Origin of the sequence: Nocardioides caeni (genome assembly GCF_004912195.1) — a bacterium.
Classification (GTDB): domain Bacteria; phylum Actinomycetota; class Actinomycetes; order Propionibacteriales; family Nocardioidaceae; genus Nocardioides; species Nocardioides caeni.
This window is the reverse complement of sequence record NZ_STGW01000012.1, coordinates 56,622-114,292: the sequence shown is the minus strand read 5'-3', so window position 1 is coordinate 114,292 and position 57,671 is coordinate 56,622. Positions and strand designations below refer to the sequence as shown.

Sequence of the window (57,671 nt, the reverse complement as noted above, 5' to 3'; positions counted from 1 at the left end):
GACCTGGACCGAGCGGCAGGTCGCGGGCGCGATGTCGGTCTCGCTCCAGGCGCCCGGCGCGTCGGAGGACCCGACAGACCTTCGCCTCGGCGCGTCCGGCGTGCTGCCGGCGGGCACCCTGCGAACCACGCTGTTCGTGGGTCCGGTCACCGTGCCGGTCGGTGGCGCGGTGCCCGCCTTCGCGGCCCGGCAGCACGCCTCCCCCGACACCGAGGCTGCGCCGCCATCGCCGGGAGCCGACCACCCACTGAAGGCCGCCACCCTCTTCCCGGACGACGACATCGATCCCGCCACGCCCATCGTGCCCCCGGAGGTGGCGGCACCTGCCACCTCATCGAGCCCACCGAGCCCACCGTTGTCGCCGCCGTCGATGCGCGGGCCGATGTGGGGCGCACCGCCGCCAGCCCCCGTGCCGAGCCCCGACGGGGTCCTGGCCGTCCTGTGCGCGAACGGGCATGCCAACCCGCCGCAACGACCTCGGTGCCGCAGCTGCGGGGGCGAGCTCGACGGGCCGCCCCGGCAGGTCCCCCGCCCCTCCCTGGGCCGGTTGTCCACCACCAGCGCCGGCACGATCGAGCTGACCGCACCGGTGGTCATCGGCCGAGCGCCGCGCACCGAGCGGTTCCAGGGCCCCGAGATGCCCCGCCTGCTCGTCCTGACCGAGCCACACATCTCCGCGACCCACCTCGCCCTGCGGATCGACGGATGGTCGGTGCTCGCCGAGGATCTCGGGTCCACCAACGGCACCTACGTCCGCCGCCACGGCCAGCAGCCGTTCCGGCTCGTCGGGCAACCCCACCCCTTGGCCCCAGGTGACGTGATCGACCTCGGTCACGGCGTCCAGCTGCACTTCGAGGAGCTCCCATGACCAACGACGCACCTGACCTCGCCGACGCCGAGGACGCACCCGGCTCCCCCTGGCCCTCACGACTGACCCTGGACTTCGCTGGCGAGGTGCTCACCGCGGAGCCCGGCAAGGAGCTGACCGTCGGCAGGTCGGGCGACCTGGAGATCGACGACAACCCCTACCTGCACCGCGACTTCCTGTGCTTCCGGCACCAGGACGGCATGTGGTGGGTGATCAACGTCGGAGCCCGGCTGGCGGCGTACCTCACCGACGCCCAGGGCCTGATGCGCAGCCGACTGGCACCGGGCGCCCGCTCGCCGCTGGTCTTCCCCCGCACCGTCGTCACGTTCGCGGCCGGCGAGACCCTCTATGAGCTCCTGGTGGACATCCCGGACACGCCCTACGACCCGGTCACCACCCGCAGCAGTGGATCAGGGGCCACGACGATCGTCCCGGGCCAGTTCACGGAGTCACAGCTGCTCTCGATCCTTGCGCTCGCCGAGCCGGTGTTGCGCCGCGCCGGCTCCGGCGCCGGCGAGATCCCGACGACCCAGCAGGCAGCCGACCGGCTCGGCTGGACCACCAAGCGCTTCGACAAGAAGATCGAGAACGTCTGCGACAAGCTCAGCGCCGCCGGCGTACGCGGACTCCGTGGTGCCGGCGCACGGATGGCGTCCAACCGACGTCTCCACCTCGTGGAGTACGCCGTCTCGACGCTGCTCGTCACACCCGAAGACCTCCCGCTGCTGGACCTGCCGCAGCGTCCCGTCGTCGGGGAGGACTGACCAGCGCCCACAGGCCAGGATGCGCCGTGCACCGTCGGGCCGCGCGACGCTCACTCGTCGACGAGGGTGGCCGAGATCCCGTCGATCGTGACGCAGAACTGCCCCACCCAGTCCGCGGGGTTGGCGACCCACGGAGACTCGCTGAGCCTGCCCGAGTCGTCGGTCCAGTGGCGCAGCGTCTCGTCACTCTGGTCGCACCCGGAGCCGACCCGCGAGCCGTACTCGGCAGCGTACTTCGTGTTCGGACGGAATCCGCTGCCCGCGATCAGGAAGTCGTGGCAGTCGTCGAAGTCGGGATCGTCGCAGGTGCCACCCACCTGGAAACGCAGCGTCCGCTTCAGCGACCGCCCGCAGACCTTCGTCGCAGCGCTCCGCTGCGTGACGCCGTCCTGCGTCGCGACGGTGCGGACGGTGGCGCAGATCTGCTGGTTGGGCCCCTTGGTCTTCACGACGCCCGGTCCCCTCGACCAGGCCAGCCGCGTGCTGGACACCTCGGACGCACCAGCGGTGGCGGAGAAGTTCACCGCGTACGCACGCGACACCGCCTTGGCTGCCGTGGGCTTGGCCGGCGGCCCCCACGGGTCGAGCCCCTCGACCTCGGTGCCCGGTCCCTCCTCGCCGTCGTCGAACACCGGGACCACGGTCGCGGTGAACGGGCCGCCCTCGTTGGGCAGCTCCACGCGGATCGGAGACCCAGCAGCGCGAGCGACCTCGTCGCCGTCGACCTCGACGACGTACTCGACCGGCCGGTCGTCTCCGTCCGGCTCGGCGAACTCGATGACCGAGTGGCCGTCGTTGTTCTCGACGACCGCCAGATCGGTGACGGGCAGCCGCTCCTCGTCGACGACGACCAGCACCGCGACGATGCCGGCGGCGATGAGCGCCACCACTGCGAAACCGATCAGGAGGCCGACCCCGATCGCCGACCCCTTGCCCTTCTCGCGTCGACGACCTGAGCGCGTCGCTCCGAAGCTCCGCACCAGAGGGGGCTCTGGTGCGGGTCGCAGGGGCACGACGGGCGGTGGCACGTACGGCGGAGGAGCGACGACCGGCGGCACGTACGGCGGAGGAACCGCACCCACCTGTGTCGGGCCCGGTGTGGGCGACCGAGGCACGACCGGCGGCGACTTCTTCTCCAGGGACGGCGCCGTCACGGTCGAGGCGGCGCCGCCAGGAGCCGGACGAGTGGCCGCCGGCGCGGCGTCGGCCACCGCGGCCGCGAAGGCAGCAGCGGTCGGGAACCTGCGGTCCGGGCTCTTGGCCATCGAGCGGGCGAGGACTGAGTTGAAGGCCGCTGCGCCGGCGGCTGTCGCGGGCAGCTGTGGGATCGGCCCCTGGAGGTGACCGAGGAGGACCTGGGCAGCGGAGCCCTCGTAGGGCGCGTGGCCCGTGAGGACGGCCCACAGGAGACACCCCAGCGAGTAGACGTCCGAGGCCACCGAGGCCGGCGCACCCTCGTGCCGCTCGGGCGCCATGTAGCCGGGGGTGCCGAGGACTCCCTGCGTCGCGGTCGACTCGACGTCGGCGACCGTCGCGATGCCGAAGTCGCAGAGCAGGGCACGCATGCGGCCATCCGGCAGGCGACGTACGAGGACGTTCGACGGCTTGATGTCACGGTGGAGGATCCCGGCGGCATGCGCATCCGACAGGCCGGCGGCCGCCTGGGCGATGAGGTCGACGGCCACCGCGACCGGCGGGGCGCCCTGGGTCCGCAGCAGCTCGGCGAGATCACCGTCCGGCACCAGCTCGGTCGCCAGGAACAGCCAGCCGTCCTGCTCGCCGGCGTCGAAGACCCGGACCACATGAGGCGAGTCCAGCCGCGCGAGCGCCTGCGCCTCCCGCAGGAACCGGTTGCGGTAGGACGACTCCTCCGACAGGTCCGGCGACAAGACCTTCAGTGCGACCTCCCGCTGCAGGTCGCGATGAACCGCGGAGAAGACGACCCCCATCGCGCCCTGACCCAGCCGACGCACGACGTCGTAGCGTCCGAAGGGCTCGCCGGGACGCGGGATCATGACAGCTCTCCGCTCATCCGACGCGTCCCACGCTCGTGCCGATGTCGAGGAGCAGAGCGAGGGCCTTGAGGTCGGAGCCGAAGGCTCCGCGACCGATGAGCTCGGCCGCTTCGCTCCCGGGGATACCGAGGTCGACTTCCATCACGCAGACGCCCTGACGACCACACAGGTCATGTCGTCGTTGACCACGCTCCGGGCGACGCGCGCGTCGCTGACCGCACGCTCGAACGCCTTTCCTCCGGTGGCCAGGACCTCCCAGATCGGCTCGCCTGCCTCGTCAGCCGCCAGCGCCCACCGGGCCACCTCGTCCGTCGCGAGGAGCCAGACGTCCTCGGGCTCGGCCGGCCCCTCGACCGTGCGCAACGAGGGCAGTGACCGCGTCTCGGCGGCATCACTGGCCAACAGCAGCGGCGCGCCCGAGGCCGCTGAGCTCGCCTCGTAGGGGAAGCCTGACACCACCTGGAAGCCGGTCGCGGCACGGCGCAGGTGCAGGACGAGCGCGTCGCCGACCGCGACCGCACGCCAGACCAACCCGTCAGACGTGCGGACCACCCGGAGCCCGAGGAAGGTCGCATGTGCCGCCTTCTGGCCCGCTTCGGCCTGCCACCAGGAGGATCCGCTGCCGTCCGCTCCGGCCCGCGTCGCACGCTCCGTGGCGTACGACGCCGCGCACTCCAGCGCCCACGCGGCCACCGCCGTCGGGGTGACCGCCGGCGGAGCTTCCAGCCAGCGGCGGACCAGGGTGCGCGCCCATGCCCCGGCGTCGAAGGAGCTCGACGCCCCGTCGGCGACCGCCGCGACACCGAGCGGGCCGGCAGCGCCGGCGTCGTCGTTCTCCTCGGCGGAGGCGCCCTCCTTGGGCAGCGAGGAGGATGCGAGGGTGCTGAGCGGCACGAGGACCTCGCTGCCGGCAGCGGTAGGGGCCACGAACGGGACCGGCTCAGTGGCGGCGGCCCCCGGAGAGGCCGACACCACGTGCGCCGTGCGGCGTCCGGTGGCGGCAACCAACAACGTCGCCAGCAGCGCCGCGACGATGCCGGCCGCGGCGAGGACGTACCACTCCTCCCGGAGCGTGTCACTGCTCTGCGCCAGGATCACCGTGCCGACGATCGTCACCACGCCACCCATCACCAGCGCCACCATGGACGGCACTGTGCCGCCAGACGCCTTGCCCAGGTCGCTCATACGGCCCTCCCGATGCTCGTCCCGACGTTGAGGAACAGCGCCAGCGTGCGGATGTCGGCGTTGAAGGCGAAGGCCCGTGCGCCCGGTGCGACCGCGATCCCCTGTCCATTCGCGCTCTGGATCATGGGAGCCGGCAGCGGCGATGACATCTCGAACAGTCGCTCGGCGTAGGGATCGCCCAGGCCCGTCACCGACGAGGGGAAGAGGGCGGGCTGCGCCGGGTGGTCGCTGAGGCCGATGTTGAACACCAGGGTGTGGCCGTCCTCCGTGGCGAGGCCCTGGATTCGGCGGCACCACACCGACGGATCGCCATCGGTGGCCTCCCCGTCGGACATGTTGATGACGATCGGCGGATAGCCCCGCGGATGCTCGCGGACCCAGTCGGCGGCCATCCGGCCGGCGTGGTCGAGCGCCAGGCACATGGGGGTCCCGCCCGAGGCGCGTGGCTCGACCCAGACCGGACGGTTCGTGGCACCGCCGGCGCCCGGTTGCGAGTCGATGCGGAGCGGTCGGGCGGCGTACTGCGTCGTGGAGAACGGACCGCCGTCGGGTGAGACCGGCGCGAGCTCACGGCGCACCACCGGCTGGCCGGAGTCGTCCGTGGAGTAGCCGACGACGTCGACGAAGAAGTAGGGACGCGGCTCCTCGCGGGGGTTCTTCACGGACCGGAGAACCAGCTCGTAGAGGAGGTTGTTGATGTGGTCCGCGACCGCCTGTGCCTTCGAGATCGTGCTCCCGGCCAGGGGGTCGCTCATCGACTCCGACTGGTCGACAGCCAGCACGATCAACGCCGGGTTGGACCGGTCGACGCGCTGGGTGTGGCTCACGGCGTCGCCTCCTGCCCTGGCGCCGGGCACTCACGAGCGATCCGCGCCGCGACGTTCCGCGCCGCCACGTTGTCCTGATCGCCCACCTCGAGCGCCTCGTCGAGCGCCGGGCAGGGCAACGTGATCAGCCGCGACGAGAGCGGCAACGCGTCGCGGTTGCTACCGCAGGTCTCCTCCGACCAATGCACGACCCACCGGCCGCTGGTGGTCTCGGTGAGGAACATGCGCCCGCAGCCGCTGCCGAGGTCCGGGACACGCTCATGCGGCTGTCCGGCACCGGGGCGGTTGGTGTCGCGTGCCGCCGTCGGCGGGTTCTCGTCCGACACGAGGACCACCGTGGCGGCCCCGAGTACGCCGACAGCCGCGCCCAGCGCGCCGACGACCGCTGCCCTGATCGTCATCGTCCCGACCTCCATCGGAAGCGGACGAACGTCCCGCCGACCGCCAGCACCGTTCCGTTGGCGATCGGGATGCTCTGTCCCGCGCGCACCGGCCTGCCATCCACCGTGAATGCTCCCGTCCCGGACGCCACCGCGGCGCCACCCTGGATCCGGATCTCGACGTGGTTCGGGACGATGCCGGGGCCGGTGACCCGCAGGCCGGCTGACCCGGCCGACCCGATCACGAGACGGCCACGGTCCACCGTCACGTCGCGACCGCGCAACGGCCCCTCGAGCACCTTCACCCAAGCCGAGCGGGCGATCCGTTCGAACCCGCCGATCGCCATGCCCACGAGGGTGCAGGCCACGACGACCGCGATGACGGTCGCCGAGTCGGACGCATCGATGTGGAGCACCAGGCTGCCGCCGCCACTGTCCGTCCAGTCCTCGCCCCGAGCCCAGCGGGGCTCGGTGGCCAGGTGCAGGAAGCCGCCGATCAGGCCGCCCGAGGCGCCGCCGAGCAGGCCGGCGGCGATCGTGCGCGCCGACGTACGGACGATGCCGAGCGCGAGCCCGACCGCCATGCCCACCATCAGCCAGGGCGCGAGGATCATGCTGGTGGGTGGCGTCGCCGGCAACGGGCTGGGCAGCGTCGTCTGGAAGACGCCGAGCCCGATCAGGGCACCCAGCGCACCGAGGAGCGCCCCGGAAGGGCCGCGCACGGCAGCGCGACCCCACGCCTTCTGGGTGAGGTCGGGGGCGGCCCCGATGATGCCTCCGAGCAGGCCGCCGACGAGGATCATGAACACCGGCGGGCCGGCCTCGACCGGCAGCGCGTCCGCCAGCGCCACGAAGACCACGCAGGCCAGCAGGCCGGCCACCAGCCCGCCGAGCGCGCCGATGACGAGACCGTTGAGCCCGAAGACGTTGAGGAACGACCGGGCTCCCGCCGTCTCGGCCGGCGGGACCGGCACCGGCTGCGGACTGGTCCCCGACGGGCCTCGAGAATCGTCGGCCCACCACTGGACGCCCGAGCCGGAGGCTGCAGGCTCCGGCGCACCCCGCAGAGTGCTCGGCTGCTCGGACACCGGAGGCAGCGCGGTCGGGGGCACGGCGAGTGGCGGTGGAGTCGGCGATGTCGCCACCACCTGTGTCGCGGCCGGCGCGCCGACCGGAAGCGGGCGGCCGCAGGCAGTCCGCAGACCCGCCGCAAGCTCGCGCACGCGGGGGTCGGGGATCCGTTCGACCGCCGCCCACACCTCGGTCGCCGCGCCGGGGGCGAAGTCGGCGTCGGTGAAGACCAGGTTCTCCGCGTTGTGGAAGCGCCACAGGGACGCGTCCTGCGCGAGCGCGCGCAGGCTGAGCCGGATGACGGCGATGCTGAAGGCGTCGACGCCGGGACCCCAGTGCTCCCGGGCCCTGGCGGGGTGCTGGAAGTAGGGATGGCCCACCTCGGCCGGAGCCAGCTCGGGCGACATCGTCGGGGCATAGGTGCCGTCGAGGTCCACCAGCAGCAGCGTGTTGCCGTCGACGAGGATGTTGCCGCACTGGAGATCGCCGTGCGCGAGGCCGATCGCCACCAGCTCAGCGACCATCGCGTCGAAGCCGTCGGCGAGCGCGGTCAGTCCGGCGAGATCGCCGGCCTCCAGCAGGTCGTCCACCGCCGCGTCCAGCGGGACGCCGTCCACCCACGGCATCAGGACTCCGGGCCGTCGTGCTCCGTCCACGGTGAGGGCGCCGTCGATCCATCGGCCCGGCGGGAGGTACGACGAAGGGTGGCTCGCCAGGTGCCGCGCCAGGAGGTCGTAGCGCTGGGCAGCATGGCCGGGCGAACGCGTGAAGAAGCGCAGCGCAAGGGCGCCCTCAGGATGATCGAGCTCGAACACGACCGCGTTCTGACCCGTGGCGGACAGCGGCGTCCCCCACGTCGGGTGCCGACTGACCCTCGCCGCGGCGAAGTCGGGCCAGGCCGTCAGCGGGGTCGGTGTCTGCTGGATCGCTGCCACGTGGTCCGATGCCGTCGGCCACGCGCCCGGCGGCGGTGGCTGGTGCTGGCCGCCCAGCGGCAGTGCTGCGAAGCCGCGGTGCCAGCGACCGGCGGTGGTCGTCGGCGGACCGGAGCTCGCCGCGCCTCGCTCGGACAGGCCCAATGCGGTGAGCGCGTCGAGCAGCTCCTGCGCGGTCCGGTAGCGGGTGGTCGGATCGCGGTCGACCGCTCGCCCCAGGACCGCGGCGAAGCCCGGGCTGACCGGGAGCGTGGAGGTGTCGATCGGCTCGCCGTCGACGATGCGGCGGATGAGCGCCGGGATGCTGGAGCCGCTCGGCCCGGCAAAGGGCGCCACTCCCGCAACGGCCTCGTAGATCGTGACGCCGAGAGAGTAGACGTCGGTGGCAGCGCTGGCGTCGGCCTCGTGGAAGAGCTCCGGCGCCATGTAGATGATCGTGCCCTTGGCCCCGGGGATCGTCGTCGTGGAGCCGTCGACCAGCCGAGCGACGCCGAAGTCGGCCAGCAGCGGCGCGCCGTCGCGCGACAGCAGGATGTTCGACGGCTTGACGTCGCGGTGCAGGACGCCGGCACGGTGAGCGGCGTCGAGCGCTGTCGCCATGGCTCGCAGCAGCTCTCGGGCCTCACCCTCGTGCAGCGGCCCGGTGCGGCGCAGACGATCGCTGAGGACGCCGCCCGCGGCGTACTCCATGACGATGAACGGCTCGCCGCGCTCGGTCCGCCCCGCGTTGAAGACGGTGACGATCTCGCGGCACTCGGTCAGCGAGCCGATCGCCAAACACTCGCGTCGGAACGAGTCGAAGTCGACCTCGTCCGCCAGGGGTCGGAACACCTTGACCGCCACGTCCCGGTTGAAGGACAGCTCCCGCGCCCGGTACACCGACCCGAACGCGCCCGCGCCCAGTCGGACGGCATCGGCATAGCCGGCGATGCCCAGATCAGTCGTCGCCGCAGCGTCCATGAGCCCCCATCTCGTCCGTCAACACCAACAAGGGTGGCCACGTCCGAGAGCACGCCAGCGTGGAGCAGCGCCGAGGCAGTCCGCAGCGTAGTGGACCGCGGGCACGCCGGGGCGGAAAACCGGATGGGGAGTCCTCCCCATCGCGGGGTCAGGCGAAGGTGCGCTCCACGAGCGAGCTGAAGAAGCCGAGGCCGTCGAGGCCGCAGCCCGTCAGCTCCTCGACCGCGTGCTCGGGGTGCGGCATCAGGCCGACGACGTTGCCGCGCTCGTTGGTGACGCCGGCGATGTCGTTGAGTGACCCGTTGGGGTTGACCTCGAGATAGCGGGCCACGACCTGGCCCTCGCCCTCGATGCGCGCCAGCGTCTCGGCGTCGGCGACGAACCCACCCTCGCCGTTCTTGAGCACGATCCGGATCTCCTGGCCCTCGGCATAGGCCGACGTCCACGGGGTCCGGTTGTTCTCCACGCGCAGCAGCTGGTCGCGACACACGAACTTGCGGTGGTCGTTGCGGATCAGCGCACCCGGCAGCAGGTGCGACTCGCACAGGATCTGGAAGCCGTTGCAGATGCCGAGGACGGGCATGCCGCCCTTCGCCGCCTCGACGACCTTGTCCATCACCGGAGCGAAGCGGGAGATGGCGCCGCAACGGAGGTAGTCGCCGTACGAGAAGCCACCGGGAAGCACGACCGCGTCGACACCCTTGAGGTCCGCGTCGCCGTGCCAGAGCGCGACCGCCTCGTTGCCACCCAGACGTACGGCGCGCTGGGCGTCGACGTCGTCGAGCGATCCGGGGAAGGTGACGACCCCGACCTTCACGACTGCTGGTCCTCGACGGTCACGGTGAAGTTCTCGATGACCGGGTTGGACAGCAGAGTCTCGGCCATCTTCTCGACCTCAGCGAGCACCGCGTCGGTCACCTCGGCGACCTCGAGCTCGAAGCGCTTGCCCTGACGGACGTCGCTCACCCCGGTGAAGCCGAGGCGGGGCAGCGCACCATGGACGGCCTTCCCCTGCGGGTCGAGGATCTCGGGCTTCGGCATGACAGATACGACGACTCGGGCCACGTCGCGATTCTAGTGGTGCGCCGCTTCGGCCTCGCACCCGGCGGCCGAGGACCGGACGGAGCCCCCTCCGTTCGTCGAGGAGGCCGTCCGCCTCCGTTGGTCGAGGAGGCCGGCCACGGCCGTCTCGAGACCTCCGTAGCCTCTGCGCCGGACTGTGACCCGGGGGGAGTGGGTGGGTCGGCGCCTGCGGCGCCTCCCGGGACGACCCCCGGCGGCGCAGAGCGGGGCCCCCGCCCTCGGCCACCGTCGTGCGCGGCTGACCGTTGCTTCCCGCCGAGGGCACCCCGATGTGCCGGCGGGGGTCGCCCCGTCCGGCACCGCAGGCGCCGCCCCCGGACCCCTCAACCTGCAGAGTCGGCTTGCCGCCGGACCAGGGCAGGACCTACGGAAGACAACCGCGGCGCGGCAGCGCGGCGCCCCAGCGGCGAAGCCGCGTCGGGGCCGGTCCGCGGGCCGAGCCCAGCGAGCGCCCGGGCGGCCGGCCCCGACAGGGCGACGAGCTCGCGCAAATCAACCTGCAGAGTCGGCTTGCCGCCGGACCAGGGCAGGACCTACGGAAGACAACCGCGGCGCGGCAGCGCGGCGCCCCAGCGGCGAAGCCGCGTCGGGGCCGGTCCGCGGGCCGAGCGCCGCGAGCGCCCGGGCGGCCGGCCCCGACAGGGCGACGAGCTCGCGCAGTCGATCAGCTCAGCTCGCGCTTGAGGATCTTGCCGGTCGCGGTCATCGGGAGGTTCTCGACGATCTCGACGATGCGCGGGTACTTGTAGGCCGCCATCTGCTCCTTGCTCCAGGCGACGATCTCCTCGGGCGTGGCGCTCTCGCCGGGCTTGAGGATGACGACGGCCTTGATCTCCTCGCCGTGGGACTCGTGAGGGACGCCGATGACGGCGGCGAGGGAGATGGCGGGGTGGGTGAGGAGCACCTCTTCGATCTCGCGGGGGTACACGTTGAAGCCGCCGCGGATGATCATGTCCTTGGAGCGGTCGACGATGTAGTACCAGCCGTCGGCGTCGCGGCGGCCGAGGTCGCCGGAGCGGAACCAGCCGTCGGGGCTGATCGCCTCGGCGGTGGCGTCGGGGCGCTGGTAGTAGCCCTTCATGATGTTGTGGCCCTTGATGGCGATCTCACCGACGGCGGTCTTGCCGTCCTCCTCGATGGTGCCGTCGACCTCGTCCCAGGTCTCGGGCTGGAGGAGCTTCATCTCGACGCCAGGGATCGGCAGGCCGATGGACCCGACGCGGACGGGCTGGCCGTACTTGCTGAACGATGCGACCGGCGAGGTCTCGGACAGGCCGTAGCCCTCGAGGATCGTCACGCCGAAGCGCTCCTCGAACTGCTTGTGGACCTCGACGGGGAGGGCGGCGCCGCCGGCGACGGCGACGCGGAGGTTCTTGGCGAGCCCGGCGACGTCGACGCTGTCGTCGAGGGCGCCGAGCAGGCCCCAGTACATCGTCGGGACGCCGCCGAAGAAGGTGACGCCCTCGCGCTGCATCAGGCCGAGTGCGGGGCCGGCCTCGAAGCGCGGGAGCAGCACGACCGTGCCGCCGAAGGCGAAGCCGCCGTTCTGGATGACGGTCTGGCCGAAGGAGTGGAAGAGCGGGAGGACGCAGAGATAGGTGTCCGGGTTGGCGGAGTCCGCGCCGAAGAGGTCCTTGCCGGTGAGCGCGTTGTCGCGCATGTTGCGGTGTCGCAGCTCGGCGCCCTTGGGCTGACCGGTGGTGCCGGAGGTGTAGAGGATGACGGCCGTGTCGTCGTCGTCGACGGCGACGGTGTCGAACTGGGGCGACTGGCCGGCCAGGCCCTGGCCGAGGGTCTCGGTGCCCTCGATCGGCGACGGCGCGGTCGGGTCGGCGGTGATGACGAAGAAGTGCTCGCAGCCGTCGGCGCCCTGGAAGCCCTCGTAGGCCTCGGCGCCGATGGGCAGGTCGGGGGTGCCCTGGAAGGCGAAGAGGGCCTTCGCGTCGGAGTCGCCGAGGTGGTAGGCCACCTCGCGGCCCTTGAGGAGCACGTTGAGCGGCACGACGGTGGCGCCGGCCTTGAGGATCCCGAAGTAGACGATCGTGAAGTACGGCAGGTTCGGGCAGCTGAGCGCGACCTTGTCGCCGGGCTTGATGCCCCGGCTCACCAGCAGGTTGGCGACCTGGTTGGCGGCGCCGTTGACCTGCGGGTAGCTCAACCGGGTGTCGCCGAACACCAGGGCGGTGCGGTCGGGGAAGTCCCGGGCGCTGTCGTCGAGGAAGGAGGCAAGGTTCGTCATGGCCTCAACCTACTTGCCGGACGTGAGCCCGGTCACTGGTCCGGCGCCCAGTCCGACCGGCGCCGGATTGTGCGCGGGACCAGTCCGGCAGCGGCCGGGGGTGGCCCGATGCGGTGGCGTCAGAAGCGCTCGCCGGTGAGCCGCTCGTAGGCCTCGATGTAGCGACTGCGCGTCCGCTCGATCACCTCGGCCGGCAGCGCCGGGGGCGCGTCCCCGGACGACTTGTCCCAGCCGCTCTCGGGCGAGAGCGCCCAGTTGCGCACGATCTGCTTGTCGTACGACGGCTGGGTGCGCCCGGGCTGCCAGTCGTCGGCCGGCCAGTAGCGGGAGGAATCGGGGGTGAGGACCTCGTCGGCGAGCACGATCGCGCCGCCCGCGCCGGTCCCGAACTCGAACTTCGTGTCGGCGAGGATGATGCCCTGCTCGCGGGCGATCTCCTCGGCCCGGCCATAGACCTGCAGGGTCAGGTCGCGCAGCGCGGCGGCGGACTCCGCGCCGACGGTGGCCACCACGGCGTCGTACGAGACGTTCTCGTCGTGGTCGCCGAGGTCGGCCTTCGTGGCGGGCGTGAAGATCGGCTCGGGCAGGCGACTGCCGTCCTCGAGACCCGCGGGCAGCGCGATGCCGCACACCTCACCGGTGGCGCGGTAGTCCAGCAGGCCGGAGCCGGTGAGATAGCCACGGGCGACGCACTCGACGGGGAACATGTCGAGCCGCTCGCAGATGACCGCGCGGCCACGGACCGCGTCGGGGACGTCGGTCGACACGACGTGGTGCGGCACGAGCGCGGCGAGCTGGTCGAACCACCACAACGACATCCGGGTGAGGATCTCGCCCTTGTCGGGGATCGTCGTCTCCAGGACGAAGTCGAAGATGGAGAGCCGGTCGCTGGCGACCATCAGCAGCTTGCCGATGTGGGGGCCCTCGGTCATCTCGTAGAGGTCGCGCACCTTCCCGGAGTGCAGGTGGCGGGCGCCGGGGAGCACCGGGGCGGGCGGGATGTTCGCGAGGGTCACGGCCCCAGCCTATTGACGCGCCTGCGGCGAGGGCAGGGCGGCCGACGACCGGCACGCGGCGGGTGGCACAGTAGGAACATGGTGGAGTCGGCAGAAGCGGAAGAGGTCTGGGCCCGGATCGTCGGCGCCCAGCGCCAGACCATCCCGGGCGAGTGCCCCGAGTGTGCGGGTGTCGCGCCCGAGCGGATCGTCTGGGAGGACGAGTTCTGGATCCTCTCCTACACCGACGGCCCAGCCGACATGGCCGCCTCGCTGCTGCTGCAGACCCGCGAGCACACCCGGGTCGGCCAGCTCGATGACGAGCTCGCGTCCCAGTTCGGCCGGATCTCCAACCGCCTGGTGCGGATCATCGAGAACCTGCCGGAGTCGGCGTACGTCGACGTCAGCCGCTACGGCGCACACCGCGGCCACTTCCACGTGTGGTTCTTCGCGCCGCATGCCGAGGGCCAGGACTCACCGGCCGACCTCCCCACCATCGCGGCCAAGCTCGCCAACTGGGGCGGCAACGCCCGGGCCTGACCAGACGCGTCGAGACCGGGTGACGGGGACGGCACCGGTGACGGGATCGACGCCGGTCCTCCTGCCCCGCCCCCGCCTGCTCGATCGTCTCGGCACGAACGAGTCCCGCGTCGTGGTGCTGTCCGCTCCCAGCGGCTCGGGCAAGACGAGCCTGGTCCGCTCATGGGTCGATCAGCAGGAGAGCCTGCAGGTCGTCTGGGTCACCCTCGACACCGACCACGTCGGCCGCACCAACCTGTGGCAGGCCGTCGTCACCAACGCCGGTCGCCTCGGCGTGCTGCCGACCGCCGACGCCGCGGATCTCGTCGCGGATCTGGAGCGGGCCACGGACCTGCCCGCCCTGGTGGCGACGGCGCTCGCGAGCCGACCGCGGCTGGTCCTCGTCCTCGACGCCTACGAGCGGCTCCGCGACGCCACCGCCGCCGTCGACGACGACGTGCAGCGGCTCGTCCGGGCCCACCCCGATCTCACGGTCGTGATCACGACCCGCACCACCACGGGCCTGGCCCATCCGGGCCGGACCCTGCGAGGGGATGTCGAGCTGCTGACCGCGACCGACCTGGCGTTCACCGAGGAGGAGACGGCTGCCCTCCTCGCGACCCACGGCGCGCCGGGCACCACCCGTCACGCGGCCGACCTGCACCGCGCGACCGGCGGGTTCCCTCTGGCGGTCCGGGCCGGGATGATCTCGCTGGCCCGCGCCTCCGACGGCGTCCCGGACTGGCCGTCGCTGGTCGCCGACGACCTGCGCGGCCAGCTCACGGACGCCGCGACCCGGGCCTTCGTGCTGGCGACCAGCGTGCCGCCGTACTTCGATGTGGAGCTGGCGATCGAGCTGACCGGGTCGCCGGAGGCGAAGGCCGTCATCGCCGAGCTCGAGTGGAACGGCCTGGGCCGCTGGATCCCGTTCGCGCCGGGCCGGCAGGTGTTCCAGTACGTCGAGTCGCTGCGTACGGCGATGCGCGCCGACGTCGAGCAGCTGCCGGCCGGCCGACGGGCCCGGCTCGCCCTGCAGACGGTCGGATGGCTGCACCGCAACGGCAACTTCGAGGCTGCCTTCGAGGTCGCCGTCGATGCCCGCCAGTACGACATCGCCGGCCGGGTCTATGCCGCACTCGTCGCCAGCAACCCGGACACGATCACGACCGGCCGCTTCGACCGCCAGCTGGCGAGCGTGCCACGCCGCGCGCTGACGCAGTACCCGGCCCTCGCCCTCGGCCGGGGCCTGGCCTGTCATCGCAACCCCGCGCTGCACGGCGCGGCCGTCGAGTTCTTCCGCATCCCCGCCGCGTGGACGACGCCACGCAGCCCCGACATGACGCCCGGGGAGATCCTGACCTGCCACACCGCCAAGGCGGCCAGCCTGCGGATCCTGGGCCGGTTCGACGAGGCCGGCCGCGCCGCCCACCAGGCGCTGGCCTACTTCGCGACGATCCCCGACGGCGAGCAGCTCCATGTCACCGACCTGGGCGCGACCACCTTGCGGCACCTGGCCTACTCCCTCTTCCAGGACGGCCAGATCGACGCCGCACGCGCGACGACGATGCAGGCGATCACGCTGAGCACCCACGCCGAGTCGCTCAACCACACCGCCGTCTACGCCGTCGGCTTCAACGCCCTGGACGGACGCACCGCCGAGGCGCGCGCCGCGCTCGACCACATCGACCCCGGCGCGTGGCGGCCGGGGCAGACCGAGACCTATCCCAATGCGCTCGGGCGGATCGGTCGCGCCGCTCTGCTGGTCGACGACTTCGACCTGGCTGCCTCGATCAGCGAGTACGACGGCTGCGCCTTCGCCACGGCCTCGGAGTTCTGGCCGTTCGTGACCTGGACGCTGATGCACGCCCACCTCGGGCTCGGCCAGGCCACGACGGAGGCACACCGTGTCGAGGCCGCACTGGCCCGTACCCCGGCGCCGCCGGGGATGGCCGACAGCCTCGGCTCGGCCGCGGTCCGCGGCACGCTGGCGATCCTCTGGCTCGCCGCTGGCAACCGGACCAAGGCCGGTCCCCTGCTGCGCCTGCGCACCCGCTATCCCGGCCAGCTGGCACCGGCCGTGCTGCTGTCACGGCTGCTGGCCGGCGAGGCGACGGAGGTGGTCGCGGCGCTGCCGGACGTGGAGACCCTCGCCGGCCACACGGGGCGCTCCACGGCGGCGGTCCTGGCTCTCGGCGCCGCCGCGGCGCTGCGGGTCGACCGACCGGACACGGCCATCGCCCTGCTCGACCGGATGGTGGCGCTCGTCGGCCCCGGCGGTGCGCGGCTGCACCTGATGTATCTGCCGGGCGAGGACCTGGCGGCGCTGCGGGCGCTGGCGGCCGATCGCAACAACACCGCGCTGATCGACTACCTGGCGGCGCCCGTGCCGCACGTCGTGACCGCGGTCGCTGCGCCGCCGGCGTTGACCGCTCAGGAGCGCACCGTCATCGCGGCCTTCGCGCGACACCCCACGCGGGCCGCCACCGCCGCGGCACTCCACATCTCGGAGAACACCGTGAAGACGCACCTGCGCCGCATCTACCGCAAGCTCGGCGTCAACTCCCGCGACGCCGTCATCCAGAAGGCGATCGAGCTGGATCTGCTGGGACCGCCACGCGCGCCGTGACCAGCAGCACGACGGCGGCAGCGGCTGCGGCGACCGAGCAGATCGTCCACACGGCGAAGTACCCCTCCAGGCTGCCCGCGCTCGCGCGGTCGCTGCCGGTCGCGGCGAGGCACAGCGCGAAGACGGAGGACGCGAGTCCACCGCCGATCGCCTTCGTCGCGTTCGTCAGGCCGGCGGCGGCTCCGATCCGCTCGACCGGTGCGACCGACGCCGCGGCGGCCGGGACGGCGGCGACGAGGCCACCGGTACCGAGACCGATGAGCGCCATCACCCCCCAGGCCGCCCCGGGACTGCCGTGCAGGGGCAGCCACAGTGCATAACCTGCCGCCGTCGCCAGGCACCCGGCGACCATCGCGCGGCGCGCGCCCAGGATCCGGCTCAGTGGGGCGAGGGTGAGCGCGCCGATCGCCAGGCACGCGACGTAGAGGGCGGTCCGCCCCGACCCGGCGGCGGCGCTCAGCCCGAAGCCGAAGCCGTGGACGTCAGGGTCGCTGCGGAAGTAGGTCTGCAAGGGCACCTGGGCGCCCAGCAGCGACATCCCGATGAGGAAGGACGTGGCCTGGATGCTCCACTGCGCGGGCTGCGCCAGCAGGCGTACGTCGACCATGGGGTCGGGGTGGGCCGCCTCGTGCCGCCACCAGGGCACGAGCAGCACCAGTCCGGCGAGGACCATCAGCCAGGCCGGGGCGGAGCCGGCGCCGAGGAGGCGGACGAGGACGAGGCCGCCGAGGACCGACAGGACCGCGAGCGCCATCAGGGCGAGGCCGGCCCAGTCGAAGCCGACCCGGCCCTCCGTGCGCACGGGCGGCACCTCGTCGAGCAGCGCGAGCAGCGGGAGGCACAGGGTGACGATGACGGCGGGCACGACGAGCAGCGTCGTCATCGAGAGACGGTCGGCGAGCTGGCCGGCAGCGACCGCCGCCGCGATCACCGAGAGCTCGAGGGTGGCGACCAGGATCGCCGCGCCGCGGCGCGTCAGCCGGCCCTGGTCCGGATGTCCCTCGGCCCGGCGGTGGACGATCGCGATCTCCAGCGGCAGCCAGACGATGTAGACGCCCTGCAGGGTCCAGGCCAGCAGCAGCAGCGGGTAGGCCGGCGCGAGGGCGATGCCCCAGGTGGCCGCCGCGGCCACCGCGGTGGCGGCGAGCAGGACCCGGCGGTGGCCGACGAGGTCGCCGAGGCGCGCCAACGGCGGCACGACCAGGGCCGAGAACACGAGCTGGCAGGCGTCGAGCCAGTTGAGGTCGGCGTACCGGACGTCGTGGACATGCGCGATGTCGACCATCACGGGGCCGTAGTAGCCCTGGATCACGCCGCTGGCGACCTCGACCGCAGCCAGCACGGCGATCACGGTCAGGAGCGGGTGACCCGGCGGGCGACATCCACGACCAGGCATTGTCACGTCCGCGATTGTGAGGGTTCGCTGGTTCCGGCGGGGCGTGGGGTCCGGCCCTCGGAACGAAGGTGCTCCCCTTGACTTCCTCGTCTCGGCGCGCGGCCGCCTGCACGGCCGCGCTCATGGTGATCAGTGGTGCGACCGTGGTCGGCGGTGGCGGGCGACCCCGGCGCAGGCGGCCCCGGGCCCGACGGTGTCGCGTGGGGCGACACCGTCGTCGGGCTTCGTCGTCGCGGAGGTCGGCACGGGGCTCGATGTCCAGCCGCGGAACCTGGTGGTGACCGCGACGCCGATCTCCTGACCCGGAGTCGCCTCCGGCGACAACGGCCCCGAACCCCGGTCCGGGCAGACCACGATCCCCCCTCAGGTCTGCCCGGACCGGTCCGGCATCCAGGGCAAGCAGCCCCGGCACTCGAGCGCCGGACTGGCAGACTCACCCCATGCCCGTCGTGAAGATCAACGCCATCCACGTCCCCCCGCAGGCCGGACCGGAGCTGGAGAAGCGGTTCGCCGCTCGCGCCGGCGCCGTCGAGAACGCGGCCGGCTTCCTGGGCTTCCAGCTGCTCCGCCCGACGGCCGGCGACGAGCGCTACTTCGTCGTCACCCAGTGGGCCGACGAGGAGTCCTTCGCCGCCTGGCGCGACGGCGACGCCCGCGCCGCCCACGCCGACAAGCCCGGCGAGGCCCCGAAGAAGCCCGTCGCGACCGGCGCCGACCTGCTCGAGTTCGAGGTGGTCCTCGACGTCAGGCCGCCGTCGGTCGTCGAGTAGCCGCCGAGGAACGAGGCGGCGTATCGAGACGCAACAGCCCGCCACCCATCGGGTGGCGGGCCGCCGCTGTCTCAGCTGACCGGATCTCGATACGCGCGTCACGGCTTCGCAGGCTCAGCCGTGGCGCTACTCGATCTGACCGGCGGTACGGCGTGGCGCGAGCGAGCTCGCGCCACGCCGGCCGGTCACTTCATCTCGTAGCAGGGCTCCGTGAACTCGTAGCCCTCGGCCGTCGGGCCGACGAACGGCTCGACCGCGACCGAGATCTTGCCGGAGGCGTCCGGGTCGACCTTGTTGAGCTGGGTCACGCGGACGGCCTGTTCGTTCGGCTCCCCGGCGTAGTTGCCGGTGCCCTCCGGCAGGGTGCCCTGCGAGTCGACGCTGGTGAGCTCCTGCGCGGCGTTGTAGACGTCCTCACGGGTGGGGCCGTCGTCACCGGCCTCCTCGATGGCCTTCTCGAGGATCGCCTTCATGACGTAGCCACTGGCGTAGCCGATGGCGAACCAGTCGTTGGGCGCCTGGTCACCGGCTGCTGCGCGCATCGCCTCGAAGCCGGGGACGTCGGCGTCCCAGGTCGGGAACGACGTCGCCTGCATGTAGGCGGAGGTGATCAGGTCCTTGACCGGGGAGTCGTCGGCCACGAGGGCGATGTTCCAGGTCGGGATCGATCCGATCACCTGGCCCTGCCAGCCCTGCTGGAAGGCGCCACCCATCACGGCACCGAGCTCCTGCGGGGAGGCGGCGACGATCAGCACGTCGGGGTCGGCCTGGACGACCGCGCGGACGGCGGCGGCCTGGTCGTCACCGGCTGCGACCGGGCCGGTCTCGATGTCGGTGAACTCCACGTCGTTGGCCTCGGCGGCGATCCGGGCGCCGACCATGGCGTCGTCGCCGTAGTCACCCGGCAGGTGCACGACGGCGATGGACTTGGCGCCCTGCTCGACGGCGTAGTCGACGGCGTTCATGGCCTCGGCGCAGTAGCTGGTGCCGACCTGGATCGCGGCCTCGTCCCAGATCCAGTTGGAGCCGAGGGAGGCCGGCCCGACGATGATCTTGTCCGCGGTCGCGTCCTCAAGGATCGCATTGGTGTGAGCGGTACCGAGGGACTGGCCGATCGCCAGGACCTCGTCCTTGATCTCGTTGAACAGCTCTGCGTGCACGGCTGGGTCGTAGCCGCTGTCCTTGACGTGCTTGGTGACGTCGACCTTCCAGCCGTCGATGCCGCCCGCGTCGTTGACGTCCTCCCAGAACGCCGCCTGGCCGGCGGTGAACGGCTCGCCGACACCGGCGAACGGACCGGTCAGGTCGGTGATGGTGCCCAGGGAGATGGTGCCGCCCTCACCGTCCTTGCTGACGCCTTCGCCGCCTTCGTCCTCGCGGCCGCAGCCGGCCAGGGCCAGGCTCGCGACCAGCACCCCGGCGATCGCGCCGACCCTTGCGTTCCTAGTGATCACAGTTCCTCCGGTGGTTGTGGTGGTGCCATCTCCCTCTGGGGTCAGCGGGAGCGTCTGGGAGTCAGTACGAGAAGGGGAAGCTCTTCCAGTAGGTGCGGACCCGGTGCCAGATACCGAACAGCCCGCGCGGTTCGAAGAGCAGGAAGACGACGATCAGGACGCCGTACATGACCTCCTGGAACTCGAACACGTTGGGGTGCTCGCTCGGCGAGCCGGACAGGAACGGCACGAAAGCCGGCAGCTCACCCGCGATCCGCGGCAGCAGCGCGATCAGCATCGCCCCCATGATCGTGCCGCTGATCGTCGCGACGCCCCCGATGAGGACGATGGCGATGAACTGCACCGACATGAGCAGGCCGAAGCGCTCCGGGGTGAAGCTCCCGATGCTGGCGTAGAGGAGTGCGCCGCAGATACCGGCGTAGAAGGAGGACAAGGTGAAGGCGATGACCTTGTAGCGCGTGAGGTCGACGCCCATCACGCCGGCGGCGACGTCCCGGTCGCGGATCGCCTGCAGCGCCCGGCCGATCCGCGATCGGGCGACGTTGCGCGCCAGCACCGCCATGACGATCAACAGGCCGAGTCCGAACCAGTAGAGCTTCTGCTCCTCGGTCCACGCGCCGTCCTCGGTGAGGTTCATCCCGAAGAGGGTCGGCTCGGCCGCGCGGCGGCTCTGCTCGGCGCCCCCGGAGATCTCACGGAACTCCCGGAAGAGGTACTGGCCGATGAAGACGAGGCCGAGGGTGACGACCGCGAGGTACAGGCCCCGCAACCGGGTCGCGACCGGGGCGATCAGCGCGCCGCAGAGCGCGGCGGCGAGACCGGCGCCCAGCAGCCAGACCGGCATGAGCTCGATCCCGTAGCCGAGCCGGCGGTCGTCCGGATCGCCTGAGATGACGGCAGCCGTGTAGGCGCCGATGCCGACGAAGAAGGCGTGTCCGAGCGACACCTGACCGGCGTAGCCGGTGACGAGGTTGAGGCCGATCGCGCCGATCGCGAGGATCAGGCCTGCGTAGAGGATGGCCAGCAGATCGTCAGCGACCGTCAGCGGCAGGACGGCGGCCAGCGCGATGATCGCGATGGTGCCGGCCTTCTTGGACCGCGTGTTGAGGAGCGCCATCTCCTGGCGGTAGTCGGTGTAGAGCTCGGGGCGACCCCACCGGGTGCCCTTCATCAGGGTGGTCATCCGGGGTCCCCGCGAACCTTGTTCGGGGGTGCGCAGCGGAGGAGAAGAAGTTCGTGGGGTGGTCATACGCGTTCGACCTCCTTCGTGCCGAACAGGCCATGGGGTCTGACGAGCAGCACCACGAGCATCACGAGGTAGGGGGTGATCTCGCGGAGGTTGGTGTCGAGGAAGGGGAACCAGTCGCGGTGGTAGACGGCGACGAGCTGCTGCAGCACCCCGATGATCAGGCCGCCCAGCACCGCTCCGCCCAGGGAGTCGAGCCCGCCCAGGATGATCACCGGCAGCGCCGCCAGCGCGACGAGCCACAGGTTGCGGTCCATCGAGCCGCCGGTGTTGGTCGCAGCGAAGACGCCGGCGACCGTCGCCAGGGCACCCGCGAGCGCCCACGAGATCGCGAAGACGCTCCCGACGCTCACGCCCTGCGCCATGGCGGCCTCCTGGTCGAGCGCGGAGGCACGCATGGCCAGACCGATCGGCGTCCAACGGAAGAAGGCGAGCAGTGCCAGCACGAGGAGGGTCGTGACCACGACCGCCGCCACGTGACGCTGATAGATCGTCACGCCTGCGAGGTCGAAGGTCTGGTTGCCCCACGGATCGCCGATCTGCCGCGGATCCCGTCCGACGAAGGCGCCGCCGATCGTGCGCACGATGACGTCGATGCCGATCGTGATGATGGCGATGACGAAGACCGGCTTGCCGACCATCGGTCGGATCGCGAGCCGCTCCACCACCAGGCCCACCGCGGCGATGCCGATGGCCGCGACCACGACGCCGAGGAAGAAGCCGATCTGGGGCGTCAGGTAGGTGACCAGCAGAGCACCGGCGAACATGAAGGCGGGCTGGGCGAAGCTGATCACCTGCATCGACTTGTAGATGATGACGAAACCCAGCGCCAGCAGGGTGTAGACGGCGCCGAGGCCCACCCCGCCGGACACCGCTCCGAGGAACTCGGTCATGCCGCACCTCCGGTCGATCCAGCCGCCGCGCCGGCGTACATCTCCTCGACGAGGTCGTGGAACATCGCGTCGATCGCGGAGCGCTTGACCTTCTGGGTCGCGGTCAGCTCGCCGTCCTCGTGGTCGAGCTCCTTGGGCAGCAGCTGGAACCGCTTGATCTGCTCGACCGGGTTGTGGCGGGTGTTGACCTCGTCGACGACGGACTGCACGAGCGCGCGGACCTCCGGCTTCTCGCTGAGGTCGCGGTAGGTGGTGAAGGCGAGGTTCTGCTTCTGCGCCCAGGCACCGACCGTGTCGAGCTCGATCCCGATGAGCGCGGTGAGGTACTTGCGGCCGTCGCCGATGACGATCGCCTCCTTGACGAACGGCGAGGCCTTGAGCCCGTTCTCGATCTCCGACGGCGCGACGTTCTTGCCGCCGGCGGTGATGATGATGTCCTTCATCCGGTCGGTGATCCGCAGGTGCGTGCCGTCGACCCACTCCCCCACGTCGCCCGTCCGGAGCCAGCCGTCGGGGGTCATGGTGTTGGCCGTCGCCTCCGGGTCCTGCCAGTAGCCGGCGAACACGGCGGGGTGCCGGGTGAGGATCTCGTTGGTCTGGTCGTCGAGTCGGACCTCGATCCCCTCGTGCGTCTCCCCGACCGTGCCGAGCTTGACCCGGCCGGGCCGGTTGGCGGTGGCGATCGCGGTGTTCTCCGTCATCCCGTAGAGCTCGTGCATCGGCACGCCGATGCCCATGAAGAACTGCAGCACCTCGGGGGCGATGGGGGCCGCGCCGCTGCTGGCGTGGCGGACCCGGCGCAGCCCGAGCCGGTCGCGCAGCGCGCGGTAGAAGAAGACCCACCCCACGGCATAGACGAGACGGGTGCCGAGGGTGTGCCGGCCGCCGTTGGCCGCGAGGGTCTGGCCCATCCGGTCGGCCCGGGCCAGCCAGAAGCGGGCGTGACGGCGCTTGAACCAGGTCGCGGAGTCCAGCTTGATCCGCGCCGAGGCGAGCAGCTTCTCCCAGATCCGCGGCACCGCGAAGAGCAGCGTCGGCTGCACCTCGCGGAGGTTCTGCGGCACGGTCTCGATCGACTCGGCGAAGTTGACCTGGGTGCCGGCCCCGGCGTTGTACCAGGTCGTCAGGACCCGCTCGGCGACGTGGCACAGCGGGAGGTAGGACAGCGTGAGGTCCTTCGGCCCCGGCGCCGGGTCGGTGAACGGGCTCTTCTCCAGGACCGTGGAGAGGGCGAACTCCGCGTTGCGGTGGGTGAGCATCGCGCCCTTCGGCGGGCCGGTCGTGCCGGACGTGTAGACGAGGGTGATCACGTCGTCGAGCTCGGCCGCCTCCAGCAGCGCCTCCACCGCTCCCGGATGGGCAGCGCGGTGCTCGCGGCCCAGCTCGACCAGTCGGTCCCACGGCAGCAGCCGCGGGTCGTCGTAGGTCCGCAGGCCGCGGGTCTCGACGTGGATGATCGTCCGCAGCGTCGGTGCATCGGCGACGTCGGGGACCTTGTCGACCTGCTCCTGGTCCTCGGCGAGGTGGACGCAGGCACCGCTGTGGGTCAGCAGGTAGTCGGTCTCGGCCGACGGGTTGGTCGGATAGAGCCCGACTGTCGTGCCCCGGATCGCCACGGTCGCCATGTCGAGGATCAGCCACTCGGGCCGGTTCTCCGACTGGATCGCGACCCGGTCGCCCGGCTGGACGCCCAGCGAGAGCAGGGCGTGCGCGACGTCGACGACCGAGTCCCAGTACGACGCCCAGGTGATCTCGTGCCAGACCCCGAGCCGCTTCTCCCGCATCGCCACGCCCCGCGGCGTCGCGGCCGCACGGTCGCGGATCCGGGTCACCAACGTGCGCGTCATGCTGACGCCCCCTCGTCCTCGGCCGCGATCGCGGCCTCCACCCCTGCCTCGACCGCTGCCTCGACGTCCGGATCCCCGCCGAGGTAGGCGCGGATCACGTCGGGGTTGCGCTGCACCTCGGCGGGAGTCCCGATCGCGACGGGCGTGCCGAAGTCGACGACCATGACGCGGTCGGCGATGTCCATCACGAGACCCATGTCGTGCTCGACCATGATCATCGGGATCCGCAGCTCGTCGCGGATGTCGAGGATGTAGCGGGCCATGTCCTCGGTCTCCTCGAGGTTCATGCCGGCGACCGGCTCGTCCAGCAGGAGCAGCCGCGGCTCCATGGCCAGCGCGCGGCCGAGCTCGACGCGCTTCTGCACGCCGTAGGGCAGCAGACCGACCGGCATCTTGCGCCACTGCTCCAGCTCGAGGAACTCGACGATCTCCTCGACGCGGCGGCGGTGCTCGACCTCCTGGCCGCGGGCGCGGCCCACCCAGAGCAGGGCCGCGAGCGTGCCGTAGCGCAGGTGCTGGTGACGGCCGAGCATCAGGTTGTCGACCACCGTCAGGTTGGCGAACAGCTCGATGTTCTGGAAGGTGCGGGCGACGCCGAGCCGCGCGATCGCGGGCGGACGCATGCCGAGGAGGTCGCGGCCCTCCAGCACCACGCGACCCTGCTGCGGGCGATAGACGCCGGAGAGGACGTTGAAGATGCTCGTCTTGCCGGCGCCGTTGGGCCCGATCACCGCGAACAGCTCGTCCTCGTTGACGGTGAAGCTGACGCCGTTGACGGCCTTGACCGCGCCGAACGAGAGGTGCACGTCCTCGAAGGCCAGGACGGGAGAGCCGGATGCCTCGCTCACGATGCCCACCTCTTCCGACGGCGGTAGTGCTTGACCGACCGGAACGACTTGGCCGCGTCCCCCTCGGCGCCGAGACCGAGGTAGAACTCGCGGACGTCGGCGTCGTTGCGCAGCTCCGCGGCGGGACGGTCCATCACGACCCGGCCGTTCTCGACGACGTAGCCGTGATCGGCGATCGCCAGTGCCATGGTGGCGTTCTGCTCGACGAGCAGGATGCCCGTGCCCTGGCGGTTGATCTCGACGACGATGTCGCGGATCTGCTCGACGATCTTGGGTGCCAGTCCGAGTGACGGCTCGTCGAGCAGCAGGTAGCGCGGGTCGGACATCAGCGCCCGGCCGATCGCCAGCATCTGCTGCTCGCCACCGGACAGCAGCCCGGCCTGGCCGTCGCGCCGGTCCTTGAGGACCGGGAACAGCTCATAGACGCGGTCCAGGTTGGCGGCGAGGTTCTTGCGATTGGCGTGGGCGCCGACCCGCAGGTTCTCCTCGGCCGACAGCTCCTTGAACACGCGCCGCCCTTCCAGCACGTGCTTGATGCCGCGCCGCGCGAAGGCGGATGCCTTCAGCTGGCCGATCGAGGCACCGTCGAGCGTCACCACGCCCTTGCGGATCTCACCGTTGTGGATGTCGAGCAGGCCCGACAGCGCCCGCAGCAACGTCGACTTCCCTCCACCGTTGGCGCCGAGGAGCGCGACGATCTTGCCGTCGGGCACCTCCAGACTCACGCCACGCAGCGCGAGCACGACGTCGTCGTACACCACCTCGAGGTTCTGGACCGCGAGCAAATCCCCACCCCTCCCGACGTGACTGGCGTCACAGAGTGGGCGACAACGTAGCGACCTATCCGAACGAGCGCACGGTTACCGACGAGTACGTCCGAAAAACGTGTCCTACTCGTGACCCGCGGTCCGCATGAGCTCGCCGGCGCGACGCAGATCGGATCGCACCGCGACGACGGCCAGGCGTCCCAGCAGAGCACCCACACCCCAGCCCGCCACCGTGAAGGTGGCCACCACCCTCGTCCCCCGCGGTTCCGGCCCGAAGGCCAGGTCCAGCGTGGCGGAGAAGCCGGCGAGCTCACCGACCTCGGCCCACCGACGACCGGGCTCGGACACGACCGTGCGCAGGCGGGGCCGGACGCCGGGCACTGCCGTCACGTCGGTCCAGGTGACGCCGACGGCCGTCGGGTCGCCGTCAGGTACGACGACCTCGGCGACCGCGCGCAGGCTCGACTGCCAGGCCGGGCGGTTGCGCGGATCTGCCAGGTAGGCGAAGGCAGCGGCCGGCGGCACGGGGAGGACGACCTCGACGACCGGCATCAGGCTCCCTGCCGGACCAGCGCCGATCAGAGGATGGCGCCGGGCCGGTAGGTCGCGGCGTCCGGATGCGCCGCGACGACCTCGGCCACCCGCCGGCACACCTCCTGCGTCTGCGCCACGGCCGCGCCGGTGAAGGCGATCGGCTCGGCCACCAGGGACTGCAGCTGCTCGGCGGTGAGGCCGAGCCGCTCGTCCGCGGCCAGCTTGGCGAAGACGTCGTTCTCGACCTGCCCCTGCCGCACGGCCAGCGCGGTGCCGACCGCGGCCTCCTTGATCGCCTCGTGCGCGGCCTCCCGCCCGACACCGTTGCGGACAGCGGCCATGAGCACCTTGGTGGTCGCGAGATAGGGCAGGTAGCGGTCGAGCTCACGCTGGATCACCGCGGGGAAGGCGCCGAACTCGTCGAGCACGGTGAGGAAGGTCTGGAACAGCCCGTCGACGGCGAAGAAGGCGTCGGGCAGTGCCACTCGTCGGACGACGGAGCAGGAGACGTCGCCCTCGTTCCACTGGTCGCCGGCGAGCTCCCCGATCATGGACAGGTAGCCGCGCGTGACGACGGCGAGGCCGTTGACCCGCTCACAGGAGCGGGTGTTCATCTTGTGGGGCATCGCGGAGGAGCCGACCTGTCCCTCCTTGAACCCCTCGGTCACGATCTCGTTGCCGGCCATCAGCCGGATCGTGGTGGCGAGGTTGGAGGGCGCCGCGGTCAGCTGCACCAGCGCGGACAGGACGTCGAAGTCGAGGGAGCGCGGATAGACCTGGCCGACACTGGTGAGCACGCGGTCGAAGCCGAGGTGGCGGGCGACGCGCTGCTCGAGGTCCGCCAACTTGTCGGCGTCGCCGCCGAGCAGGTCGAGCATGTCCTGCGCGGTGCCCATCGGGCCCTTGATGCCGCGCAGCGGGTAGCGACCGAGCACGTCCTCGATGCGCTCGAGCGAGATCATCAGCTCGTCGGCGGCTGTCGCGAAGCGCTTGCCGAGGGTGGTCGCCTGCGCGGCGACGTTGTGCGAGCGGCCGGCCATGACGGTCAGCTCGTGCTCGGCGGCGAGGTGGGCCAGCCGGGCCAGGGTGGCGACGCCGCGGTCGCGCAGCAGCGCGAGGGACTGCTTGACCTGGAGCTGCTCGACGTTCTCAGTGAGGTCGCGGCTCGTCATGCCCTTGTGGATGTGCTCGTGGCCGGCGAGCGCCGCGAACTCCTCGATGCGCGCCTTCACGTCGTGGCGCGTGATCCGCTCCCTGGCGGCGATGCTCGCCAGGTCGACGCCCTGCTCACCCTGGTCGGCAACCTTCTCGTAGGCCTCGATGACCCCGTCGGGCACGTCGATCCCGAGGTCCTTCTGGGCCTTCAGCACGGCGATCCAGAGCTGCCGCTCGAGGACGATCTTGTGCTCCGGAGACCAGATGGCGGCGAGGTCGGCGGCGGCGTAGCGGGTCGCGAGGACGTTGGGAACGGTCACGGGGGTCGATTCTCCCATGCCCGCGTCGTGCGGAGCAGCGGGCTCAGCCCTCGACGATCGAGGCTCCCTCGACCACGCCCAGCGGCTCGGCGGCGATGTCGGAGCGCCGCTGCAGGCCGTCGAAGGAGATCAGGTCCGCGGCGGCATAGGCCCGGGCGCGCGCGTCGGCGACGTCGTAGCCGACGGCACGGACGGCGAGGACGCGGCCGCCGGCGGTGACGAGGTGGCGATGGCCGGGGTCGCCGGGCTCGGGCGCATCGACGAGTGCGGTGCCGGCGTGGATGACGTCGACGTCGGCGACGCCGTTGGCCGCGCCGACGCCGGTGATGACGTCGTCCTTCGAGGACGACTCGGGATAGCCGGCGGAGGCGAGGACGACGGTCACGGAGGCGGCGTCACGGAAGCGGGGGGCCTCCACCTCGGCGATCCGTCCCTGCGCGGCAGCGAGGAGCAGCTCGCCGAGCGGAGACTCGAGCAGGGCGAGCACCGGCTGGATGTCCGGGTCGCCGAAGCGGCAGTTGAACTCGATGACCCGCGGACCGGCCGCGGTCAGCGCGAGACCGACGTAGAGACAACCGACGAACGGTGCGCCGCGGCGGCCCATCTCGTCGAGGGTGGGCTGCACGACCTGCTCCATGACCACGGACGCGAGGTCGGCGGGCGCCCACGGCAGCGGCGAGTAGGAGCCCATGCCGCCGGTGTTGGGACCGCGGCCGCCGTCGAAGATCCGCTTGAAGTCCTGGGCGGGCTGCAGCGGATGGGCCGTCGTCCCGTCGCAGACGGCGAAGAGCGAGACCTCGGGCCCGTCGAGGAACTCCTCGATCACGACCCGGTCGCAGGCGGCGGCGTGGGCCAGCGCCTCGTCCCGGTCGTTGGTCACCACGACGCCCTTGCCGGCGGCGAGCGCGTCGTCCTTCACGACGTACGGCGCCCCGAACTCGTCGAGCGCGGCGGCGACCTCGTCAGCGTTGGTGCAGGTGCGGGACCCGGCGGTCGGCACGCCCGCCGCCGCCATGACCTCCTTCGAGAAGGCCTTCGAGCCCTCGAGCAGCGCGGCCGGCTTCGAGGGACCGAAGACCGCGATGCCCTGCTCCCGCACAGCGTCCGCGACGCCTGCGACGAGCGGCGCCTCCGGCCCGACCACGACGAGGTCGGCCTCGAGTCGCGCCGCGAGGTCGGCGACCGCGGCCCCGTCCATCGCGTCGACGTCGTGCAGCGTCGCGAACGCACCGATGCCGGGGTTGCCCGGCGCGGCGTGCACCTCGCTGACCGAGGGGTCGCGGGAGAGTGCCAGGGCGAGCGCGTGCTCGCGTCCACCGGTGCCGATCACGAGGGTCTTCACGGGGGTCGATCCTATTCCGGGCGGCTGGGACCTCAGGCGCCGAGTCCGTTGCGGGACAGGAAGTCCAGTGCGGCGTCGGCGACCTCGCGCCAGTGGCTGTCGATGACCAGCGAGTGGCCGACCCCGGCGATCTCGACGATCTCGGTGGCGTGGTGCTGGTTCTTCCGCTGCTTCTTGAACGCGGCGTTGGCCATCGCGAACGGCACGATGTTGTCGTTCTCGCCGGTCACGACCAGGAGTGGGCCGCGGTCGGCGCCCTTCTTCGCCGCCTTCGTCCTCGCCCACGGGTTGAAGTTCGCGGTCGCTGCCTGGAACAGCGGGCGGCCCGGCGCCGGCGTGTGGAAGGTGCTGTAGAGCTCGCGGGCCTCCTCCTCGGAGACCGCGTTGGCGAAGCCAAAGCGGAACTCGTCGAAGGTCAGGGTGACCGTGCGGCCGTAGTTCAGGGGGTTGCCCAGGACGGGGAAGGCGCCCTTGAGCGAGGAGTAGGGCAGCGGCAGCACGCCCTGGCTCGGCGCCGGGTCGATGGCGACGGTGCCGGCGGCGAGACCGCGGCCCGCGATGATCTGGACGAGCAGACCGCCGAAGGAGTGGCCGATCACGATCGGCTTGCGGTCCAGGAGCTCGATGACCTCCTGCACGTGGTCGGCGACGTCGCGCACCGAGGTGCCGGCGAGCGAGGCCGCGTTGGCGTGGGCGGCAGCGACGTCCGTCTCGTCGGCGGGGTGGCCGAGGACGCCACTCGCCTGCACACCCGCGGCTGCCCGTTCATCAACGCGAGCGCCGAGTTCCCCGACGCCGACGGTCCCGTGCGCGCCGTCGTACGGCGCCACCGGGACTGGTTCCGCGAGACGCTCACCGCCCTGGCGACCGCGGCGGGCTCCCCCGATCCGGGCGCGACCGCTGCCGGCCTGGTGCTGCTGCGGGACGCGATGCTCGTCGGCAGCTACCTCGACGGCGGTGACGTCGCCGCCAGCTTCCGTGCGACCGCACGGACCGTCGCTGGCCTGTCGGCTCAGTGAGCAGGTCCGAGGGATCGCGCGTGGCCACTCGGGCCCCGCGGACCGTCCTGTTGCTCGCGCTCTCCGCGCTGGCGGGTGTGGGCAGCGTCGAGGTGGAGCAACGCAACGGACTCGACGTCGGGGTGCACAACGACTTCACCGTCACGATGCGAGCCGACGCGACGGCGGAGGAGATCGCCGGGGTGATCGAGCGCAGCGGCTCGACCGCGGACGACGCCGGGCTCACCCCCTGGCAGGTCCGCGTCGAGATTGCCGACGGGCTCACGGTCGAGCAGGGCGACTCCACCACGCTTCCGGACGACGACCCGAGTCCCCAGGAGATCGGCGGGCTGCTCGTCAGTGCCCGCGACGGCGCACCTCGAGATCACCCTGGCGGGGCACGCCGAGAGCGACGCGCCGAGCTCGTCGTTCACCCATGCCACCCACGGACCCGACTGGTGGCCCGTCGTCGCGGCCGCGGTCGACGCCACCCGCTCCGCCGAGCCGCTCGACCTCGAGGTGCTCCGCTCGTCCTACAGCAGGGATGAGGGGCGGTTGACGACCGTGCTGCTGCGCGTGGACGACGCCGGCATCTCCGCGGACGAGCCGGGGCTCGGGTGGGACGACGCGGCACGACGGCGGCTGCCCGCACCCGGCTGACATCCGGCAGACTGTCGCCCGACACGACGACCAGACTCGGGGGTGGTCCCACATGCGCGTGCCGGAGGTCGGCGACCAGATCGGACGCTTTCGCATCGACCGCGAGATCGGGCGCGGCGGGATGGGCGTGGTGTTCGCGGCCACCGACACCCGCCTCGATCGCACCGTCGCCCTGAAGGTGCTCACCCTGGCCCTCGACGACCCGGAGTTCCTGCACCGCTTCGACGACGAGGCCGCGATCCTGGCACGGCTCGACTCCCCGCACGTGGTGCGGATCATCGACCACGACGTGCACGGCGAGGTCCCCCACCTCGTCATGCAGTACGTCGACGGGCCGGACCTCGGCACGCACCTGCGCGCCCACGGGCCACTGGCCGTGGTCGATGCCCTGCGCCTGTGCGGCCAGGTGGCGCGCGGTCTCGACGAGGCCCACCGGCACGGCGTGCTGCACCGCGACGTGAAGCTCGCGAACGTGCTGGTGCGCTCCCCCGGGACCGCCGACCAGCACGCCTACCTGTGCGACTTCGGCATCGCCCGCGCCGCCCACCGACCGCGCCGCACCGGCGCCGGGGTGGTGCTCGGGAGCTGGTCGACGCTGGCGCCCGAGCGGGCCGACGGGGCTCCGGCGACACCGGCCAGCGACCTCTATGCCCTCGGCTGCGTGCTCTGGTCGTGCCTGACCGGCCTGCCGCCGTATCCCGGCGTGGAGGCGGAGGTCGCCATCGCCCACGCGCAGGCACCGATCCCGCAGCTGCCGGTCGCGGACCAGCACGGAGCCCGCGACGACCGAACCACGGGGATCAATGCGCTGCTCCGGCGGCTGCTGGCGAAGGACCCCGCCGATCGGCCGGCGGATGCCCGGTCGGTGCGGGACGAGCTCGAACGGCTCGCCGGCAGCACCAGCAGCACTGGTCCCGAGGTGCCGACCGCGCCGTCGCGCACTCCGACCGTCGAACGGCCTGCCGTCGCACCCCTGGGTCCCCGTCCGACGGCGCCTCCCGCATCCCTCGCCCCGACCATTCCACCGGGCAGCCCGGCCCCGCCGGCGTCACCGACGCCGAGGAGGCGCTCACGCACGGTGCTGATAGCCGGCGTGGTGACCCTGGCCGTGGTCGTCGCCGGCGTCGGGATCGCCCTCGCTCTCCACGACGACCCCGACAGCTCGGACGAGGACACCGCGGCGACCGGCGACCGTCCGACCACCACCGGGTCGGCTCTGCCGCCGACGGCCGGCGACCTCGATGGCGACGGTCTCGGCGACCTGACCGTGCTGCGACTCACGCCCGAGCTGCAGCCGGCCGTGCGGTGGACGCTGACCTCCGACGGCGTCTCCCTCGACGCGGCGGAGTCCACAGTGACCGCTCCCGCCGTGTGGACGGAGGGTCAGGGACGGTTGGTGCTCGGCGACGTCGACGGCGACGGTCGCCACGACGAGATCTGGTCGAGCGTCGCCGACGCCACGGTGCACATCGACGTCCTCCCGGCCGAGGGTGAGCCGTGGGAGGCCGCGTGGCCGCTGGCGGACTGGACCAACGGCGACACCCCGCTCGTGGCCGACTTCGACCACGACGGACGCGACGACCTCGCCTTCGTCAACGAGGTGCCGATCGACGGCCAACCTGCCGTCATCGACGTCGCCCTCGCCGGCGACGGCGGCTTCGAGGACCCGACGACGTGGCTGGAGGGGCCCGTCTTCGACGGCAACTACTTCCCGCACCTCGTCGACCTCGACGGCGACGGCTTCGAGGATCTCGCGGTCGACCTCGCCACCTTCACCCCCGACTTCCGCTTCACCTACCGTCTCCAGGCGCTCCGCTCGACCACGGATTCCTTCGAGCTGGTCGGCCCCGAGGTCAAGCACCGCCGGCAGGGATTCGCCGCCAACCACCAGGTCAGCGCCGATCTCGACGGCGACGGCCCCGAGGAGCTCATCTATGCCGGACAGCGGGGCCTGGCCGCCTCCCGGTTCGACGCCGAGGGCACGGCTGCGGTCGCCGAGCCGGTCTGGGAGGCGCCCGCCGACCAGGCAGCCGACTGGCGCTTCCGGTCGACCGGCTACGAGGCCTACTACCTGCGGCCCGACCTGTGGGAGGTCTCCGACCTCGACGGCGACGGCGACGACGACGTGGTGTTCCTGCGGCCCGAGGGCGACGACGCGATGGCGGTCGAGGTCTACCGCGCCGAGGACGGCACGTTGAGCGGCCCGACGGTCTGGGCCACGCTGCCCTGTAGCGAGGAGGGCTCAGGCGGCGAGCGCTGCAGCGACACCTTCCAGCTGGTGTCGAGCACGGGAGGACGCTGAGCATGGCGATGCCCCGCCCCGGTGAGATCGTCGGTCGCTATCGCATCGACCGTGAGATCGGTCGTGGCGCGATGGGCGTCGTCCTCGCGGCGACCGACGTGCGGATCGGTCGGACCGTTGCGATCAAGATGATCACCGCCGTCCACGACGCCGCTCCCGCCTTCCTGAGCCGCTTCCACGCCGAGGCGACGGTGCTGGCCGGTCTCGACTCGTCCCACATCATCGCGATCTTCGACCACGACGACACCGACGACGGTACTCCCTTCATCGTCACGCAGTACGTCGACGGCCCCGACCTCGCGCAACTGCTGGCCGACCACGGCCCGCTGTCGCCGCAGGAGGCGCTGACGCTGTGTGCCCAGGTCGCCCGCGCGCTCGGCGACGCGCACCGGGCCGGCGTCGTCCACCGTGACGTCAAGCCCGCCAACGTGCTGGTGCGCGGCGCGGGCACGCCCGACGTCCACGCCTACCTGTGCGACTTCGGGATCGCGCGCGGCGACTCGGCCGGCCTCACCGCAACCGGCGCCGTCGCGGGCACCTGGGCCTATCTGGCGCCGGAGCGCACCCAGGGGGCGCAGGCCGATGCGAGCACCGACCTCTACTCCCTCGGCTGCCTGCTCTGGACCTGCCTGACCGGCGCGCCGCCCTATGCGGGCTCCGACGTGCAGATGGCGATCGCCCACGCCCAGTCGCCGGTCCGCCAGCTCGTCGGCGACGACCCGTTCATCACCCAGCTCAACGCCTGCCTGGCGCGACTGATGGCCAAGCAGCGCGGCGACCGTCCCGCGGACGCAACGGCCGCGCGGACCGAGCTCGAGGCCCTGGCCGCGGCCGCGCCGCGGCACCGGCTGTCCGGTGCGCCGAACGGCCCCGCTGCGCCGTACGGCCCCGGAGGCCCGGCCGGTGCGGCGGCACCGACAGCTCCTCCGCCGGTGGCACCGCCGACACTGCCCCGCTCCGGACGGCGTCGCTCGCGGAAGGCGCGCACCGCACTGATCGCCACGGCCCTCGCCGTCGTCCTCACGATCAGCGGGGCGGCCGTCTGGGCGGGATCACGACTCCTCGCCGACGACGAGGGTGATCCGAACCCGTCGGACAGCTCGAGCCCAGGCGCGCAGCCCGACCGGATCGAGGGCGACATCGACGGCGACGGCTTCGGCGACGTCACGGTCATCGAGCGGGAGTCCGACGGCGGCGACGCCCTGATCGCGCTGGCCCGCTCGACGGGTCGCCGGCTGGAGGTCTCGACACCGGCGGTGGCGGAGATCGGCGTACCGGCGCTCGCCGACGTCGACGGCAACGGGATCACGGAGACGGCGTGGCAGGTGCCGCCGACCAGCGCGGGCGGGATCGTGCTCCGGATCGTCGCCCTCGACGGCTCACTGACGCAGGTCACCGTCGCTGAGACCGAGGACGAGACGTCCTGGGCCGGCGTCCCGGTCTTCGCGGACGTCGACGGCGACGGACTCGACGACCTCGTCATGGACGGCACCCGCCCCGGCGCATCGAACATCCAGGTGGCACTGTCCGACGGCGAGGCCTTCAGCGAGCTCACGTCGTGGTGGGACGGCCCGGACGTCGACGCGGACGTCGTCACCGCGGGCGACTTCGACTGCGACGGCGACGAGGACCTCGCTGCGATCTTCCACATCGGCAGCGCGACGACCCGCGAGCTCCACCTGCTCCGCAGTGACGACGGCCGCTTCACCGACACCGGCGCCGTCCCCGTGCTGTCCCACACCTGGGGCGAGTCCAGCTGGCTGGCGGCCGACGTGGACGGCGACGACGTCGACGAACTGGTCGCCGTCGCGGGCCGGGCAGGCCAGATCGGGGTGGCCGACCTCGCGGACGACCGGTTCGGCGAGCTCGTGATCGCACGGGACGCGGCCGGGACCTCCGCCGAGTGGGACGCCTACGTCGAGGAGTTCGGCGGCAGTCTGCCGCCGCACCGCTACGGGGCCTCCGACGTGGACGGCGACGGCGACGCCGATCTCGTGCGGCTCAACGACGAGACCTCCGCGGCGCTCGGCGTGCTGATCGCCGACGAAGGCCGCTTCGCCGAGCCCGTCACCTGGGCCGTGCTCGGCTGCGCGCTGTGCGAGGAGCTGCCGCAGATCGTGCCCTGACGCGCCCGATCAGTACGCCTGGAAGCGGGGGATCTGCGGCGAGGACGGCAACTCGAGCACGAAAGCTGACTTCTGGTCCTCGTCGGCGGGGACGTAGCTCGCCTCGCCGCCGTGCAGGCGGGCGATCTCGCGCACCAGGTAGAGACCGAGGCCCGTGCCGGCGGTGGCGCCGGCGTGGGCGAACCGCTCGAAGAGGCGGCTGGCGAGCCGGGGCTCGACGCCGTGCCCGGAGTCGCTGACGACGATCCGCACCCCCTCGCTCGTGCGATGTCCCGAGAGCACGATCGGTGGGCGGCCGTGACGGGCGGCGTTGTCGAGCAGGTTGTCGAGCGCCTGGCCGACGCGGCCCGCATCGGCGACCAGCTCGGCGTCCCCCTCGATGCGGACCTGGATCCGGGCCTCCGTGTGGGCGGCGTGGGCGCGGTCGGCAGCCGCTGACAGCAGCGAGCGCAGGCTCACGGGCTCGGGCGCGAGGGCGAGCGCCTGGGCCTGGACGTCGAACGCCGTGCGCAGGTCGGTGGCGAGGCGTTGCAGTCGCAGCACCGTCGACGACATGGCGTCGAGGACGGCCGCCTCCTCGGCCGGGTCGTGACGGGCACCGCCCCGCAGCAGCCCGACGGCGCCGTCGATGACGGCCGCCGGTGTCCGCAACTCGTGGGCCGTCACCGCCAGCAGGTGGGCCTGCTGCTCCATGGCACGGCGACGCTCCTCCTCGTGGGCGCGCTGCTCGGTCTGGTCACGAGTGATCTTGGCGAACCCGCGGTGCTGGCCGGCGTCGTCGTGGACGGCGGTGATGACGACCCGGGCCCAGAACATGCTGCCGTCGCGCCGGATCCGCCAACCCTCCTCGGCGTGGACGCCGTCGCGCAACGCGGCCTCGAGGTTGTGCTCGGGGTGGCGCGCCTCCTGCTCCGCCGCCGGATAGAACACCCGGAAGTGCTGTCCGACGATCTCCGAGGCGGTGTAGCCCTTGATGTGCTGTGCACCGGCGTTCCAGCTCGCGACGATCCCGTCGACGTCGAGCATGAAGATGGCGTAGTCCTTCACCGCGGTCACCAGCTGGCGGAAGATCTCCTCGCTGCGGCGCAGCTCGATCTCGGCCGAGACGTCCTGGATCTGCGCGAAGACATAGAGCGCGGCGCCCTTCGAGTCACGGATCGGGGTGAGGGTGACCCGGACCGTGCGGATCTCCCCGTCACTGCCGATCGGGTGCTCGAAGGACACGACGTCGTCGTCCTCCGCGACCCGCGTCAGCGCGTCGTCGAGGTCGTCGCCGTGGTGCCGGGTGAGGACGCCGTAGTCGAGCCCGACGAGGTCGAACGGCTCGGCGCCGGAGCGCTGCACCATGTCGGCCAACGCCCGGTTGGCGCGCACGATCGTGCCGTTGAGGGTCATGGTCGCCATGCCGATGGCGCCCTGGTCGAAGAGCTCGCGATAGCGCTCGAGGTGCTCGTCGAGGGCCGCCTGCTCCCGGGCGGTCTCGCGATCGTCGCCCCCCGCCACCCGCAGACCGCCCCGCTGCTGCGGCGTCCGGCCGGAAGGGGCGGCGCCGTGCCCGACGTGCGCCCAGAGACGCTCGACGACGGCCTCCAACGGCACCGACTTCTCGATGAGGTCCACGGCGCCGAGGAGCCGCGCCCGCTCGGCGAGGTCGCGCCCCTCGAACCCGGTGAAGATCACGACCTTCGTCTCCGGGGAGACCGCCAGCACCAGCGGCAGGCACTCGAGACCGTCGAGGACGGGCATCGAGGTGTCGAGGAGCATCAGGGACGGTTGGTGCTGGTCGGCCAGCAGAAGCGCCTGTCCGCCGTCAGCGCCCTCGGCGACCACGTCGAAGAGCCCCGACGCGCGCAGGCGCGTCGCGACGATCGACCGCAACTCAGCGGAGTCGTCGACGACCACCACCGTGGGCAGCTCAACCACGTGCGCCCCTCCCCATCTCGGACGTCCCACCCGCCCATACCCGGTCGGGGCAGGCTCATCCTGCCTTCTCCGGTCAGCGCAGTGGGTGGCGGACCACAGCCTGCTCACGCTCGGGACCGACACCGACGACCGAGATCCGCGCGCCGGAGCGCGCCTCGACGAACTCGACGTAGTCCTGCGCGGCCTTCGGCAGGTCCTCGAAGCTGCGGCAGCCGGAGAGGTCCTCGGTCCAGCCGGGGAGGTTCTCATAGATCGGCACGGCGTGGTGGAAGTCGCTCTGGTTGACCGGCATCTCGTCGTGACGGACGCCGTCGACGTCGTAGGCGACGCAGACGGGGAGCTCGTCGAGGCCGGTGAGGGTGTCGAGCTTGGTCAGCACGAAGTCGGTGACCCCGTTGACGCGTGCGGCATAGCGGGTGATCACGGTGTCCATCCAGCCGCAGCGACGCGGCCGGCCGGTCGTGGTGCCGTATTCGAAGCCCGCCTTGCGGAGGAACTCGCCCTTGCCGTCGGGGCCGTCGAGCAGCTCGGTCGGGAACGGGCCCTCGCCGACGCGTGTGGTGTAGGCCTTGGCGATCGCGATGACCTGGTCGATCCGGGTCGGGGGGATGCCGGTGCCGGTGCACGCACCCGCGGAGACGGCGCTGCTGGAGGTGACGAACGGATAGGTGCCGTGGTCGACGTCGAGCAGCGTGGCCTGGCCGGCCTCCATCAGCACGACCTCGTCGCGGTCGAGGGCCTCGTTGAGCAGCAGGCCCGTGTCGCAGACGTAGGGCGCCAGCCGCTCGGCGTGACCGCGCAGCTCCTCGACGGTCTGCTGCACCGAGGGCGCTCGGCGGTTGTAGATCTTGGTGAGCAGCTGCCCCTTGAGCTCGAGCGCGCCCTCGACCTTCGCGGTCAGGATCTTCTCGTCGAAGAGGTCCTGGATCCGGATGCCGATCCGGTTCATCTTGTCGGCGTAGGTGGGGCCGATGCCGCGGCCCGTCGTACCGATCCGGCGGGAGCCGAGGAAGCGCTCAGTGACCTTGTCGATGGTCCGGTTGTAGTCGGCGATGACGTGCGCGTTGGCGCTGAGCTTGAGCGAGGAGGTGTCGATGCCGCGAGCCTCGAGGCCGTCGATCTCGTGGAAGAGCACGTCGATGTCGACGACGACGCCGTTGCCGATGACCGGGGTGCAGCCGGCCGTGAGGATGCCGCTGGGCAGCAGGTGGAGGGCGTACTTCTCCTCGCCGATGACGACGGTGTGGCCGGCGTTGTTGCCGCCGTTGAACTTGACGACGTAGTCGACCTGGCTGCCCAGGTGGTCGGTCGCCTTGCCCTTGCCCTCGTCACCCCACTGGGCTCCGACGATCACGATTGCAGGCATCTCGGTTGCTCCTTCGCACGGACGGAGTCCCTCCGTCCCGGGCGAACCGGGCCGGCTGCTCAACGCACCACTTGTTGTTGGTGTCGGTCAAGCAAGAAGCCCCGGCAAGGACCGGGGCTCTCTTGCGGCGCAACGTTACCAAATCGCGAGGGAAGGACTAGATTCAGCGAAACAGGAACACGTTCTACTTTCAGGAGCAGCAGTGGGCGCCAGCCGCGAGAAGATCCTCGAGACCATCCAGCAGTACGTCGACCTCGTCGCCACCGGCACGTCGGCCGAGGTCGTCGCTCTCTATGCCGACGGCGCGACCGTCGAGGACCCGGTCGGTTCCGAGGTCCGCACCACGGCTGCGTCCATCGCCGAGTTCTACGGCGCCCTCGACGGGCTCGAGCAGACCGCGAAGCTGCTGCACGTGCGGATCGCAGGCAACGAGGCGGCCTTCGCCTTCGAGCTCGTCACCACCGCCGGCGACGCGACCTACACCCTCGCCCCCATCGACGTGATGACCTTCGACGACGACGCGAGGATCACCTCCATGCGGGCGTTCTGGTCGGGCGAGGATCTGATCGCCGGCCCCTGAGCTTGCGAAGGGGCCGCCAGCGATCGAGGTTGAGGAGCGTCGGCTCAGACCCGAGCGAAGCGAGGAACTGAGCGACGCGTCTCGAAACCCCTGCGACTACGCAGCAGAGTTCGCCGACCTCGCCACGTCTCGTGACGGCCGCGGGCGGCCTCCTCGACGACCGGCTATTTCGCCAGCTGGTGCGCCACCTCCGCGACCACCGCGCGGGCGAGGGTCTCGGCGTCGTCCGCGTCCAGCTCCGGTACGACGACGTGGACGTTGCCGTCCGCGAGGAGGCTGAGCGCGCCGACCTCCTGGTCGGCGGCCATGTCGGCGGCGTGCGAGGTGTCGCCGTGGCGGATGACGCTGGCCCCCTCGGGCGGCAGGGGCGAGAGCCAACCCCGCGAGGTCGCGACGACGGTACGGGCCGGGAGGAACGCGAGCGCCCCGCCCCCGCAGCCCTGGCCGAGGATCACCGACACCGTCGGCACGGTCATCGACACGAGCGTGGCGATGCATCGGGCGATCTCGCCGGCGATCGCGCCCTCCTCCGCCTGGGGCGACAGCTCGGCGCCGGGGGTGTCGACGACGGTGACCAGCGGCAGCCGCAGCGACTCCGCGAGGTGCATCGCGCGGCGTGCCTCGCGCAGGGCACCCGGTCCCATCGGGTTGTCGGGTGTCTGGCGGGTCCGGTCCTGGCCGACCAGGACGCAGGGCTGGCCGTCGAGACGGGTCAGGGCGATCAGGACGGTGTCGTCGCGCTCGCCCTCGTCGGTGCCGCGGAGACGGATCGTGGCCGGCGAGGCGCCGTACTTGAGGAGGTCGCGGACGCCCGCGCGCTCGAGGTCGCGGGTGTGCTCGATGTCCTCCCAGACGTGGTGGTCGGCCGACGTGCCGGGCACGACCGGCTCGCGGCGCTCGAGCTGCGGGTGGACGGCGGGGTCGACGACGACGCCGAGCGCTGCGTCGACCAGTGCCGGCAGGTCCTCGGTGGCGATGACGGCGTCGATGACGCCCTTGGCGGCGAGGTTCTCGGCGAGCTGGACGCCGTCGGGGAACGCCTGGTCGTTGAGCGCCTCGAAGACCTTCGGGCCGAGGAAGCCGACCAGTGCGCCCGGCTCGGCGACGGTGACGTGACCGAGCGATCCCCAGGAGGCATAGACGCCGCCGGTCGTCGGGTTGCGCAGCTGCACCAGGTAGGGCAGGCCCGCGGCGCGGTGCTCGACCAGCGCGCGGGAGATCTCGATCATCTTCACGAAGGCGCGGGTGCCCTCCTGCATCCGGGTGCCGCCGGACGCCGTGCTGGCGAGGATCGGCAGGCCCTCCACCGTCGCCCGTCGTACGGCGGACGCGATCCGCTCGGCCGCGGCGACGCCGATCGATCCGGCGAGGAAGCGGAACTCGTTGACGACGAACGCCACCGGCCGTCCGCGCACCGTGCCGCGTCCGGTGAGCACGGACTCGTCGGTGCCGGCCCTGTCCGCCGCGGCCCGCAGCTCGGCCTGGTAGTCCGCGTGGTGCCCGCTGATGTCGACCGGCTCGTCCCACGACTCGTAGGAGCCCTCGTCGAGCACGAGGTCGATCACTTCGCGGGCGGTCCAGCGGCGAGAGGTCCCCATGTGCCCGCACTGTAGGCCGTCGCGGGCCTACCCTGATGTCGTGCCCCAGCAGCTCCTCGTGATCACCAACAGCGCGGCCGGCTCCGCCGACCGGGAGGCGATCAACAAGGCGCTGACGGTGTTGCGGGAGGAGGCCTGGGTCGAGGTCCGCAGCACCCGCGACCTCGACGAGCTGTCCGGCGCGCTCACCGGAACCGCCGAGCGCACCGTCGTCGTGGCTGGCGGCGACGGCAGCATCCACGCCGTCGTGCAGTGCCTGCACGACCTCGGCGAGCTGGCGGGCCGCACGCTCGCCCTGCTGCCTCTCGGGACCGGCAACGACTTCGCCCGCGCCCTGGGCATCCCGCGCAGTGCGCGCAAGGCCGCCCGGATCGTCCTGGAGGGACACAGCCGGCCCACCGACCTGATCGTCGACGACGAGGGTCAGGTCACCGTCAACAACGTCCACATCGGTGCCGGCGCCGACGCCGGCCAGCGCGGCGCCCGGTGGAAGAAGCGGCTGCAGGTCGTCAGCGGTGTCGTGGGCGTCGGTCCCGTCGGCCTCGGACCGGCCAACCTGGGCCACATCGGTTTGGGACCGACCAACCTCGGCAAGCTCGGCTATCCGATCGGCGCCCTCCAGACCGCGATCAGCCCGCCCGTGCTGAACCTGCGGATCGAGGTGGACGGCGAGGTGGTGGCCGAGCCCGACGAGAAGATCCTCATGGTCGCCGTCGGCAACGGACCCACGGTCGGTGGCGGCACCGCCCTGACACCGGACGCCGACCCGCACGACGGTCTGGTCGACGTACTCATCGCGACCCCGGCCTCCCTGCTCGACCAGGTCGGCTACGTGCTGCGCCTGCAGGCAGGCAGCCACGAGACCCACGCCGAGGCACGATTCGTCCGCGGCCGCTCGATCACCGTCAGCGGGACCCCCTTCGACTGCAACAGCGACGGCGAGTTCAGCGGCCCGGTGGGCGAGCGCACCTGGCAGGTGCTGCCGGCGGCCTACTCGATGGTGGTCCCGGCGTAGACCCCTAGGCTGACCGCGTGGCCAGTGACCGATCGATGCTCGTGATCACCAACTCAGACGCGGGTACGGCGAACCAGGAGTCCCTCACCGCCGCGGTGGCGGTGCTGCAGGGGCAGGCCGAGGTCGAGGTCGTCGCGACCTCCGGACCCGACGAGCTCAACGACGTCCTGGCCGGAGCCGGTGATCGGACGATCGTGGTCGCCGGCGGTGACGGCAGCGTGCACGCCGTTGTCCAGGCACTGCACGACCGCGACGACCTGGCCGGCCGGACGATCGGGCTGATCCCGCTCGGCACCGGCAACGACTTCGCCCGCACCCTCGACATCCCGCTCGACGCGTGCGAGGCCGCCGAGCTCGTCGTCGCCGGCCACACCCGGCCGACCGACCTGGTCGTCGATGACGACGAGCACGTCACAGTCAACAACGTCCACGTCGGCGCCGGTGCGGCAGCCGGGCGGATGGGCTCGCAGTGGAAGGAGCGGCTGGGGTCGATCGGCGTCGGCAAGGTCAACCTGGGCCGGCTCGGCTACCCGATCGGCGCTTTGCAGACGGCACTCCGCCCGCCGAGCCTGCGCGTCCTGGTCGAGGTCGACGACGCGGTCGTCGTGGACGTGGACGAGCAGGTGCTGATGGTCGCGGTCGGCAACGGCGCCTCGGTCGGCGGCGGCACCGAGCTCACCCCTGACGCCGTGCCCCACGACGGCCAGGTGGACGTGCTCGTGGCCACGCCGGTCTCGCGGGCGGCGCGACTGGGCTATCTCCTCCGGCTGCCGTTCGCGCGGCACGAGGAGCACGCGGACGTCCGCATCGTGCGCGGCCGCACCGTCCGGATCGCCGGGACCGCCTTCGAGTGCAACAGCGACGGGGAGATCGACGGGCCTGTCCGTGCCCGCAGCTGGCGGGTCCTGCCGGCGGCGTACTCGATGGTGGTCCCCCGCTGATCGCGCCCTAGTCTTGGGACCCGTGGCACGAGGACAGCGCAACCAGCAGGGCAACCACCAGGGCAACCAGCAGGGCAACCAGCAGCAGGCCCCCAGTGACTGGGTGACCCGGACCGCCGACCTGGCGCTCCGGCACGCCGAGCAGGTCAACGGCGGCACCCTGCCCGACGTCGTCACCTGCGCGTCCGGCATCAGCCCCTCGGGGCCGATCCACCTCGGCAACCTGCGCGAGTTCCTGACCGTGCACTTCGTGGTCGAGGAGATCCGCCGCCGCGGCATCACCGTGCGTCACCTGCACAGCTGGGACGACTACGACCGCTTCCGCAAGGTCCCCGCCGGCGTCGACCCGTCGTGGAGCGAGCACATCGGCAAGCCGCTGTCCGCCGTCCCCGATCCCACGGGCGAGTTCCCCAGCTGGGCCGAGCGCTACAAGGCGCCGCTGCGCGCCGCGCTCGCCGAGCTCGGCTGCGACATGGTCGAGGTGAACCAGACGGAGATGTATCGCGCGGGCACCTACCGCTCGCAGATCCTCACCGCCATCGAGAAGCGCGGCGAGATCGAGACCGTCATGGCGCGCTTCCGCACCAAGAAGGCCGCGCCGGTCGACGCCGAAGGCATGGACGACACAGAGTCCGTCGAGTCCACCGCCGAGGAGGAGGCCGGGCACGGCGCCTCGGACGACCTGGCGCGCTTCCCCTACAAGCCCTACTGCCGCGGTTGCGGTCGCGACACCGTCACCCTCACGTCGTACGACGACGCGAGCACCGACCTCGCCTACACCTGCGACGCGTGCGGCGAGTCCCACGTCACCAACGTCGCGACGCAGGACGAGGGCAAGCTGGTGTGGAAGGTCGACTGGCCGATGCGCTGGACGTTCGAGGGAGTCCACTTCGAGCCCGGCGGCGTCGACCATGCCTCCCCCGGGTCGTCCTACACCGTCGGCAAGGAGATCGTCGGCCCCGTCTTCGGCGGCACCGCCCCGTCGTTCGTCGGCTACTCGTTCGTCGGCGTCGCGGGCATGCCGAAGATGTCGTCGTCGAAGGGCGGTGTCCCGACCGCCGCCGAGGCGCTGCGGATCCTGGAGGCACCGATCCTGCGCTGGCTCTACGTCCGCCGGCAGCCGAAGCAGGCGTTCAACGTCGACTTCGGTCAGGAGGTGCTGCGGCTCTATGACGAGTGGGACGCACTGGGCAAGAAGGCCGCGATACCGGAGAAGCGGGACGCCGCGGTGCTGGCGTGGGAGCGGGCGTCCGCCACGTCGACCGCCGGCACCCTGCCGACGCCGGCCGTCGTCGTCCCGTTCCGCATGCTGTCGTCCGTCGCCGACGTGACGGCCGGGTCGCGCGAGATCACCGCCCGCACGGTGGGCGCCGCCGAGGCCGACCTCGAGCCGCGGCTGACGAAGGCCGCCACGTGGATCACGTCGTACGTCGACCCGGAGGAGCGAACCACCGTGCGCGAGGCGGCCGACCTGGACCGGCTCGGCTCACTGTCCGAGGACGAGTCGCGCTGGCTCGGGCTCCTGCTCGACGGGCTGCCCGAGGCCTTCGGCACCGACGAGCTGACCACGATCATCTACGGCGTCCCGAAGCTCGTCCGCGGCCTGTCCGTGGAGGACGCGCCCACCGACGAGGTGAAGGCCGACCAGAAGGCGTTCTTCAAGCTGCTCTACGAGCTGCTCGTCGCCGCCGAGCGTGGACCCCGCCTGCCCACCCTCTTCGCGGCCCTGGGTCCGGAGAAGGTGCGCTCCCTGCTCACTCCTTGATGCCCGCCGCCGGCGCCGCGACCGGCGCCCCGCCGAACCCCGCGTGCTTCGGCGCCTCGTAGAAGAGGACGGCGACCAGCCCGACGGCGTACATCGAGGCCGGCAGCCACAAGGCGTCCTGCATCGCGTTGCTGAAGAGCGCGGCGGCGTGGGGGTCGGCGATCTTGTCCGCACCCGCGTCACCGTGCGCGGCGGCACCGGGGAGGTAGTGCGCGAGCCTGCTGTCCATCAGCACCGCGATCGCGGCGGCCCCGAGGACGGAGCCGACCTGGCGGGTGGCGTTGTAGACGCCCGCGCCCGCGCCGGCGAGGCTCATCGGCAGGTTGCGGTTGGCGGTGGCGGCCGTCGGTGCCCAGATGCAGGCATTGCCGACGCCGACGACGCCCATCGCCACGCCGAGCTCCCAGACGGCGACGTCGGGCTGGAGCCGCCAGAGCAGCAGCAGGAAGCCGAAGAGACTGACCGCGAAGCCGAAGCCGGTGATCAGCCGCGGGTGCAGTCGATCGGTGAGCCTGCCGATCGGCCGGGCCAGGAAGATGGACATCACGGCCATCGGCACCATGAGCAGCGCGGCCTCGGTCGGCGAATAGCCCCGGACCGCCTGGGCGTAGAGCATCAACGGGAAGCCGAAGGCCGCAGCGATCGAGCCCATGCAGGCGATCGCGACCGTGGACACCGAGAAGTTGCGGTCCTTGAACAGGCTCAACGGCACCAGCGGCTCGGCCCGGTTGAGGCGCTGCCACAGGATGAAGATCGCGAGCAGGACGGCGCCGGCCGTGATCATCGCGACGATCCAGCCTGCCCAGTCCTCCTGGTGACCCTCCTGGATGCCGAAGCAGAGCAGGAACATCGCGGCGCCGGAGAGTGCGACGCCCAGCCAGTCGAAGCTGTGGGCGTGCGTCGGCAGGGCGGGGACGCGCCGCCACGCCATCGCGAAGGCGACGATGCCGACGGGGATGTTGACGAAGAAGATCCACTCCCAGCCGAGACCGTCGGTCAGCACCCCACCGAGGATCGGGCCCACGACCATCGCGACACCGGCGGTGGCGCCCCACACGGCCATCGCGCTGCCGCGCTGGGCCGGCGGAAAGATCCGGGTGATGATCGCCATCGTCTGCGGCGTCATCATCGAGGCTCCGAAGCCCTGCACGATCCGCGCGACGATCAGGGCCTCGACCGTCGTGGTCAGGCCGCACCACAGCGAGGCGAGCGTGAAGACCGTCAGGCCCGCGAGATAGAGGTTCTTCGAGCCGAACCGGTCGCCGAGCCGGCCCGTGATGAGGACGGGCACCGCGTAGGCCAGCATGTAGGCGCTGGTCACCCAGACGACGTCGTTCACCGAGGCGTCGAGGTCCTCGATGATCGTCGGCGTCGCGACGGTCACGATCGTCAGGTCGACCAGGATCATGAAGAACCCGATGACCAGGGCCCACAGTGCCGGCCACGGGTTCGTCACCTCGGAGGTGCTGTCGTCCTGCGGGGGTGCGCTCTGGGTCACGAGCCGAGTCAACACCCGCGCGCCGACATCGTGCGACCAGGGGGACACAATGGGCGCATGAGCATCACGCCCGGCGCCGACCTGATGGCCGGCCCCCCGCCCACGCACCTGCCCGTCGATCCCGCCGCGGAGCTGCTCGCGGCCGGCGAGGCGCCCGCTGCCGTCGTACGCCGCCTCCCGGCCTCGCCCCTCGCCTGGGCGACCCTCGCCGAGCAGGCCCGCGACCAGGGTGCCGACGACGTGACGATCTATGCCTACGCCCGGGTCGGCTACCACCGCTCGCTCGACACGCTGCGTCGCAACGGCTGGAAGGGCAACGGGCCGGTGCCGTGGGAGCACGAGCCGAACCGTGGTTTCCTGCGCGCTCTCGGGCTGCTCGCGATCGCGGCCCGCGCGATCGGCGAGACCGACGAGTGGGAGCGCTGCGCGAGCTTCCTGCGCGACTCGAGCCCGACGGCGTACGACGAGCTGCTGGGCTGACGGCCGTTCATGCCTGCCCGCCCCTCGCGGGCTCCCCGGCCACCGGGGAAGCGCTGACGGTCGGCCGTCAGCTCAGGACGAAACCGAACAGCGGGCTGTCCGGCGGCACCTTCTCGACCCGCAGGCGCGAGGACTCCATCCGGGCGAGCAACGCGGGCAACTCGGTGGCGCGCTGCATCTCGACGCCCACGAGCGCGGGACCGGTCTCGCGATTGTTGCGCTTGGTGTATTCGAAGAGGGTGATGTCGTCGTCGGGCCCCAGCACCTCGTCGAGGAAGCGGCGCAGCGCGCCCGGCTCCTGCGGGAACTCGATGAGGAAGTAGTGCTTGAGCCCCTCGTGCACCAGCGCCCGCTCGACGATGTCGGCATAGCGGGAGACGTCGTTGTTGCCGCCCGACACCACGACCACGACACGTGAGCCGGGGATCAGGCGGTCGGCGACCGGGTCGAGGCGCAGCGCCGCCGCGGCCAGGGCACCGGCGGGCTCGGCGATGATGCCGTCGACCTGGTAGAGGTCGAGCATCTCGACACAGATCAGTCCCTCCGGGACCGCGACGGCCGACAGGTCCACCAGCGCCCGCGCGTCGGCCACCGCGGCATAGGTGAGGTCACCGACCCGCCGGACCGAGGCGCCGTCGACGAAGGGGTCGACGGTCTCCAGCTCGACCGGACCGCCTGCATCCAACGCCGCGGCCAGGGACGCGGCACCGGCCGGCTCGGCCGCGATCACCCGGGTGCCGGGCAGGCGCTCGCCCAGCACGGTGAGGCACCCGGCGATCAGGCCGGCGCCGCCGACGGGCAGCACGAACGCGTCGGGGACCCAGCCCAGCGCGGCGGTCTGCGCCAGCACCTCCGCGGCCACCGTGCCCTGACCAGCAACGATCCCGGGATGGTCGAAGGCGGGGATCACGGTCGCGCCGGACGCGGCGGCGAACTCGGCGGCGGCGACCGCGGCGTCGTCGTAGGCCTCGCCGGCGATCACCACGTCGACGACGTCGCCCCCGAGCGCGGCGACCCGGTCGCGCTTCTGGCGCGGGGTGGTGCGCGGCAGGAAGATCGTCGCCCGCACGCCGGCACGGGCGCAGGCGAAGGCGACGCCCTGCGCGTGGTTGCCGGCGGACGCGCACGTCACCCCGCGCAGCCGCTCCTCCTCCGACAGGCCGGCGAGCACGGTGAAGGCGCCGCGCGCCTTGTAGGAGCGCACGGGCGTGAGGTCCTCACGCTTGAGCCACACGTCGAGCCCGGTCAGCGCGGACAGCCGGTCGGCGCGCTGCAGTGGCGTCGGCGGGATCACCGGCGCCAGCAGCTCGGCGGCCCGGTCGACGTCCGCGGTGGTCGGCAGTGGAGCAGTCACCTCAGCCGATCGTCTTGCCCGCGGCCCGCAGGTTCTCGCAGGCCTCGACCACACGGGCGGCCATGCCGGCCTCGGCGGCCTTGCCCCAGGCGCGCGGGTCGTAGGCCTTCTTGTTGCCGACCTCGCCGTCGACCTTGATGACGCCGTCGTAGTTGTTGAACATGTGGGCCGCCGCGGGCCGGGTGAAGGCGTACTGGGTGTCGGTGTCGACGTTCATCTTCACCACGCCGTAGTCGACGGCGGCGGCGATCTCCTCCGGAGTGGAGCCCGATCCACCGTGGAAGACCAGGTGGAAAGGCTTGGCGCCGGCGCCGAGCCCGAACTCGGTCGCCACGGCCTCCTGCGCGGCCTTCAGCACCTCGGGACGGAGCTGGACGTTGCCGGGCTTGTAGACGCCGTGCACGTTGCCGAAGGTCAGCGCGGTCATGTAGTAGCCGCGGTCACCGTGGCCGAGCGCCTTCGCGGTGGCGATGGCGTCCTCGGGGGTGGAGTAGAGCTTCTCGTTGATCTCGTTCTCGACGCCGTCCTCCTCGCCGCCGACCACACCGACCTCGATCTCGAGGATGATCTTCGCCTCGATGCACTTCTCGAGCAGCTCGCTGGCGATCGACAGGTTCTCCTCCAGCGGTACGGCGGACCCGTCCCACATGTGCGACTGGAAGAGGGGCGCCTCGCCCCGGGCGACGCGCTCGGCCGAGAGGGCGAGCAGCGGCCGGACGAAGCCGTCGAGCTTGTCCTTCGGGCAGTGGTCGGTGTGCAGGGCGATGTTGACGGGGTAGTTCTTCGCGACCTCGGCGGCATAGGCGGCGAAGGCCACCGAGCCCGTGACCATGTCCTTCACGTTGGGCCCGGAGAGGTATTCGGCGCCACCCGTCGAGACCTGGATGATGCCGTCGGAGCCGGCATCGGCGAAGCCCTGGAGCGCCGCGTTGAGGGTCTGGGACGACGAGACATTGATGGCCGGGAAGGCGAACGCGCCGGACTTGGCGGCGTCGAGCATCTCGGCGTACTTCTCCGGGGTGGCGATGGGCATGCTGGCTCGCTCCTGGGCAGGGTCGGGTGACGGGGCTCAACCTACCCTGCACCCTTTGTTGCGCCCGAGTGCAAGTCGGTGCAACAAATGCCCGGGCGGATCGTGGCGGTTCGTAGCGTTCTGGCCATGCGCTCCCTCTCGGCCCTCGCCACCGCCGCCGTCCTCGGGTCCCTGCTCCTCGCCGGCTGCAGCGGCGACGGGGACGGCGAGAAGGACGCCGATCCTGCGCCGTCGCCGACCCGCGACGACAACGGCATCTCCCTCGTCGACTGCACCGAGCCGCCCGCGGAGGACGCCGCCGGGCCGCAGGAGATCGACGACGTCGACTGGGCCCGCGACATCGCCGACCAGGTCGGCGAGGCGGTCGAGACCGAGGACGTCCGGTTCTGCATCGACTCCTCCGGGATGCCCTACTTCTACGCCTTCCTCGACGACGCCCCCGAGGACGCCGAGGACACCTGCTCCGTCGCGACGGCCGCCGTGACCGAGGGCCTCGACACGGTCGCCACCGTCGCCCTGGTGGTCGACGGCGAGTCGACCGCCTGCGACTGACCGCACCCGGGCGGTCCCGTCAGCCTGTGGTGGCGGTCAGCCCCGCCAGGCCTCGTCGCCGCCGAGGTCGGCGTGCTGGCGCACCCAGGAGTGCATCGCGATCGCGGCGGCGGCCGACGCGTTGATCGACCGGGTGGAGCCGAACTGGGCGATCGAGAAGGTGCCGTCGCACGCCTCGCGCGCCGCCTCGGACAGGCCCGGCCCCTCCTGCCCGAAGAGGAAGCAGACCCGCTCGGGGAGGTCCATCGTCTCCAGGTGGGCGGAGCCGGGCAGGTTGTCGATCCCGAGCAGCGGCACCCCGATCTCGGCCAGGTGGGCGTGCAGCTCGGCGACCGTCGGGTGGTGCCGCACGTGCTGGTAGCGGTCGGTGACCATCGCCCCCCGCCGATTCCACCGCCGGTTGCCGACGATGTGCACCTCGGCGGCGAGGAAGGCGTTGGCGGAGCGGACGATCGTGCCGATGTTGAAGTCGTGCTGCCAGTTCTCGATGGCGACGTGGAAGCCGTGCCGGCGGGTGTCGAGATCGGCGACGATCGCGTCCATCGACCAGTACCGGTAGCGGTCGACGACGTTGCGGCGATCGCCCGTGGCGAGCAGCTCCTCGTCGTACACCTCGGAGCCGGGTCCGGAGGGCCGCGGTCCCTCCCACGGGCCGACCCCGACCTCGGGAGGACCGTGCGGCATCGGGTCGTACGGCGCCCGCTGCTCCTCGACGTCTGACATCCTCGGCAGCCTATCGACCAGCTGTCGACCAGCTGTCGACCAGCTGTCGACCACCTATCGGCCACACTGCTGGGCACCGGAAGGTAGTTTGTCGTCGTGCACCCGCCGGTCGTGACCCCGCTGCTCGTTCCGATGCTGCTGGGGATGAAGTGGATGGAGCCCGACTGGCTCCTCGAGCAGTTCCAGTCCGAGCTCTTCTGGCTCGCGGTGCTGATCATCTTCGTCGAGTGCGGGCTGTTCTTCCCGTTCCTCCCCGGCGACACCCTGCTCTTCGCACTGGGCATCTTCATCGCCACCGAGAAGATCGACCTCTTCCCCGGCCCGCGGCTCCTCGAGCTCGCCCTCGCCCTGACCCTGCTCGCGCTCGCCGGCTTCCTCGGCAACGTCGCCGGCTATGAGATCGGACGCAAGCTCGGGCCGCCCATCTATGAGCGCGACGGCCGGATCCTCAAGCGCAAGTACTTCGACCAGACCAGCGCGTTCTTCGACAAACACGGCAACAAGGCGCTCGTGATCGGACGCTTCGTGCCCTTCGTGCGGACCTATGTCACGGTCGTCGCCGGCGTCACCCGGATGGACCGGGGCCGCTTCTTCAAGTGGAGCGCCATCGGCGCGGTGCTGTGGGTCGCCTCGATCCTGTTCCTCGGCTACTTCCTGGGCCGGGTCCCCGTGCTCGGGCCGTTCCTCGAGGAGAACATCGACTACACGATCCTCATCATCCTCGCCTTCTCCGCGGTCCCGATCGCGTGGGAGTGGTGGCGCCACAAGCGCACGTCCGGCAAGGCCGCCGAGGACAACGACGGCGACGGCGTCCCCGACCGCGACATCGCGGGCATGGACACCACGCAGCACGACTGACAGCCTCGATCCGTGGACGCGGCGGCCGGTCCGATGAGTCCGGCGACCGTGCCGGGTCTGACCCTGCACCAGTCCGATCGACCCGAGGAGCCGACATGACGGCGTACCTGTCCCCCTACATCAACTGGCGCGGCCAGGCCCGCGAGGCGATGGAGTTCTATCACTCCGTCTTCGGCGGCCAGCTCGACGTGATGACCTTCGCCGACATGGGCGGCACCGCGATGGGCGTCGCCGAGGCCGAGGTCGACTGGGTGATGCACTCGGCGCTGACCGTCAGCGACTCGTTCGTGCTGATGGGCGCCGACCACCCCGGGCACGTCCCCGGCGAGCCGGTGCCGGCCCAGGTCAGCCTCGCCGGTGCCGCCGAGGACGAGGACACCCTCCGCGGCTGGTGGGCAGGTCTCTCCGACGGCGCCACCATCCACGAGGAGCTCAGCCAGGCGCCGTGGGGTGACACCTTCGGGATGCTCGTCGACCGCTTCGGGACCAACTGGCTGATGAACATCTCGGGGCCCGCGCCCGCCGAGTAGCTCAGACCCGGGAAGCTGCCCGCGCCACGTCGAGCTCGGCCTTGGTGAGCACCGCGCGCACCTCGAGGCCGACGTCGGCGAGCGGGTTGGCGTCACCGGGGCTGCGGTCGATCGCGCAGACGACCGTCTCGACGACGGCGCCGCCCTCGCGCAGCGCACTGGTCGCGTCGCGCACGGCGCCGCCCGTCGTGATGACGTCCTCGATCAGCACGACCCGCTTGCCGTCGTACGACGGGCCCTCGGCCAGCTTGGCCGTGCCGTATTCCTTCGCCTTCTTGCGCACGAAGATCACCGGGATCCCGACGAGCTGGCTGACGGCGGTCGCGATCGGGATGCCGCCCATCTCCAGGCCGCCGAGCAGGTCGATCTCCGGCGGCAGCAGCTGCGCGACCTCGCGTGCGACCCGCGCGAGGAGCTGCGGGTCGGCCTCGAAGAGGTACTTGTCGAAGTACTCGTTGCTCACCTGGCCCGAGCGGAGGGTGAACTCGCCCGTGAGGCGGCAGGCGGCGTCGATGTCGGCAGCGAGGCCGGTGTCCGTGGTCGTCACGCTCCGAGGCTATCCAGTCTCGCTACTGTCGGCTCCATGCACTCCCCCGCCCGTCGGGTCGCCGGCATGGGATCCACGATCTTCGCCGAGATGTCCGCCCTCGCGGTCCGGACCGGCGCGATCAACCTCGGCCAGGGCTTCCCCGACACCGACGGGCCCGCGCTGATCCTCGACTCCGCGGTCCAGGCGATCCGCGGCGGAGCCAACCAGTACGCCCCCGGCATCGGCATCCCGGCGCTGCGCCAGGCGATCGCGCGCCACCAGCAGCGGCACTACGGCATCGAGCTCGACCCGGACACCCAGGTCACCGTCACGACCGGGTGCACCGAGGCGATCGCGGGCGCGCTGCTGGGGCTGGTCGACCCCGGCGACGAGGTCATCGTGCTCGAGCCGTCCTACGACTCCTACAACGCGATGATCGCCTTCGCAGGAGGAGTACGACGCCCGGTCACGCTGCGCGCCCCCGACTTCCGGCTCGACCCGGCGGAGCTGGCGGCCGCCGTCTCACCGCGAACCCGGCTCCTCCTGCTCAACTCCCCGCACAACCCCACCGGGCGGGTGCTGGACGCCGGCGAGCTGGGCGCCGTGGCCGAGGTCGCGATCGAGCACGACCTCCTCGTGGTCACCGACGAGGTCTATGAGCACCTGACCTTCGACGGCCGGGCGCACGTCCCGATCAGCACGCTGCCCGGCATGGCCGAGCGCACGCTCACGCTGTCGAGCGCGGGCAAGTCCTACTCCGTGACCGGATGGAAGGTCGGCTGGGCGACCGGGCCACCCGAGCTGGTGGCGGCGCTGACCGCGGCCAAGCAGTGGCTGAGCTACACCTCCGGCGCGCCGCTGCAGCCGGCGGTCGCCGCCGCCCTCGACGAGGCACCGGACTTCCCGGCCACGCTCGCGGTCGAGCTGCAGGCCCGGCGGGACGAGCTCGTCGCCGGTCTGCGCGGGGCCGGGCTGGCGACGTACTCGGCGCAGGGGACGTACTTCGTGACCAGCGACGTCGCCGACCTCGGCTGGTCCAGCGGACGGGAGTTCTGCCTGGCGCTGCCGGAGCGCGCCGGCGTGGTGGCGGTGCCCCTCGAGGTCTTCTATGACGACCCCGACGGGCCGGGCGCCGGTCGACACCTGGTGCGCTGGGCCTTCTGCAAGCGCCCCGAGGTGATCGCGGACGCGACCCGACGGCTCATGGCGGCCGACCTGAGCAACGCCTGACGACGCGGTCAGGGATTGCCTAGGCTTTGCGGGTGCGGCGGACGAGCAGGGCAGCCTCGGCGCTGATCGTCTCGATGCTCGTGGTCGGGGGGTCGGTGGGACCGACACGACTGCCCGCCGGGGCCGACCAGCACCACACCTCGCGCGGGTCGGACCGGGGCGCGAGCCAGACCTCCGACGGCCTGCCGGGCGAGCCAGTGCCGTTCGCGGGACTGCTGCGCAGCGGGGTGCCCGTCGTCGAGGACGAGGTCGGCTGGTCGATCCGCCCCGGGCTGTCCTTCCGGCGCTGGCGGCAGAGTGATGCCCGGGGCCCCAACCGGGTCCAGGTCATCACCGCCGACCTCGACGTCGATCGGCTGCGCGTCCGCTATCTCAAGGCCGGAGACGTCCGGGACCGCAAGGGTGTGGTCGGGCTGGTCCGGAGCAACCGGGCCGTGGTCGGCGTCAACGGCGACTTCTTCGACATCGGCGGTCTCGGCGCGCCCCTGGGGCTCGGGGTCGATCTCGGGCGCGTGCGCCACGGCACCATCGGTCGGCCCAACGCCGGGTTCCAGATCGGGCGCGACCGCCGTCCCGTCTTCGGTCCGGTGGCCCTCGAGGCACGAGTACGGAGCCGGACCCCGCTGGCGATCACGCGCCTCAACTCCCCGACCGTCCCTCGCGGCGAGATCGGTCTCTACACCTCAGCCTGGGGCCCGCTCGCGGGCCGGGCGGTGCTCGGCCTGCCCTCGGGAACCCATGTCCGCGAGGTGCAGGTCCGGGGCGGCAGAGTGACCCGGGTCAGCCGCACCCTCACCGCAGGACGCCGCCTGAGCGGGCACGTCCTCGTCGGACAGGGTCACGCCGCGAACGCGCTGGCGCGGCTCCGCGTCGGGCAACGAGTCACGATCAGCGTGCGGGCACCGGCGCGGCCGCGCATGGCGATCACCAGCAACGCCTTCCTCCTGCGCGACGGCGTCGTCCGCGCGGGAGACGACCGATGGATGCACCCACGGACGGCCGTCGGCCACGACCGGGACGAGAACCTGCTGTTCCTGGTCGTCGTCGACGGCCGATCCGCATCGAGCCGTGGCATGACGATGGTCGAGCTCGCGACCCTGATGCGATCGCTCGGCGCCGACGACGCGCTCAACCTCGACGGCGGGGGGTCCTCGACGATGGTCGCGCCCCGGGCGGACGGCGTGCTCGGTGTGCTGAACAGGCCGTCCGACGGCCGCCAACGCGCGGTCCCCAACGGGATCGGGATCGACCTGCGACCCGCACGCTGACCTGCTCCGGTCGCCGGCGGGCCGGACCTCTGCGTTGGTCCGGAAACGCATCGCAGGTGCTGTCGTGGGCGGTAGCGTCGCGACGTGCTGCCGGGGGGTCAGGAGATGTCGCGTGGTTGAGCTGGTGGGTCGTTTCCCGGTGTCGGTGGTGATCGGCCGGGGTGGGTTCGGGACGGTGTATCTCGGCACGGATCCCGTCACGGGTGAGCGGGTCGCGGTGAAGGTGTTGAACGACCCCGACGCACAGTGGCGTCGCTCGTTGTTCCGCGCCGAGGCGGCGGCGTTGCGGTCGGTGGCCGACCCGCACGTGGTGCGGGTGCGGGAGGTGATCGACGAGCCGGGGTTGGCGGCGTTGGTGACCGACTTCGTCGAGGGCGCCTCGTTGCGGCGGGTGGTGGCCGAGTCGGGTCCGTTGAGTGGCCCGGAGACGGTCGCGGTGCTGACCGGTGCGCTCAAGGGTCTGGCTGCGGTGCATGCGGCGGGTCTGGTCCATGCGGACCTGAAGCCGGACAACATCCTGGTCGATCTCGACGGGACGTCGCGGTTGATCGACTTCGGGCTGGCGGGTCCGGCGCGGCCATTGGGCGGTCCGGACACGTGGATCGGCACTCCGGCGTATCTGGCGCCCGAGGTGGTGCGGGGCTCCCATGTCGATCATCGCAGTGACATCTACGCGATGGCGGTGATCTTGTTCGAGCTGTTGGGTGGCCGGCAGCCGTTCGTGGGAGGCAGCGCGCTCGCGACGGCGTTGCTGCAGGTCTCGGCGCCGGTGCCGGATGTGCGCTCGGTGCGGGCCGACGTTGCCGAGCTCCTCGCGGGACTGTGTTCCCAGGACCTGGCCAAGGATCCGGTCGAGCGGCATCAGCGGGCGGAGGCGTTCGCGCGGAGTCTGGACATCGCGGCGGGGGTGTCCTACGGCGAGGACTGGGCTGCTGAGACCGCTGCGTCGCTGGCCGGCCGGTCCCGCACGACGATCACGACCATCGCCGCTGCAGCAGCCGGTGTGGCGGCCGCGGGCGTGGGCGTGCCGGTGGGTGTGGGCCTGCTGGGTGCCGCCCCGGTGGTGGCGCCGGGGGCGTTGTCGTTCCTGCTCGGCGGGATCGGCCTCGGTGCTGCCGGCGCTGCTGGGGCTGGGGCTGCTGGGGCTGGTGCTGCTGTCGGGGGTGCGGGTGGTGCGGGGGTCGGTGGATTCGGTGCGGCGGGTGCCGCGGCTGGTGCGGCGGGCGGGGGTGGTGCGGCCGCGACGACCTCGGGTGGCGCGCTGGCCGCGCTGGGCGGGGCCAAGGCCGCCGCTGCCGCTGCGGCAGCGGTCGTGGCGGTGACCGCCGGCACCACCGCCGTCATCGTCACCAACACCGACGACGCACCCCGTGACCGTCCGCCGGCCGCGGCGCCGGCGGAGCCGGCCATTCTGGCGGCGTACACGACATCCGGGTCGGGATTCGAGAGCGCTCACCTTCTCTACAACGACGGCACGAGCGAGAACCTGGGCATCGACGCGACGTCCGGTGCGCTGATCGACTTCACTGCCAGCCACGATGGCCAGTGGCTCGCCGTGTCACTGGTGCGAACCTCGTGGGAGGACCCCTCGATGAATACCGCCGACATCACGGTGATCTCGACCCTGGATCCATCGGTACGCGACGAGATCACCTGCAACTGCGCGGCACCGACCTTCAGTTTCGAGGGCCAGCTCGTGACAGCCACCTCCGATCTCGAACTGCTTCGCTTCGAGGCCGGGCCCAACGGGTTGGAGGCGCTGGCGTCCCTCACGCTGGACGGCGGCGAGCTCGGCATCCCGACCTATCCTCCGACCATCGACGCGGCCAACGACCGCGAGGGATTCTTCACCGCCGCCAGCACCACCGCCTACGACGCCACCCGGGCCATGGCCGTCGATCTGGACACCGGGCTCGTCCGCACGATCGCCGAGCCCGGCGATTCGACCCTGGGCGGTGCGACGCTGTCGGAGGACGGTCGGTTCCTCGCCTACGGGACGAACGCTGGCGGGACCGCGTGCTCTGCGCAACGTGGCATCGTCATCGACACGGCGACGGGCGACGACGACCTTCGTGCCGCCTATCTGGAGGCTCCCGCGGACTACGGCGACATCGGCGAGGTCTCTGGTGTCTGGTTCGACGGCAACGAGCTGGAGGTCGGATGGACACGGATGGACGCCAGCCAGACCAGTGGCTGCGCGCGGGAGGAGCCTCGGCGATTCCGCACCACGATCGAGGAACTTCCGCCGTTCGATCCGGGCACGTATCCGTCTCGCGACTGGACTCCATCCGGTGGCCCCGACCGGAGCGGCACCACTCATGACGGCAGGACCTGGCAGGCTGTCGACAGCACCGACGGGTCCGTGGAGCAGGCGCTGGTCGTCGAGGGGCAGCAGATCTCCAACCGGGTGCTCACCTTCCTCTTCGTCCCCGAGATCACCGGGGATCCGCAGGTCCAGTCCAGCGCAGCCTCATCGGACTCCGAGAGCCCCAGGGGCGGGAGCATCGTCGATTTCAATCCTCCAGCCGAGGTCGACGGGTCCGGCGATGTCAGCGCACTCGACGAGCTGCCCCAGGACTTCCGTGACTTCGTGGCCGCACGGGCGCGGGAGCTCTACGACGACGTGGCTGGCGATCCCGACTGCGGCGACCGCAACCTGACCTTCGTCACCGTTGACCGATACGACCCCCGCGGCTACGCCTCGGGGGAGGTGACAGGGTGTGGCGGTGCCATGGTCGTGTGGGCCAGGACAAGTGGCGCCTGGCAGGAGGTCGCCGGCTTCCAGGGGCTACAGTCCTGCGACCCCTTGCGCGAGGCGGAGGTTCCGGCCGACTTCTTCGCCGAGGAGTTCCCGTGCCTGGAACCGGGCGACACCACGCCCACGCCCTACGTCTACCCCTGATGGTCAGCGGCGGTACCAGGCGCTGACCTCGGGCCGCAGCAGGAGCCAGGCGCCGACGGCGAAGACCAGGACCAGCACCACCATCGGCGGCGCGGCGAACGACAGGGCGAGCGACAGGACCGCGGCAACCGCAGCCGAGATCGCGAGCAGGACACGCGCCCAGTTGTGGCCGACGAACGCGATCCCCGCCAGCACGATCGCGACGATCGCCCAGACGACGAGGACGCCGACCATGACGGACACGGAAGCGACGAGCTCGCTCTTGCCGACCTCCGCGGCGAGGTCCGGCTGCTGCTCCTGCATCTCGGCATAGAGCTCGTCGCTCTGGGTCGCCAGGGCCAGCGCCGTCAGGGCGAGGAAGGCGACCGTGATCGTGGAGAACGCCCACGCCAGCACGCAAC

Annotated in this window: 50 protein-coding genes (2 of these 50 cut by a window edge); 20 read left to right on the top strand and 30 right to left on the bottom strand. The window is 71.8% G+C overall.

The genetic code is table 11. The features are described from left to right. Both E9934_RS15675 and E9934_RS15670 read left to right on the top strand, forming a co-directional pair. Nucleotides 1-868: the 3' portion of an FHA domain-containing protein gene (locus tag E9934_RS15675; protein ID WP_136563828.1), read on the top strand. The gene continues 320 nt to the left of window position 1, outside the view; 868 of the gene's 1,188 nt are visible here — the last part of the coding sequence; the start codon falls outside the window, past its left edge; the stop codon is at nucleotides 866-868. Beyond that, a complete protein-coding gene (locus E9934_RS15670) occupies nucleotides 865-1,632 on the top strand; it encodes a hypothetical protein (protein ID WP_136563827.1) in 768 nt (255 codons plus the stop codon). Before E9934_RS15675 ends, E9934_RS15670 begins: the two co-directional genes overlap by 4 nt. Nucleotides 1,633-1,682: 50 nt before the next feature. Here the strand turns inward: E9934_RS15670 and E9934_RS15665 are convergent, their stop codons facing one another. The 10 genes from E9934_RS15665 to E9934_RS15625 form a co-directional block, all read right to left on the bottom strand. Next, nucleotides 1,683-3,647, bottom strand: a complete 1,965-nt coding sequence (locus E9934_RS15665; RefSeq protein WP_136563826.1) for a serine/threonine-protein kinase — start codon at nucleotides 3,645-3,647, stop codon at nucleotides 1,683-1,685. 13 nt (nucleotides 3,648-3,660) lie between these two features. Next, nucleotides 3,661-3,792 (bottom strand): hypothetical protein, encoded by a 132-nt coding sequence (locus tag E9934_RS20495; protein ID WP_275106640.1) that lies wholly within the window; start codon nucleotides 3,790-3,792, stop codon nucleotides 3,661-3,663. After that, complete coding sequence (locus E9934_RS19700) at nucleotides 3,789-4,832, bottom strand: hypothetical protein (protein WP_158295027.1); 1,044 nt, start codon at nucleotides 4,830-4,832, stop codon at nucleotides 3,789-3,791. The genes E9934_RS20495 and E9934_RS19700 overlap by 4 nt, the downstream gene beginning before the upstream one ends. Further along, a complete protein-coding gene (locus E9934_RS15655) occupies nucleotides 4,829-5,659 on the bottom strand; it encodes a vWA domain-containing protein (protein ID WP_136563825.1) in 831 nt (276 codons plus the stop codon). Before E9934_RS15655 ends, E9934_RS19700 begins: the two co-directional genes overlap by 4 nt. After that, a complete protein-coding gene (locus E9934_RS15650; protein WP_136563824.1) occupies nucleotides 5,656-6,060 on the bottom strand; it encodes a hypothetical protein in 405 nt (134 codons plus the stop codon). The genes E9934_RS15655 and E9934_RS15650 overlap by 4 nt, the downstream gene beginning before the upstream one ends. Beyond that, complete coding sequence (locus E9934_RS15645; RefSeq protein ID WP_136563823.1) at nucleotides 6,057-9,005, bottom strand: protein kinase domain-containing protein; 2,949 nt, start codon at nucleotides 9,003-9,005, stop codon at nucleotides 6,057-6,059. The genes E9934_RS15650 and E9934_RS15645 overlap by 4 nt, the downstream gene beginning before the upstream one ends. Nucleotides 9,006-9,153: 148 nt before the next feature. Continuing rightward, complete coding sequence (purQ, locus tag E9934_RS15640; protein ID WP_136563822.1) at nucleotides 9,154-9,822, bottom strand: phosphoribosylformylglycinamidine synthase subunit PurQ; 669 nt, start codon at nucleotides 9,820-9,822, stop codon at nucleotides 9,154-9,156. Beyond that, nucleotides 9,819-10,070, bottom strand: coding sequence for a phosphoribosylformylglycinamidine synthase subunit PurS (gene purS, locus E9934_RS15635; RefSeq protein ID WP_136563821.1), 252 nt, complete (start codon nucleotides 10,068-10,070; stop codon nucleotides 9,819-9,821). Before purS ends, purQ begins: the two co-directional genes overlap by 4 nt. 682 nt (nucleotides 10,071-10,752) lie before the next feature. After that, complete coding sequence (locus E9934_RS15630) at nucleotides 10,753-12,327, bottom strand: long-chain-fatty-acid--CoA ligase (RefSeq protein ID WP_136563820.1); 1,575 nt, start codon at nucleotides 12,325-12,327, stop codon at nucleotides 10,753-10,755. Between the two features lie 119 nt (nucleotides 12,328-12,446). Next, complete coding sequence (locus E9934_RS15625) at nucleotides 12,447-13,343, bottom strand: phosphoribosylaminoimidazolesuccinocarboxamide synthase (RefSeq protein WP_162851562.1); 897 nt, start codon at nucleotides 13,341-13,343, stop codon at nucleotides 12,447-12,449. 78 nt (nucleotides 13,344-13,421) lie between these two features. Here E9934_RS15625 and E9934_RS15620 point away from each other — a divergent pair, with 78 nt between their 5' ends. Then, nucleotides 13,422-13,862, top strand: coding sequence for a hypothetical protein (locus E9934_RS15620; protein ID WP_136563819.1), 441 nt, complete (start codon nucleotides 13,422-13,424; stop codon nucleotides 13,860-13,862). A gap of 37 nt (nucleotides 13,863-13,899) precedes the next feature. Continuing rightward, nucleotides 13,900-16,467 carry a LuxR C-terminal-related transcriptional regulator gene (locus E9934_RS15615; RefSeq protein WP_136563818.1) on the top strand — a complete coding sequence of 856 codons (2,568 nt, stop codon included), beginning with the start codon at nucleotides 13,900-13,902 and terminating at the stop codon, nucleotides 16,465-16,467. On the opposite strand, the gene E9934_RS15610 is transcribed toward E9934_RS15615, so the two are convergent. Next, the gene (locus tag E9934_RS15610; protein WP_238694999.1) at nucleotides 16,415-17,818 is read right to left on the bottom strand and encodes an MFS transporter; all 1,404 of its coding nucleotides are present in this window, start codon (nucleotides 17,816-17,818) and stop codon (nucleotides 16,415-16,417) included. The two genes, E9934_RS15615 and E9934_RS15610, sit on opposite strands and share 53 nt — an antisense overlap. A 485-nt stretch (nucleotides 17,819-18,303) precedes the next feature. On the opposite strand from E9934_RS15610, the gene E9934_RS15605 reads away from it, so the two are divergent. After that, nucleotides 18,304-18,633 (top strand): antibiotic biosynthesis monooxygenase family protein, encoded by a 330-nt coding sequence (locus tag E9934_RS15605; RefSeq protein ID WP_136563817.1) that lies wholly within the window; start codon nucleotides 18,304-18,306, stop codon nucleotides 18,631-18,633. 185 nt (nucleotides 18,634-18,818) lie between these two features. Here E9934_RS15605 and E9934_RS15600 read toward each other — a convergent pair whose 3' ends face one another. The 10 genes from E9934_RS15600 to E9934_RS15555 form a co-directional block, all read right to left on the bottom strand. Then, the gene (locus E9934_RS15600) at nucleotides 18,819-20,087 is read right to left on the bottom strand and encodes an ABC transporter substrate-binding protein (protein ID WP_158295026.1); all 1,269 of its coding nucleotides are present in this window, start codon (nucleotides 20,085-20,087) and stop codon (nucleotides 18,819-18,821) included. Between the two features lie 61 nt (nucleotides 20,088-20,148). Further along, nucleotides 20,149-21,270 carry a branched-chain amino acid ABC transporter permease gene (locus tag E9934_RS15595; RefSeq protein WP_238694998.1) on the bottom strand — a complete coding sequence of 374 codons (1,122 nt, stop codon included), beginning with the start codon at nucleotides 21,268-21,270 and terminating at the stop codon, nucleotides 20,149-20,151. A 62-nt stretch (nucleotides 21,271-21,332) separates the two neighbouring features. Beyond that, complete coding sequence (locus tag E9934_RS15590; RefSeq protein WP_136563814.1) at nucleotides 21,333-22,226, bottom strand: branched-chain amino acid ABC transporter permease; 894 nt, start codon at nucleotides 22,224-22,226, stop codon at nucleotides 21,333-21,335. Then, nucleotides 22,223-24,073 (bottom strand): AMP-dependent synthetase/ligase, encoded by a 1,851-nt coding sequence (locus tag E9934_RS15585; protein ID WP_136563813.1) that lies wholly within the window; start codon nucleotides 24,071-24,073, stop codon nucleotides 22,223-22,225. The genes E9934_RS15590 and E9934_RS15585 overlap by 4 nt, the downstream gene beginning before the upstream one ends. After that, nucleotides 24,070-24,921 (bottom strand): ABC transporter ATP-binding protein, encoded by an 852-nt coding sequence (locus E9934_RS15580; protein ID WP_238694997.1) that lies wholly within the window; start codon nucleotides 24,919-24,921, stop codon nucleotides 24,070-24,072. The genes E9934_RS15585 and E9934_RS15580 overlap by 4 nt, the downstream gene beginning before the upstream one ends. After that, nucleotides 24,918-25,706, bottom strand: coding sequence for an ABC transporter ATP-binding protein (locus tag E9934_RS15575; RefSeq protein WP_136563812.1), 789 nt, complete (start codon nucleotides 25,704-25,706; stop codon nucleotides 24,918-24,920). The genes E9934_RS15580 and E9934_RS15575 overlap by 4 nt, the downstream gene beginning before the upstream one ends. A gap of 105 nt (nucleotides 25,707-25,811) precedes the next feature. Continuing rightward, nucleotides 25,812-26,240, bottom strand: a complete 429-nt coding sequence (locus tag E9934_RS15570) for an SRPBCC family protein (RefSeq protein ID WP_136563811.1) — start codon at nucleotides 26,238-26,240, stop codon at nucleotides 25,812-25,814. 26 nt (nucleotides 26,241-26,266) lie between these two features. Beyond that, a complete protein-coding gene (gene purB / locus E9934_RS15565; RefSeq protein ID WP_136563810.1) occupies nucleotides 26,267-27,715 on the bottom strand; it encodes an adenylosuccinate lyase in 1,449 nt (482 codons plus the stop codon). 25 nt (nucleotides 27,716-27,740) lie between these two features. Next, nucleotides 27,741-29,039: a phosphoribosylamine--glycine ligase gene (purD, locus tag E9934_RS15560; RefSeq protein WP_136563809.1), complete on the bottom strand. Its 1,299-nt coding sequence runs from the start codon at nucleotides 29,037-29,039 to the stop codon at nucleotides 27,741-27,743. 32 nt (nucleotides 29,040-29,071) lie between these two features. Continuing rightward, nucleotides 29,072-29,788 carry an alpha/beta hydrolase gene (locus tag E9934_RS15555; RefSeq protein WP_202977344.1) on the bottom strand — a complete coding sequence of 239 codons (717 nt, stop codon included), beginning with the start codon at nucleotides 29,786-29,788 and terminating at the stop codon, nucleotides 29,072-29,074. Between E9934_RS15555 and E9934_RS15550 the strand changes: the two genes are divergently transcribed. From E9934_RS15550 to E9934_RS15535, 4 genes are all read left to right on the top strand, one after another. Beyond that, nucleotides 29,762-30,058, top strand: a complete 297-nt coding sequence (locus E9934_RS15550) for a TetR family transcriptional regulator C-terminal domain-containing protein (protein WP_162851560.1) — start codon at nucleotides 29,762-29,764, stop codon at nucleotides 30,056-30,058. The genes E9934_RS15555 and E9934_RS15550 overlap by 27 nt on opposite strands. A 339-nt stretch (nucleotides 30,059-30,397) precedes the next feature. After that, nucleotides 30,398-30,697 (top strand): hypothetical protein, encoded by a 300-nt coding sequence (locus E9934_RS15545; RefSeq protein WP_136563806.1) that lies wholly within the window; start codon nucleotides 30,398-30,400, stop codon nucleotides 30,695-30,697. Nucleotides 30,698-30,749: 52 nt separating this feature from the next. Continuing rightward, on the top strand, nucleotides 30,750-32,999 hold the full coding sequence (locus E9934_RS15540; protein WP_136563805.1) for a protein kinase domain-containing protein: 2,250 nt from the start codon (nucleotides 30,750-30,752) through the stop codon (nucleotides 32,997-32,999). Between the two features lie 2 nt (nucleotides 33,000-33,001). Then, nucleotides 33,002-35,125, top strand: a complete 2,124-nt coding sequence (locus E9934_RS15535; RefSeq protein ID WP_136563804.1) for a serine/threonine-protein kinase — start codon at nucleotides 33,002-33,004, stop codon at nucleotides 35,123-35,125. Nucleotides 35,126-35,134: 9 nt separating this feature from the next. On the opposite strand, the gene E9934_RS15530 is transcribed toward E9934_RS15535, so the two are convergent. Beyond that, on the bottom strand, nucleotides 35,135-37,048 hold the full coding sequence (locus E9934_RS15530) for a sensor histidine kinase (RefSeq protein WP_158295025.1): 1,914 nt from the start codon (nucleotides 37,046-37,048) through the stop codon (nucleotides 35,135-35,137). Nucleotides 37,049-37,121: 73 nt separating this feature from the next. Continuing rightward, nucleotides 37,122-38,414: an adenylosuccinate synthase gene (locus tag E9934_RS15525; RefSeq protein ID WP_136563802.1), complete on the bottom strand. Its 1,293-nt coding sequence runs from the start codon at nucleotides 38,412-38,414 to the stop codon at nucleotides 37,122-37,124. Nucleotides 38,415-38,616: 202 nt separating this feature from the next. Between E9934_RS15525 and E9934_RS15520 the strand changes: the two genes are divergently transcribed. After that, a complete protein-coding gene (locus tag E9934_RS15520; protein ID WP_136563801.1) occupies nucleotides 38,617-38,994 on the top strand; it encodes a nuclear transport factor 2 family protein in 378 nt (125 codons plus the stop codon). Between the two features lie 164 nt (nucleotides 38,995-39,158). Here the strand turns inward: E9934_RS15520 and E9934_RS15515 are convergent, their stop codons facing one another. Then, on the bottom strand, nucleotides 39,159-40,592 hold the full coding sequence (locus E9934_RS15515) for a carboxyl transferase domain-containing protein (protein ID WP_136563800.1): 1,434 nt from the start codon (nucleotides 40,590-40,592) through the stop codon (nucleotides 39,159-39,161). 40 nt (nucleotides 40,593-40,632) lie between these two features. On the opposite strand from E9934_RS15515, the gene E9934_RS15510 reads away from it, so the two are divergent. From E9934_RS15510 to lysS, 3 genes are read left to right on the top strand one after another with little or no spacing between them, the layout of a single operon-like run. After that, on the top strand, nucleotides 40,633-41,607 hold the full coding sequence (locus E9934_RS15510; RefSeq protein WP_238694996.1) for a diacylglycerol/lipid kinase family protein: 975 nt from the start codon (nucleotides 40,633-40,635) through the stop codon (nucleotides 41,605-41,607). Between the two features lie 17 nt (nucleotides 41,608-41,624). After that, nucleotides 41,625-42,548, top strand: coding sequence for a diacylglycerol/lipid kinase family protein (locus E9934_RS15505; protein WP_238694995.1), 924 nt, complete (start codon nucleotides 41,625-41,627; stop codon nucleotides 42,546-42,548). A 22-nt stretch (nucleotides 42,549-42,570) separates the two neighbouring features. After that, nucleotides 42,571-44,313, top strand: a complete 1,743-nt coding sequence (lysS, locus tag E9934_RS15500; RefSeq protein ID WP_136563799.1) for a lysine--tRNA ligase — start codon at nucleotides 42,571-42,573, stop codon at nucleotides 44,311-44,313. Here the strand turns inward: lysS and E9934_RS15495 are convergent. Further along, on the bottom strand, nucleotides 44,303-45,811 hold the full coding sequence (locus E9934_RS15495) for a DHA2 family efflux MFS transporter permease subunit (RefSeq protein ID WP_275106639.1): 1,509 nt from the start codon (nucleotides 45,809-45,811) through the stop codon (nucleotides 44,303-44,305). The two genes, lysS and E9934_RS15495, sit on opposite strands and share 11 nt — an antisense overlap. A gap of 57 nt (nucleotides 45,812-45,868) precedes the next feature. On the opposite strand from E9934_RS15495, the gene E9934_RS15490 reads away from it, so the two are divergent. Continuing rightward, entirely contained in the window at nucleotides 45,869-46,291 is a 423-nt protein-coding gene (locus tag E9934_RS15490) for a DUF3151 domain-containing protein (protein ID WP_202977342.1), read from the top strand. 67 nt (nucleotides 46,292-46,358) lie between these two features. On the opposite strand, the gene ilvA is transcribed toward E9934_RS15490, so the two are convergent. Together ilvA and fbaA are read right to left on the bottom strand one after the other, a co-directional pair. Continuing rightward, a complete protein-coding gene (gene ilvA, locus E9934_RS15485; protein ID WP_136563798.1) occupies nucleotides 46,359-47,645 on the bottom strand; it encodes a threonine ammonia-lyase IlvA in 1,287 nt (428 codons plus the stop codon). A 1-nt stretch (nucleotide 47,646) separates the two neighbouring features. Continuing rightward, nucleotides 47,647-48,678, bottom strand: coding sequence for a class II fructose-bisphosphate aldolase (gene fbaA, locus E9934_RS15480; protein WP_136563797.1), 1,032 nt, complete (start codon nucleotides 48,676-48,678; stop codon nucleotides 47,647-47,649). 126 nt (nucleotides 48,679-48,804) lie between these two features. Between fbaA and E9934_RS15475 the strand changes: the two genes are divergently transcribed. Further along, nucleotides 48,805-49,230 (top strand): hypothetical protein, encoded by a 426-nt coding sequence (locus tag E9934_RS15475; RefSeq protein WP_136563796.1) that lies wholly within the window; start codon nucleotides 48,805-48,807, stop codon nucleotides 49,228-49,230. A gap of 36 nt (nucleotides 49,231-49,266) precedes the next feature. On the opposite strand, the gene E9934_RS15470 is transcribed toward E9934_RS15475, so the two are convergent. Then, a complete protein-coding gene (locus tag E9934_RS15470; RefSeq protein ID WP_202977341.1) occupies nucleotides 49,267-49,953 on the bottom strand; it encodes a TrmH family RNA methyltransferase in 687 nt (228 codons plus the stop codon). A 96-nt stretch (nucleotides 49,954-50,049) separates the two neighbouring features. On the opposite strand from E9934_RS15470, the gene E9934_RS15465 reads away from it, so the two are divergent. Continuing rightward, nucleotides 50,050-50,811 carry a DedA family protein gene (locus E9934_RS15465; protein ID WP_238694994.1) on the top strand — a complete coding sequence of 254 codons (762 nt, stop codon included), beginning with the start codon at nucleotides 50,050-50,052 and terminating at the stop codon, nucleotides 50,809-50,811. Between the two features lie 95 nt (nucleotides 50,812-50,906). Continuing rightward, nucleotides 50,907-51,341, top strand: coding sequence for a VOC family protein (locus tag E9934_RS15460; protein ID WP_136563795.1), 435 nt, complete (start codon nucleotides 50,907-50,909; stop codon nucleotides 51,339-51,341). Between the two features lies 1 nt (nucleotide 51,342). Here the strand turns inward: E9934_RS15460 and pyrE are convergent, their stop codons facing one another. Then, a complete protein-coding gene (pyrE, locus tag E9934_RS15455) occupies nucleotides 51,343-51,888 on the bottom strand; it encodes an orotate phosphoribosyltransferase (RefSeq protein ID WP_202977340.1) in 546 nt (181 codons plus the stop codon). A 36-nt stretch (nucleotides 51,889-51,924) separates the two neighbouring features. Here pyrE and E9934_RS15450 point away from each other — a divergent pair, with 36 nt between their 5' ends. The 3 genes from E9934_RS15450 (at nucleotide 51,925) to E9934_RS15440 (ending at nucleotide 57,270) form a co-directional block, all read left to right on the top strand. Further along, nucleotides 51,925-53,100 (top strand): pyridoxal phosphate-dependent aminotransferase, encoded by a 1,176-nt coding sequence (locus tag E9934_RS15450; protein WP_136563794.1) that lies wholly within the window; start codon nucleotides 51,925-51,927, stop codon nucleotides 53,098-53,100. A 32-nt stretch (nucleotides 53,101-53,132) separates the two neighbouring features. Beyond that, entirely contained in the window at nucleotides 53,133-54,368 is a 1,236-nt protein-coding gene (locus E9934_RS15445; protein ID WP_136563793.1) for a phosphodiester glycosidase family protein, read from the top strand. Nucleotides 54,369-54,432: 64 nt separating this feature from the next. Then, complete coding sequence (locus tag E9934_RS15440) at nucleotides 54,433-57,270, top strand: serine/threonine-protein kinase (RefSeq protein WP_338036709.1); 2,838 nt, start codon at nucleotides 54,433-54,435, stop codon at nucleotides 57,268-57,270. A gap of 3 nt (nucleotides 57,271-57,273) precedes the next feature. On the opposite strand, the gene E9934_RS15435 is transcribed toward E9934_RS15440, so the two are convergent. Next, on the bottom strand, nucleotides 57,274-57,671 hold the end of the coding sequence (locus E9934_RS15435) for a hypothetical protein (RefSeq protein ID WP_136563791.1). 658 nt of this gene lie beyond the right edge of the window; the window shows 398 of its 1,056 coding nt (coding positions 659-1,056); its start codon lies off the right edge, out of view; it ends in the stop codon at nucleotides 57,274-57,276.

What these genes read in the sequence shown, in the direction of transcription:
- E9934_RS15540 (WP_136563805.1), top strand. Translation starts at nt 30,750, where the DNA reads ATGCGCGTGCCGGAGGTCGGCGACCAGATCGGACGCTTTCGCATCGAC.
- E9934_RS15645 (WP_136563823.1), bottom strand. Translation starts at nt 9,005, where the DNA reads ATGGACGCTGCGGCGACGACTGATCTGGGCATCGCCGGCTATGCCGAT.
- E9934_RS15470 (WP_202977341.1), bottom strand. Translation starts at nt 49,953, where the DNA reads ATGTCAGACGTCGAGGAGCAGCGGGCGCCGTACGACCCGATGCCGCAC.
- E9934_RS15630 (WP_136563820.1), bottom strand. Translation starts at nt 12,327, where the DNA reads ATGACGAACCTTGCCTCCTTCCTCGACGACAGCGCCCGGGACTTCCCC.
- E9934_RS15590 (WP_136563814.1), bottom strand. Translation starts at nt 22,226, where the DNA reads ATGACCGAGTTCCTCGGAGCGGTGTCCGGCGGGGTGGGCCTCGGCGCC.
- E9934_RS15670 (WP_136563827.1), top strand. Translation starts at nt 865, where the DNA reads ATGACCAACGACGCACCTGACCTCGCCGACGCCGAGGACGCACCCGGC.
- E9934_RS15525 (WP_136563802.1), bottom strand. Translation starts at nt 38,414, where the DNA reads ATGCCTGCAATCGTGATCGTCGGAGCCCAGTGGGGTGACGAGGGCAAG.
- purB (WP_136563810.1), bottom strand. Translation starts at nt 27,715, where the DNA reads ATGGGAGAATCGACCCCCGTGACCGTTCCCAACGTCCTCGCGACCCGC.
- E9934_RS15665 (WP_136563826.1), bottom strand. Translation starts at nt 3,647, where the DNA reads ATGATCCCGCGTCCCGGCGAGCCCTTCGGACGCTACGACGTCGTGCGT.
- E9934_RS15650 (WP_136563824.1), bottom strand. Translation starts at nt 6,060, where the DNA reads ATGACGATCAGGGCAGCGGTCGTCGGCGCGCTGGGCGCGGCTGTCGGC.
- E9934_RS15570 (WP_136563811.1), bottom strand. Translation starts at nt 26,240, where the DNA reads ATGCCGGTCGTCGAGGTCGTCCTCCCCGTGCCGCCGGCCGCTGCCTTC.
- E9934_RS15475 (WP_136563796.1), top strand. Translation starts at nt 48,805, where the DNA reads ATGCGCTCCCTCTCGGCCCTCGCCACCGCCGCCGTCCTCGGGTCCCTG.
- E9934_RS15620 (WP_136563819.1), top strand. Translation starts at nt 13,422, where the DNA reads ATGGTGGAGTCGGCAGAAGCGGAAGAGGTCTGGGCCCGGATCGTCGGC.
- fbaA (WP_136563797.1), bottom strand. Translation starts at nt 48,678, where the DNA reads ATGCCCATCGCCACCCCGGAGAAGTACGCCGAGATGCTCGACGCCGCC.
- E9934_RS15605 (WP_136563817.1), top strand. Translation starts at nt 18,304, where the DNA reads ATGCCCGTCGTGAAGATCAACGCCATCCACGTCCCCCCGCAGGCCGGA.
- E9934_RS19700 (WP_158295027.1), bottom strand. Translation starts at nt 4,832, where the DNA reads ATGAGCGACCTGGGCAAGGCGTCTGGCGGCACAGTGCCGTCCATGGTG.
- E9934_RS15515 (WP_136563800.1), bottom strand. Translation starts at nt 40,592, where the DNA reads ATGGGGACCTCTCGCCGCTGGACCGCCCGCGAAGTGATCGACCTCGTG.
- E9934_RS15535 (WP_136563804.1), top strand. Translation starts at nt 33,002, where the DNA reads ATGGCGATGCCCCGCCCCGGTGAGATCGTCGGTCGCTATCGCATCGAC.
- E9934_RS15595 (WP_238694998.1), bottom strand. Translation starts at nt 21,270, where the DNA reads ATGACCACCCTGATGAAGGGCACCCGGTGGGGTCGCCCCGAGCTCTAC.
- E9934_RS15450 (WP_136563794.1), top strand. Translation starts at nt 51,925, where the DNA reads ATGCACTCCCCCGCCCGTCGGGTCGCCGGCATGGGATCCACGATCTTC.
- E9934_RS15490 (WP_202977342.1), top strand. Translation starts at nt 45,869, where the DNA reads ATGAGCATCACGCCCGGCGCCGACCTGATGGCCGGCCCCCCGCCCACG.
- E9934_RS15585 (WP_136563813.1), bottom strand. Translation starts at nt 24,073, where the DNA reads ATGACGCGCACGTTGGTGACCCGGATCCGCGACCGTGCGGCCGCGACG.
- E9934_RS15460 (WP_136563795.1), top strand. Translation starts at nt 50,907, where the DNA reads ATGACGGCGTACCTGTCCCCCTACATCAACTGGCGCGGCCAGGCCCGC.